47 protein-coding genes, 1 tRNA gene and 1 pseudogene (2 of these 49 running past the window's edge) are annotated in these 57,671 nt (G+C 47.2%); 24 read left to right on the forward strand and 25 right to left on the reverse strand.

What is annotated here, in order from left to right:
* From aspS to traF (Q0171_RS00685), 7 genes are all read left to right on the forward strand, one after another.
* A protein-coding gene (gene aspS / locus Q0171_RS00655; RefSeq protein ID WP_299325649.1) for an aspartate--tRNA ligase crosses the window boundary here: on the forward strand, positions 1–30 show its final stretch. 1,770 nt of this gene lie to the left of the window's left edge; only the last 30 of its 1,800 coding nucleotides appear in the window; its start codon lies beyond the left edge, outside the window; the stop codon is at positions 28–30.
* Between the two features lie 63 nt (positions 31–93).
* Complete coding sequence (locus Q0171_RS00660; protein ID WP_299325651.1) at positions 94–672, forward strand: adenylate kinase; 579 nt, start codon at positions 94–96, stop codon at positions 670–672.
* A gap of 3 nt (positions 673–675) precedes the next feature.
* Positions 676–1,194, forward strand: coding sequence for an inorganic diphosphatase (ppa, locus tag Q0171_RS00665; RefSeq protein ID WP_299325652.1), 519 nt, complete (start codon positions 676–678; stop codon positions 1,192–1,194).
* A gap of 80 nt (positions 1,195–1,274) precedes the next feature.
* Positions 1,275–1,859, forward strand: coding sequence for a recombination mediator RecR (gene recR / locus Q0171_RS00670; RefSeq protein WP_299325653.1), 585 nt, complete (start codon positions 1,275–1,277; stop codon positions 1,857–1,859).
* 219 nt (positions 1,860–2,078) lie between these two features.
* Positions 2,079–4,259 (forward strand): hypothetical protein, encoded by a 2,181-nt coding sequence (locus tag Q0171_RS00675; protein WP_299325655.1) that lies wholly within the window; start codon positions 2,079–2,081, stop codon positions 4,257–4,259.
* Positions 4,260–4,346: 87 nt separating this feature from the next.
* Positions 4,347–4,763, forward strand: coding sequence for a universal stress protein (locus Q0171_RS00680; protein WP_299325656.1), 417 nt, complete (start codon positions 4,347–4,349; stop codon positions 4,761–4,763).
* An 11-nt stretch (positions 4,764–4,774) separates the two neighbouring features.
* Positions 4,775–6,418 carry a conjugal transfer protein TraF gene (traF, locus tag Q0171_RS00685; RefSeq protein WP_299325658.1) on the forward strand — a complete coding sequence of 548 codons (1,644 nt, stop codon included), beginning with the start codon at positions 4,775–4,777 and terminating at the stop codon, positions 6,416–6,418.
* 140 nt (positions 6,419–6,558) lie between these two features.
* Here the strand turns inward: traF (Q0171_RS00685) and Q0171_RS00690 are convergent, their stop codons facing one another.
* The 15 genes and pseudogenes from Q0171_RS00690 to nhaA all read right to left on the reverse strand — a co-directional run bounded on the left by Q0171_RS00690 (position 6,559) and on the right by nhaA (position 26,188).
* Complete coding sequence (locus tag Q0171_RS00690; protein WP_299325659.1) at positions 6,559–8,745, reverse strand: TonB-dependent receptor; 2,187 nt, start codon at positions 8,743–8,745, stop codon at positions 6,559–6,561.
* Between the two features lie 170 nt (positions 8,746–8,915).
* On the reverse strand, positions 8,916–10,688 hold the full coding sequence (traF, locus tag Q0171_RS00695) for a conjugal transfer protein TraF (RefSeq protein WP_299325661.1): 1,773 nt from the start codon (positions 10,686–10,688) through the stop codon (positions 8,916–8,918).
* Between the two features lie 398 nt (positions 10,689–11,086).
* The gene (locus tag Q0171_RS00700; protein WP_299325663.1) at positions 11,087–11,680 is read right to left on the reverse strand and encodes a YceI family protein; all 594 of its coding nucleotides are present in this window, start codon (positions 11,678–11,680) and stop codon (positions 11,087–11,089) included.
* 118 nt (positions 11,681–11,798) lie between these two features.
* On the reverse strand, positions 11,799–14,909 hold the full coding sequence (gene mfd, locus Q0171_RS00705) for a transcription-repair coupling factor (RefSeq protein ID WP_299325665.1): 3,111 nt from the start codon (positions 14,907–14,909) through the stop codon (positions 11,799–11,801).
* A complete protein-coding gene (locus Q0171_RS00710) occupies positions 14,887–15,297 on the reverse strand; it encodes a polymer-forming cytoskeletal protein (protein WP_299325666.1) in 411 nt (136 codons plus the stop codon). Before Q0171_RS00710 ends, mfd begins: the two co-directional genes overlap by 23 nt.
* Positions 15,255–16,142, reverse strand: coding sequence for a M23 family metallopeptidase (locus tag Q0171_RS00715; RefSeq protein WP_299325667.1), 888 nt, complete (start codon positions 16,140–16,142; stop codon positions 15,255–15,257). The genes Q0171_RS00710 and Q0171_RS00715 overlap by 43 nt, the downstream gene beginning before the upstream one ends.
* Positions 16,139–17,074, reverse strand: a complete 936-nt coding sequence (locus Q0171_RS00720; protein WP_299325668.1) for a M23 family metallopeptidase — start codon at positions 17,072–17,074, stop codon at positions 16,139–16,141. The genes Q0171_RS00715 and Q0171_RS00720 overlap by 4 nt, the downstream gene beginning before the upstream one ends.
* Complete coding sequence (locus Q0171_RS00725; RefSeq protein WP_299325670.1) at positions 17,061–18,356, reverse strand: bifunctional folylpolyglutamate synthase/dihydrofolate synthase; 1,296 nt, start codon at positions 18,354–18,356, stop codon at positions 17,061–17,063. The genes Q0171_RS00720 and Q0171_RS00725 overlap by 14 nt, the downstream gene beginning before the upstream one ends.
* Positions 18,353–18,835: an LPS assembly lipoprotein LptE gene (lptE, locus tag Q0171_RS00730; protein ID WP_299325880.1), complete on the reverse strand. Its 483-nt coding sequence runs from the start codon at positions 18,833–18,835 to the stop codon at positions 18,353–18,355. The genes Q0171_RS00725 and lptE overlap by 4 nt, the downstream gene beginning before the upstream one ends.
* Before the next feature lie 35 nt (positions 18,836–18,870).
* Positions 18,871–21,360 carry a leucine--tRNA ligase gene (leuS, locus tag Q0171_RS00735; RefSeq protein ID WP_299325671.1) on the reverse strand — a complete coding sequence of 830 codons (2,490 nt, stop codon included), beginning with the start codon at positions 21,358–21,360 and terminating at the stop codon, positions 18,871–18,873.
* A gap of 8 nt (positions 21,361–21,368) precedes the next feature.
* Positions 21,369–21,710 carry a DUF6394 family protein gene (locus tag Q0171_RS00740; RefSeq protein WP_299325672.1) on the reverse strand — a complete coding sequence of 114 codons (342 nt, stop codon included), beginning with the start codon at positions 21,708–21,710 and terminating at the stop codon, positions 21,369–21,371.
* Positions 21,711–21,737: 27 nt separating this feature from the next.
* Entirely contained in the window at positions 21,738–22,709 is a 972-nt protein-coding gene (secF, locus tag Q0171_RS00745) for a protein translocase subunit SecF (protein WP_299325673.1), read from the reverse strand.
* Between the two features lie 101 nt (positions 22,710–22,810).
* A pseudogene (gene secD, locus Q0171_RS00750) lies at positions 22,811–24,400 on the reverse strand (protein translocase subunit SecD); the annotation flags it as partial.
* A 25-nt stretch (positions 24,401–24,425) separates the two neighbouring features.
* On the reverse strand, positions 24,426–24,713 hold the full coding sequence (gene yajC, locus Q0171_RS00755; RefSeq protein ID WP_299325674.1) for a preprotein translocase subunit YajC: 288 nt from the start codon (positions 24,711–24,713) through the stop codon (positions 24,426–24,428).
* 62 nt (positions 24,714–24,775) lie between these two features.
* Entirely contained in the window at positions 24,776–26,188 is a 1,413-nt protein-coding gene (gene nhaA / locus Q0171_RS00760; RefSeq protein WP_299325675.1) for a Na+/H+ antiporter NhaA, read from the reverse strand.
* Positions 26,189–26,302: 114 nt separating this feature from the next.
* Here nhaA and Q0171_RS00765 point away from each other — a divergent pair, with 114 nt between their 5' ends.
* From Q0171_RS00765 to Q0171_RS00775, 3 genes are all read left to right on the forward strand, one after another.
* A complete protein-coding gene (locus Q0171_RS00765) occupies positions 26,303–28,786 on the forward strand; it encodes a dynamin family protein (RefSeq protein WP_299325676.1) in 2,484 nt (827 codons plus the stop codon).
* Positions 28,783–30,645: a dynamin family protein gene (locus tag Q0171_RS00770; RefSeq protein ID WP_299325677.1), complete on the forward strand. Its 1,863-nt coding sequence runs from the start codon at positions 28,783–28,785 to the stop codon at positions 30,643–30,645. The genes Q0171_RS00765 and Q0171_RS00770 overlap by 4 nt, the downstream gene beginning before the upstream one ends.
* 51 nt (positions 30,646–30,696) lie before the next feature.
* A tRNA-Ser gene (locus Q0171_RS00775) sits at positions 30,697–30,784 on the forward strand.
* Between the two features lie 114 nt (positions 30,785–30,898).
* Here the strand turns inward: Q0171_RS00775 and Q0171_RS00780 are convergent.
* Genes Q0171_RS00780 through Q0171_RS00795 form a run of 4 tightly spaced genes read right to left on the reverse strand, consistent with a single transcriptional unit; the run spans position 30,899 to position 34,715 of the window.
* Complete coding sequence (locus Q0171_RS00780) at positions 30,899–32,308, reverse strand: UDP-N-acetylmuramoyl-L-alanyl-D-glutamate--2,6-diaminopimelate ligase (protein ID WP_299325678.1); 1,410 nt, start codon at positions 32,306–32,308, stop codon at positions 30,899–30,901.
* Positions 32,305–33,492 carry a cbb3-type cytochrome oxidase assembly protein CcoS gene (gene ccoS / locus Q0171_RS00785; protein ID WP_299325680.1) on the reverse strand — a complete coding sequence of 396 codons (1,188 nt, stop codon included), beginning with the start codon at positions 33,490–33,492 and terminating at the stop codon, positions 32,305–32,307. The genes Q0171_RS00780 and ccoS overlap by 4 nt, the downstream gene beginning before the upstream one ends.
* On the reverse strand, positions 33,489–34,115 hold the full coding sequence (gene maf, locus Q0171_RS00790; protein ID WP_366113591.1) for a septum formation inhibitor Maf: 627 nt from the start codon (positions 34,113–34,115) through the stop codon (positions 33,489–33,491). Before maf ends, ccoS begins: the two co-directional genes overlap by 4 nt.
* A 60-nt stretch (positions 34,116–34,175) precedes the next feature.
* A complete protein-coding gene (locus tag Q0171_RS00795) occupies positions 34,176–34,715 on the reverse strand; it encodes a flagellar FLiS export co-chaperone (protein ID WP_299325681.1) in 540 nt (179 codons plus the stop codon).
* A gap of 185 nt (positions 34,716–34,900) precedes the next feature.
* On the opposite strand from Q0171_RS00795, the gene Q0171_RS00800 reads away from it, so the two are divergent.
* The 4 genes from Q0171_RS00800 to Q0171_RS00815 all read left to right on the forward strand — a co-directional run bounded on the left by Q0171_RS00800 (position 34,901) and on the right by Q0171_RS00815 (position 41,309).
* Complete coding sequence (locus Q0171_RS00800) at positions 34,901–36,967, forward strand: M99 family carboxypeptidase catalytic domain-containing protein (RefSeq protein WP_299325682.1); 2,067 nt, start codon at positions 34,901–34,903, stop codon at positions 36,965–36,967.
* Positions 36,968–36,981: 14 nt separating this feature from the next.
* On the forward strand, positions 36,982–37,836 hold the full coding sequence (locus Q0171_RS00805; RefSeq protein WP_299325683.1) for a DUF815 domain-containing protein: 855 nt from the start codon (positions 36,982–36,984) through the stop codon (positions 37,834–37,836).
* Between the two features lie 138 nt (positions 37,837–37,974).
* Positions 37,975–38,730 carry a phosphatase PAP2 family protein gene (locus tag Q0171_RS00810; protein ID WP_299325685.1) on the forward strand — a complete coding sequence of 252 codons (756 nt, stop codon included), beginning with the start codon at positions 37,975–37,977 and terminating at the stop codon, positions 38,728–38,730.
* A gap of 14 nt (positions 38,731–38,744) precedes the next feature.
* Positions 38,745–41,309: a heavy metal translocating P-type ATPase gene (locus Q0171_RS00815; protein ID WP_299325687.1), complete on the forward strand. Its 2,565-nt coding sequence runs from the start codon at positions 38,745–38,747 to the stop codon at positions 41,307–41,309.
* A gap of 68 nt (positions 41,310–41,377) precedes the next feature.
* Here the strand turns inward: Q0171_RS00815 and Q0171_RS00820 are convergent, their stop codons facing one another.
* Complete coding sequence (locus Q0171_RS00820; protein ID WP_299325688.1) at positions 41,378–41,848, reverse strand: acyltransferase; 471 nt, start codon at positions 41,846–41,848, stop codon at positions 41,378–41,380.
* A 21-nt stretch (positions 41,849–41,869) separates the two neighbouring features.
* Positions 41,870–43,636 (reverse strand): N-6 DNA methylase, encoded by a 1,767-nt coding sequence (locus Q0171_RS00825; RefSeq protein WP_299325690.1) that lies wholly within the window; start codon positions 43,634–43,636, stop codon positions 41,870–41,872.
* 198 nt (positions 43,637–43,834) lie between these two features.
* Between Q0171_RS00825 and hisA the strand changes: the two genes are divergently transcribed.
* From hisA to pssA, 6 genes are all read left to right on the forward strand, one after another.
* Complete coding sequence (gene hisA, locus Q0171_RS00830; RefSeq protein ID WP_299325692.1) at positions 43,835–44,554, forward strand: 1-(5-phosphoribosyl)-5-[(5-phosphoribosylamino)methylideneamino]imidazole-4-carboxamide isomerase; 720 nt, start codon at positions 43,835–43,837, stop codon at positions 44,552–44,554.
* 154 nt (positions 44,555–44,708) lie between these two features.
* Positions 44,709–45,083 (forward strand): chemotaxis response regulator CheY, encoded by a 375-nt coding sequence (locus Q0171_RS00835; protein ID WP_115011311.1) that lies wholly within the window; start codon positions 44,709–44,711, stop codon positions 45,081–45,083.
* 18 nt (positions 45,084–45,101) lie between these two features.
* Positions 45,102–46,325, forward strand: a complete 1,224-nt coding sequence (locus tag Q0171_RS00840; protein ID WP_299325697.1) for a 50S ribosomal protein L11 methyltransferase — start codon at positions 45,102–45,104, stop codon at positions 46,323–46,325.
* A gap of 62 nt (positions 46,326–46,387) precedes the next feature.
* Positions 46,388–48,289, forward strand: coding sequence for an ATP-dependent zinc metalloprotease FtsH (gene ftsH, locus Q0171_RS00845; protein WP_299325699.1), 1,902 nt, complete (start codon positions 46,388–46,390; stop codon positions 48,287–48,289).
* The gene (locus Q0171_RS00850) at positions 48,290–48,892 is read left to right on the forward strand and encodes a phosphatidylserine decarboxylase (protein WP_299325701.1); all 603 of its coding nucleotides are present in this window, start codon (positions 48,290–48,292) and stop codon (positions 48,890–48,892) included.
* Complete coding sequence (pssA, locus tag Q0171_RS00855; RefSeq protein WP_299325702.1) at positions 48,889–49,635, forward strand: CDP-diacylglycerol--serine O-phosphatidyltransferase; 747 nt, start codon at positions 48,889–48,891, stop codon at positions 49,633–49,635. The genes Q0171_RS00850 and pssA overlap by 4 nt, the downstream gene beginning before the upstream one ends.
* Before the next feature lie 54 nt (positions 49,636–49,689).
* Here pssA and Q0171_RS00860 read toward each other — a convergent pair whose 3' ends face one another.
* Entirely contained in the window at positions 49,690–50,433 is a 744-nt protein-coding gene (locus tag Q0171_RS00860) for a hypothetical protein (protein WP_299325704.1), read from the reverse strand.
* Between the two features lie 20 nt (positions 50,434–50,453).
* On the reverse strand, positions 50,454–52,061 hold the full coding sequence (purH, locus tag Q0171_RS00865) for a bifunctional phosphoribosylaminoimidazolecarboxamide formyltransferase/IMP cyclohydrolase (protein WP_299325706.1): 1,608 nt from the start codon (positions 52,059–52,061) through the stop codon (positions 50,454–50,456).
* Positions 52,062–52,213: 152 nt separating this feature from the next.
* Between purH and Q0171_RS00870 the strand changes: the two genes are divergently transcribed.
* The 3 genes from Q0171_RS00870 to Q0171_RS00880 are packed head-to-tail and all read left to right on the forward strand — an operon-like array spanning position 52,214 to position 55,985.
* On the forward strand, positions 52,214–53,407 hold the full coding sequence (locus Q0171_RS00870) for an aminotransferase class V-fold PLP-dependent enzyme (protein ID WP_299325708.1): 1,194 nt from the start codon (positions 52,214–52,216) through the stop codon (positions 53,405–53,407).
* 4 nt (positions 53,408–53,411) lie between these two features.
* Entirely contained in the window at positions 53,412–54,830 is a 1,419-nt protein-coding gene (rimO, locus tag Q0171_RS00875) for a 30S ribosomal protein S12 methylthiotransferase RimO (RefSeq protein WP_299325710.1), read from the forward strand.
* 27 nt (positions 54,831–54,857) lie between these two features.
* Positions 54,858–55,985: a Gfo/Idh/MocA family oxidoreductase gene (locus Q0171_RS00880; RefSeq protein WP_299325712.1), complete on the forward strand. Its 1,128-nt coding sequence runs from the start codon at positions 54,858–54,860 to the stop codon at positions 55,983–55,985.
* Here Q0171_RS00880 and msrA read toward each other — a convergent pair.
* On the reverse strand, positions 55,982–56,509 hold the full coding sequence (gene msrA, locus Q0171_RS00885) for a peptide-methionine (S)-S-oxide reductase MsrA (protein WP_299325714.1): 528 nt from the start codon (positions 56,507–56,509) through the stop codon (positions 55,982–55,984). The genes Q0171_RS00880 and msrA overlap by 4 nt on opposite strands.
* 18 nt (positions 56,510–56,527) lie before the next feature.
* Positions 56,528–57,112 carry a LemA family protein gene (locus Q0171_RS00890; RefSeq protein ID WP_150336926.1) on the reverse strand — a complete coding sequence of 195 codons (585 nt, stop codon included), beginning with the start codon at positions 57,110–57,112 and terminating at the stop codon, positions 56,528–56,530.
* Between the two features lie 136 nt (positions 57,113–57,248).
* On the opposite strand from Q0171_RS00890, the gene rpoD reads away from it, so the two are divergent.
* Positions 57,249–57,671, forward strand: the beginning of a protein-coding gene (gene rpoD / locus Q0171_RS00895; RefSeq protein WP_299325719.1) for an RNA polymerase sigma factor RpoD. It continues 1,455 nt past the right edge of the window; the window shows 423 of its 1,878 coding nt (coding positions 1–423); the start codon lies at positions 57,249–57,251; the stop codon falls past the right edge of the window.

Consider the following 57,671-nt stretch of genomic DNA (forward strand, 5'->3'; position numbering starts at 1 on the left):
CTGCATATCCGCTTGCGCAATAAACACTAGATTCTACTAAGTGAGCCAGACAAGAATCTACACCAAGCCAAACCAATATCCAAAGGAGAGTATATGAAGCAGCTTTTTCTCATCATCGGTGCGCCTGGCAGTGGAAAAACCACTGATGCCCAGGAAATCCAAAAACGCAATCCAAATAGTGTAGTGCATTACTCCACAGGCGATTTGCTCCGCGAGGAAGTCGCTAGCGGCTCGGAGCGTGGCAAGCTCATTGGCGGGATCATTGCTAAAGGCGAACTCGTCCCGCTAGAAATCGTCGTGCAAACAATTATTCATGCCCTTCAAAATGCGCCAAAAGATATCGTCCTAATTGATGGCTATCCGCGCAGTGTCGAGCAGATGAACGCACTGCATGAGAAACTCGCAGAGCAAGACAGCGTGAAGCTTGTCAAGGTCATCGAGGTGGCAGTGAGCGAGGAAGTCGCCAGAGACAGGGTGCTAGGGCGTGCGCGCGGCGCAGATGATAATGCAGAGGTCTTCAACAACCGCATGCGCGTATTTCTTGAGCCACTTGAAGCTATCCGTGCATTCTATGGCAAGCAGAATCTACACCATACGATAAATGGTGAGCGCACGATAGAAGAAATCGTAACAGAGATGAATGACTATATCACACTTCAAATCAAAGGATAACCCATGAATATTGAGAAGCTTTCACTAGGCGAGATTCCAGACAAACTCCATGCAGTAATAGAAATCCCCTATGGTTCAAATATCAAATACGAGATTGATAAAGATTCTGGTGCGGTGGTCGTAGATAGAGTGATGTATAGCGCTATGTTTTATCCTGCTAACTATGGCTTCATTCCAAACACGCTCGCAGATGATGGCGACCCTGTAGATGTGCTTGTCATCAACGAATACCCCCTCCAAGCTGGTAGCGTGATTACATGTCGGCTTATTGGCATGCTGCTTATGGAAGATGAAAGTGGCATGGACGAGAAGCTAATCGCTGTGCCTGTGAGCAAGATCGATCCGCGCTTTGATGGAATCCAAAGCCTAGCGGATATACCAAAAGCCACGCTAGATAAAATGAAAAATTTCTTTGAGACATACAAAATCCTAGAGCCAAACAAGTGGGTTAAAGTCAAAGACTATCAGGACAAAGCTGCTGCAATCGCTGTGCTAGAAAAAGCAATCGCAAACTACAAATAACACTCCTTGCCCTGTGATTTGCAAGCTTAGAGCACGCAGCAGGGGCATAGAAGCGTGAAATCAATAACAAAGTGTGTGGCATGAGCGTATATAAAAAATCTCTCACTCGCTTTAGCTCCCTTGTGGAATCTCTCGAGCAAATCCCCACTATCGGGCGTAAAAGTGCGCAGAAAATCGCTTATCTCCTTGCCATAGAGAACAAATATCTCGCACTAAAGCTCGCGCACTGCATAGAAAACTCAATCCGCTATATCAACACTTGCACAATTTGTGGAGCAGTGAGCGAAGATGAGATTTGCGAGATTTGCCTTGATGAGAGTCGCGATGACCACCAGCTCTGTGTGGTGCTTCACCCTAAAGACATTTTCACAATCGAGGAAATGGGCGATTTTAGCGGGAAATACTGGGTGCTCTCCCCAGAGCTTGAGCAAATAGATTTTGCCAAAGAGCGCGCTAGAATCATCGCCAAAAAGGTGCAAGAGATTATCTTTGCCTTTAGTCCAAGCCTAGCAAATGACGCAGTTATGCTATTTATCGAGGATAAATTAGCCGATCTTGGCTTGAATTTTAGTAAAATTGCCCAAGGCGTGCCCACGGGTATAGGGCTAGAAAATATCGATCAACTCTCGCTTTCTCGCGCTATTAGCGCGCGTGTGAAGCTCTAATTGGGCATAGTAAAAGTCTTAGAAAATCATCACAAAATCTATCACGGGCGGTGAATTATGGGGTTTGAGATATTTGGGCTACATGTATTTGATTTGAGCAAGCCATTTGGCTATTTCGAGGCATTTAGCACGATTGGTATAGTATGTATATGCGCGTCTATTAGCTTTGTATTGCTTGCAAAAAATGCTAAAACCCGCAAAAAACACTAAAGAGTCCTCATGCGTAACCTCTCAATATTTGCACTAACCATCTTGCTAGCAAACACGCTAGCCCACGCCGCCCCAAGCCAAGCCCCCCAATGGGCAGAATCTGGAATCTGTCAAGAACACGACTGCGCAGTAGGACAAGCTAGCAAGGAGGAGGGGCAGATGAGTGCGCTCGCCCATGCTTTGCAAAACCTCCGCCTCTCCCTATCGAGCAATGTCCAAGCTGAATACAACGAAAAAACCACAGATGGCAAAAGTAGCGCGGATTCTCGTGTGAAAATCTATGCTGGTATGCACAACATCGGCTATAAGATTCTCGATCGCTATGAAGACAAGAAGCACATCTACATCAAAATCCAATACGACCCCAACAAAAAACTCGCCAACGATGATCCAGCGCCAGAATTCCGCGAGCTAGAAAATCTCGAGAAACTCTGCGATGACACCACGCTTAATGGCTACTATTGCGTGGGGCTTGGCAACAAATACCACAAAGGCGAGCTCGAGCTCGCGCCAAATCCAAAACTCGCGCTCAAATACTACAAAAAGGCTTGCTCACTAGGCACACTTGAAGGCTGCGTGCTAGCAGGTCAAATCATAGAATCTAGCGATTCCCCCAAAGGTGCGCAATGGTATTTCTCCAACGCATGTGAAAATGGCTATGGGCTAGGCTGCTTCAAACAAGCAGGCAACGAGAATCTCGCACGCAAAAAGCTTGAGCTCTACACACGGGGCTGCGCACTAGGAGATGATCGATCTTGTGCGTATCTTGGCGAAGTATATGCGCTAGGTCTGGCAAATCTCCGCGCCAATCCCGCCAAAGCACACGAACTCTATGAGCGAGCAAATGCGCAAAACCCCTATGGTGATGCAGCGGTGCTAGCACTGCTAGATTCTGCCCCCTCACTTGATATTGCCAAAGATGCCACACGCATGGACAAAAAAGCCCTGCGAGATCTGTGCGAGCATAACAATGCCAGAGCTTGTGCATATCTCGGTCAGCTTAGCAATAGCAATGATTTACTGCAAAAATCTGCCATGCTAGATTCTGCGCTGGGCTACTATCTCTTAAGTCTGCGAGAATCCACCCACCAAACGCGCATAGATATGCTTACACACTCTTGTAGGCTTGGGCTTGCGAGTGATTTTACCAAAGGCTGTGAAGCGCTTGGCGATGAGCTGCTCTCAAGCGATAAGCCAGCTGCACAGGGCTACTATCAGGCAAGCTGCGGACATTTGTTCTACGAAAAAAGTGCTTGCCAGAAGCTCTATGATATTGACCCTAAACTTTGCAACAACGAAAGTGTCTGCCTAAGCTTTGGCGCACTAGATAGCACTGATGATCTCGTAGCTGATGTGGCAAGCGCCAGCATAGCAGGTGCTACAAGTGCAGTGGCAGTTTCAAATGCGGTAGATGCGGTGATTGATGGCAAGAGCGGGGTCAATATGCCCGCACCAAAGCCGCGAGATTCTATACCAGAATCTGCTAGCCAAGATTCTCCAGATTCTGCCAATCTTAATCCCATAGCCACAGAATCTACCCCCAAGATGTCTTGGGGCAATCATGTGCCAGGAATATTTCAAGCCAGAGAGCCAAAACATGTGCGGCTCATTGGCGAAATAGCACTTGGTGCGCACTCTATGGACTATCCCCAAATCCGTGATATGCACAAATATCTCGAGCATGATGAGTTTTTCTTCATGGGGAATGCCAAGCTAGGATTAGAGATAAGCACCGCCAAGCCGACATTCTCGCTTTTTGTCGCGCCCTATGTGCAGCTCTCCTATGCCCAGCTCTTTGATGCAGGAGACTTTGCCAGCAAACAAAAGAGCGAAAAAGACGATGATGAAAAAGACGAGGGTAATGTCTCTGCGCTAATGTTTGGTGCTGGGCTGCAAGCAGGCTTCCAGTATAAAATCTGGCACCTGTATGCTATCGCGGATTATGGCGTGAATTTCTCTAGAATCTCAAATGGCGTGAGCGTGCCTTTGCGCGATATGTTTGGCATAGGTGTGGGCACTGGCGTGGAGCTTTCATTCCTGCGCCTTGGTATGCAATATATACATAATTTCTACTCTTACAATACCGGCAGTATCTACCCCAACCGAGGCGGAGCAAATCTCGTGCTAGATTCTGCAAGCGTGCGATCAAGTGGAGGGGTATTTTTATTGACCATAGGCTTTGGATTCTAGCAGCAAGCCAGAATCTAGCGCATTGATTTAGCAACATTAGCTACAATCAAAAGGCATAAAGTCGATTCTATCTTATAAGGAGCGTATATGACAAAACTACTATTTGGCGTGAGCGACACAGAGGAATGTCGAGCTGCGATTAAGACGATCATCAAGCTATTTGGTCACCGCCAGGAAATCGAGCTGACCTTGTTGCATGTTACCCCAGAGGTGCTGGTATATGCCGAGAGTGGCATTGTGGATTATGGGAGTATCGAGAGTATTGAAAATGAAAAGAGCAATGAGATTCTTGATGAGTTTGCCCAGACATTTAAGACTGAGGGGATTACCTGCCAGAAAATCCTGCGCACTGGCAACCCAATTGATGTCGTGCTAGAAATCGCGCAAGAGTATGACCTACTTGTCATCGGTGCGAGCGAATCCTCCATGCTCCATAGGATTTTCAGCTCTCATCAAAACAGCTTCGTAAGCAGCTCACCTATCCCTGTGCTCGTGGCTAAATAGTTACAACCCCCATGCAGCCCCATATCTCACGCCGTATCAAAACACTACCAGCAACGCTGGGGCTACTTGCTTTAGTAGCTAGTTTTAGTGCTGGGCTAGAGTTTGGCGTCATGGGCAATGTTTCAGCCGGTATGGGTGGTGCGGGTGTCGCGCTGAAAAACTCTCCTTTCGCTCTCTACTATAACCCAGCCCTCCTAAGTGCGGAAAATAGCATACGATTTGGCTACTCAGCGGGGTTTGGTATCCGGGAAAAAAATCTCGATAAAATCGCTAATATCGATTTGGAAAATTTTGCCACGAGTGCGGAGAAATTTGCCCAGCTCATTGGTGGCGCGGTAGGTGGGGTTGGTGGGCAGAATGTAGGTGCGTTTGAAAATGTGCTAGATTCTGCGCTAGGCAATGTCGGCGCCACAGGAAACACACTTGAAGAAAAACTTAATAGCTTTCAACAGAAAAATCCAGATCCTAGCCAATGGGGGCAGCTAGTTGAGCAAATTAGACAAGAAACAAACAAAAACCCCAATCTCTCCCAAGAGCAAAAAGATCTCATGGACGCGCTCGCTGGGAGTGTGGATTTTGGGAATCTAGGGATTGATTCAAATGGCAACATCACCAATATCGAGATAAATTTCGGCGGAGATTTGGGGCTAGATAAAGCCATCGCGGATTTCGCCACGCTCCAAGATGCACTTAAAGAAAACGCTCTAAACTTCACCAGCCAAAATGGCGTCGCCCTGCAATTCTCCCCAGCATTTTTGCGCGGGACTTTGGGGACATTTGGCGTGGGACTTTTTACTTCAATCTATGGCTCCACCTCCACGAAAATCAATCCAAACCGCATGGGACTCATCATCGCTTCTGGTAATGACTACTATAAAATCGACACCAGTGGCGGAGGATTCTCGTATAGTAAAACGGACAAAGCCGACTACGAGCAACACTCACTAGAATACGCATTGCAGCAGGGTGATGCGCACTCTATGGTAACTCGGGGATTCTGGCTTACAGAGATTCCTATCGGCTATGCCCATACATTCTATATGCGCAATGTCAATCTTAATTTTGGCATATCTGCACGCTTGCTAAGTGCTAGTAATATGCTGCACGCGATTGCCCTCTCGACCAAAACTGATTTTGTCGCGGAGGGCAAAAACTTCTTAAATGGCAAAAATTTTGAAACAAAAGCTGCAGTCGCCATAGATGTAGGAAGTATGCTTGAGATTGATTTGCCCAATTTCCGCTATTTGACCTTTGGTATCGTGGCAAAGAATGTCAATACCCCCCGTTTCCAATACAGCACAGGAGAAGTGGAGATAAAGCCCCAATACCGCGCTGGATTTGCGTATAATCAAAACAATTTCGTATTTGCCTTTGATGTGGATTTGTGGAAAAACGAAATGCTAAGCGATAGCTTCAATCGCCCATTTAGCCAGATGATTGGTGGCGGAATGAAATTTGACATTAAAGCCATTGATTTGCGTGCTGGGCTTATGAAAGATATGCGTCAAGATGATGGGCTTATCATCACAGGCGGAATCAATATCCTAGGCTTTCTCGATCTTGCCGTGCAAGCTGGCACAGAGATTGGGCAGGCACAGGGCTATCGCTTCCCAAGATATCTCAATATCCGCCTTGGCGGGAATATTTCCTTTTAGATTTTTATAGATTTAACCTTATCTTGGTATATTGCTTTGCTTCAACCCTACTACAGCGCATAATGTGTGTCCTCTTCCATGCACAATGCTTTATCCACAAAATGCCTTTTCCATAGAAAGCTAGATTCTCGCGCGAGAATCTAAAACTGATAGCTTACTTCAAATCGCGCATCAATCCCTGGGTTTGGCATAGCACGACGCACGCTAGAATCTGCAAGCGACTCCATAGCCTCATTTTTAAACGGACTTGTCTGGGCAATATAGAAAGTGTTAAAAATATTATTCACGCTTAGGCGCAGAGCAAGTCGCTTTTCTCCTAAAGGCTCCCAATTTACATACAGATTATGCACACTATATCCACGCTTATCAATCATGCCTGTTTCATCGTTGTAGATATCATAGCCCTTGTATTTCACGCGTTGGGTAAATTGACTAAGCCATGCAAAGCTAAGATGAAATCGCGGAAGCTCATATTGCAGTGAGAGGTTATAAATCACCCCAGATACCGCGCCAAGCTCATAGGTATCCTGGAGCAAATAGCCTTTATATGTAGGGAAACTCTGGGCAAGCGAGCCATAAGCACTAAACCCTTTATACTCCGCGCCAACCCCGCCCTCATAGCCATAAATTGCAATGGGAGAATCCATATTCTGCCGCAAGCCTCCGTGTGTATGGGGTTCATTAGGATTGTGCGCGCCATGATCATGGTCATGGTCGTGCGCGTAGCTATTGATAAAATTTGTCAAATGTGAGTAGTAGGCAGAGAGCCTGGCATGCACGATTTTGCCATGGTAATCAGCATTTAGCTCGATGTTTTGAATGGATTCTGGGCGCAAATGTTTATCCACAAGCACTGCACTCTCACCAAGCAGAGTCGCATCGCCTGGTAATGCCCCTCGCGTGAGATACGCATAGCCTAGCCGAAACGCAAGTGCGCGCAAAGGCATATAGGTGATACTCGCAGCAGGCGAGAAGCCTTGCGTTAGATGATTGGTAGAGTTTTTATCTGTGTAGGAGAAGACATCATAGCGTGTCTGTGCGGCTAAAATCCACTGCGCACTTGGCATATAGCTCGCTTTCACAAAGCCCCCATACACATCTCCGCTCTCTTTGGCGCGATTGATAGAGTCGCGCGGGGCAGCAGAATCTGCGACAAAGATATGCTGATAATTTAGCCCATACGATAAATCCACGCTTGAAAATTCATGGTTTAGCCCCAGGTTGTAGCCAATATTCGTAAAAGCAATGTTTTTAGCGCTCACTTCCTCATGCTCGCCGCCTAGATTCTCGCCCAGAGGCTTGAGATAGAGCGAGCGCTGATTGAAATAGAGATTAGACTTGACTTGTGGAGCGGGAGTGGATTTAGGCGTGTGGGTAAAGCTAAGATTTGCAGTGTGATTATAATTGGTATGGGCAAAAAGTGCGACATTTTTCTCCGCAAGATTCGTCGCAAATGGCGCAGTGGAAGTCTCATTAAGCCCGCTGTATGAAAGGCTTAGGAGATTTTGCTCACCTATGCGCTGATTTAGCTTGAATAGCAGGCTTTTATTATTGTTTGCCGAGCCCTCCACACGCACACCATTCCCGTCAAAAAACCGCAAGATATTGGTTTGATTGACATAGAGTAGCCCATCTGTATGCTTGGTAGCAAAATATCCCACCATATTTGCGCGGTAGCCTTGGTTGCTATATCCACCAAGCCCCACTAATGCGCCATACTTCTGCCCCTCTCGCAAGAAGTCGCGCGCATCTTTTGTCTCTATACTAAGCGATCCCCCAAGAGATAGTGCGCCCATATATGCATCGGGCACGCCTTTTTGCACAGAGATTGACTTTATCATAAACGGATCGATTGTGATATTGCCCTGATGATGAAATAGATTCCCATATTGACTCGCACCATCGATATTCACGCCATAGAGCCTATCTTCTAGCCCACGGATATAAAGCTTCTGGCTCGTCGTGTTCGCCCCGCCCACACTCACGCTAGAATCCAGCGCAAATACATCGCGAAGACTGCTTGCTTGGCGCGTGGAGATGGATTTAGCAGTGATGGTTGTAGCATTTGCGTAGGACTCTTCATGCGGGATTGTCGCATGTGCGGAGACAGGCGAGAGTATATGCTCTGGGAGGGCTTGATTGGTGCTTTCTTGTTTTAAAACTTCATGCAAAGCGTCTTTGCTTAACTCTTGGCTTGGAGTCTCTATCTTCTCCGTGCTTTCTGTCTCATTTGTATTTGGTGGTGGATTTTGGGAAGTTTGACTTGATTGCACAGCCTGACTTGACAAAACTGCACATAAAAGAAGTGGTAAATGATGTAAGCGCATAATTATCCTTTGTATATCTTAATGTTTCAAGCTTGGTTTATCTGCGTATAGGTTGGGATTAAAGCCAAAAAGATTAGATGAAAGAAATTAGCCTAATCTCTCTAGTCTTTGATTCTAGGTTCTTCGAGCCTGCCAGCACAAAAGCACCCAGAATCCACTAGATTTGGCGACTACCAGCTAAAGCCACCGCCCACTTTTAGCAAAAGATAGCTTGGGATTGAGATCCCAGAGACAGCTTGGCTTAGGTGGAGATTGCTCTGCACGGCTATATCTAGGAATCCAAGCAGATTGATCCCACCTGTTAGGATCATACCCTCATCGCTATTATTGCGGAAGTCATACATTGCCCCAAGCCGTAAGTCAAAGTATTTAAGATCAATTAGCACCCCGCCACCTGCTACCTGGGATTTTGGTCGTGCAGCAGAGAGAGTATCGTTAGGCATTAGGTCAATATCTCCTGCAAGCACGATTTTGTCATTAAGCCAGCCATAGCTAAGCCCCGCGCGTAGCTGGGTATTGAGCCTTGTCATCGCACCCGTAGTCGCATCGGTTTTGATTTTTGGCATGTTGAGGTTTTTTGCCACAAATCCTAGGGTAAAATTCTTGGCAAAGCGAGGCGCATACGCCAGCCCTGCATCAATTCCAAATGTATGCGTTTGTGGGATAGAATTGAAGCTTGGGGTAAGATTTTGCGTGATTGTATCAAACGAGCCTTCCTTGCTATACAAATACCCCGTGCCAAAGATATATTTCGCCGCAAGCCCCACCGCAATATCGCCAATTGGTGTTTCAAACAAATGCCCATAGCCAATAGGCACTTCCACCACGCCAACACTCGCCGCGCTGATTTGGTGTTTAGCGTTGGCGCTTAGAATCGAGCTTTTATCAAAATCCCCTGACCCTGCCACGCCTAGCGAGATACTATCGCTACCAACTTCGACCTTATAGTCCTGTCCGCCATTTTGGATAATGATTTGATTGTGTGTTGGGTCCATTCTCACCGCAGCGCTCATATACGCGCTTGGCATGATACCGATACTTATCGTCCCGCGCTTTTTCTTCGAGCCGATATTCATCACCAGCCCATTTTGTGTGCTAAGCGAGAAGTCATTGCGACTCACGATGTCATTTATAGTGGTAAGATCTTTGACAAAGCGATTCAGCGAGGGGTCGTTGCTAAGCGAGAGTGTAAGCCCGCCCATGCTTTGCAAGAGTTTATCAAGGCTCATATCACCCTTTTGCGCAGAGTCTAAAAGCCCGCCGATGTTCTCTGGCGTGAGATTATCGACAAGCCCTTCTAGCAGCCCCAGCGAGCCTGCCTTATCGGGATTCTCCTGCGCGGTTTTATCGATAGAGGCTTGGAGATCTTGCTTGACACTTTCAAAGGCTTCGGGTTTTTTCTTTAGCTCTTCTAAAATCTTATTGGTATCTGCGCTACTATCAATGGTAATGCCATTATTCTTTCCAACTTGTGTTAGATAATCCTTTAAATCATTATCGGTAGCATGTTGCCCATTTGGTTTATTAAGCATATTATCCAGCACATCACCAAAAACCCCCAGATTTTCCGTATCGATAGCCTTGCCATTCGCTGCAGGTGCAGCGCGGAATCCTGTGCCTGCACTTATCGTCGTCGCTCCGCTAAAAAGATCTGCTAGCTTATTTGGCATGCTTTGGAGATTGTCAATATCAATAGAAGCAGCGCGCGTGAGATTAGTCTCTTTATACCCCACGCCAAAGCTATACGCAAAGCCAGATTTTTTATTCATACCTAGTAGGGCTGGGTTGTAGTAGAGCGCCCACTGGGAGCTTTTAAGCGCGACCCCGGCTCCACCAATCCCTGCAGAGATATTGCCCATCTGCCCAAACTCCAGCGCCTGTGCGCTGATACCAAGCAGCATGCTGCTTAGAGTGATGGCTTTTAGTGTTGTGTAGGATCTCATACTCTCTCCTAAAGGATAAAATCGCTGATACCAAGCAATAAGCGAGCCAGAATCTTAGCACGAATTGGATTTTGTATTGATTAAACCTGCTACTAGAATCTAAGCTCTCTCTTGTCTTTCTCGCTCGTGCGCTAGATTCTGCCTTTCCTAACTCTTGTGTCAAACCAGAATCTAGTAATGCAGGATCTGCATTGGATTGCCATGCTTCGCTGGCGGCTCACTCGCGATGACAGAGCCTAAAGAGTTTAGGAGAATCTATCTCCCAAGCCCCATCTCCTGCACCCGCTCACGGAAGTATTTCTAAACTAGAATCATGGCTCTCAAGCGCTGGGCGTATGATACCAGAGCGTATAAGCAAGTCTAGCGTGTAGAATCTCTCGCTAAAAGATGATACGCTGTTATTTCACGGGAGCGGTGAAGCGGATTTCCACCTGACTCCAGCTCATGCCCTCATGCAGCTTTTCACATGCCTTTGCCAACGCTCCAAACGCCTCATCTAGCCCAAAATCCAGCACATCAATCACACCTTTTGCGCTAAGTGTGCCATTTTCAATCACATATTGCATAGGGATTTTTTGCGTCCTGCCATTCATGGAGATAGTGGCAAGCATCGTGCCTAGATTCTCGCCTGCTAGGACATTACGGAAAGTTACTTTAATAAGCTGGCGCCCCTTTTTATCCTGCTTAAACGCAGAAAAAAAGCTCTCTTTCACGCTTTTATCTTTGGCTTCATCGCCTAGATTTACTGCTAATGCGTCCATTGTAGCGCTTGCACCTTCAAGCTGAAGCGCTATGGAATCGCCCTTTTTGAATTTGAAAGCAATATTATTGAATGTGCCATCTACGCCCACCTTTTTGGCGGTTTTAAACGCGGTGAAAGAGGCTTTGGCATTAGTGGTGTCAAGCACCTGTGCGCTAAGGCTTGATCCAAGAAGAAATGCTAAGACTGCAAAAATCGCACCAAATCGTGCGCTTGTGATAGATAGTCGCATGAGAGTCCTTTGTATAAATAAACTAGAATCTAAAATGCACAATGTTAAAGACGGGCTAGATTGTAGCGCAAATTTTTCCTCTTGTGGCAGGTTCTTTGGGAATTTGCAAAATTTGGGATTAGATTTTGGGCTGGATAGATCGCAGGTGAGTAAGCAGGGTTTCTAGCACGCAATCATCATCGCTAGTGGGGGATTTTAGCGAAGTTTTCTGCTCCGCTCCTGTGCTGGATTCTTGGGTGATTTGGATATTTTGCCCAAAGTGTGAGATCGCCTTGACATGCGCACTATTTGCCAGAATCTTAATCACAATAAGCTGGATAAAGTTGCTGCTCATCACATCAAGCTCGCCAAAACGATCGCGGATTTCATTCTCTAATGCGGCTACCTCGGCGATTTGCTTACACAGCGAGAGGCGGCGATAAAGCTCTAAGCGCAAAGTATCGCTCGCAATGAGATCAGGGTTTAGATACGCGCTGATATTTATACGAAGCTCTACACTATTTTCCAGAATCTGGGATTGATTGCTAAGGCTAGAAAGCGCATCTTCTAAGAGCTTTAGATAGAGGCTAAAGCCGATATTTTTGATATGACCACTTTGGGATTCTCCTATGACATTGCCCCCACCGCGGATCTCAAGATCTTGGTAGGCGATACTTGCGCCGCTGCCTAGATAAGAGTTCCGCTCCAAGGCTAGCAGGCGTTTGCGCGCCTCTTGGGTGATAGACTCCATAGACTCGATGAGAAAATAGCAAAACCCCTCTTTATCCCCGCGCCCCACACGCCCGCGCAGCTGGTGGAGATCTGCAAGCCCGAAGCGATCAGCCCCATCGATGATGATAGTGTTTGCATTAGGAAGATGAATCCCAGATTCTATAATCGCTGTGCAAAGCAGAATGTGATACTCTCCACTACCAAAGCCATGCATGATTTCCTCACTCTCTTTGGCTTGGATTTGGGAGTGGAGCATGGCAAGCTTTAGCTTGGGGAAGAGATTTTGGAGGTGGGAGAAGATTCTGGGCATGGAGGCGATGTTGTTATAAATGTAGAATACTTGCCCGCCACGGCGGATCTCGCGGGTGATGATTTCTTTGAGCAGGGTATCGCTTTTGTGCTTAATAAATGTGCGAGAATCTTTGCGTGAGATAGGCGGGGTCTCTAGAGTGCTCATACCTTTGATATGTGAGAGCGCCATATTGAGCGTGCGAGGGATTGGTGTGGCAGACATACTAAGCAAATGGACATTGGCACTTAGAGCTTTTAGCGATTCTTTTTGCTTCACGCCAAATTTATGCTCCTCATCTACGACAATTAACCCCAAATTCGCAAACTCCGCGCCAAAAAGCGCATGCGTGCCGATGACAACATCAAGCTCGCCATTTTTAAGCGCATCAAATGTGGCGCGCCTCTCTCTAGCGCTAAGATAGCGGTCGCATTTGCCAACTCGCAAACCAAATGGCGAGAGACGCGCTAACGCAGTAGCAAAATGCTGTGCGCTAAGAAGTGTGGTGGGGACAATGAGCGCGCACTGATAGCCGCTCTTGCATACGGCAAATATCGCATTCATCGCTACTTCTGTCTTCCCAAACCCCACATCACCACTTAGTAGTCTATCCATGACTCTACCGCTAGCTAAGTCTTTATAGATAGATTCTATCGCGTATGCCTGATCTCTAGTGAGTGCAAACCCCGCAGCATGCCTGAAAACTTCAAGCTCCGGGCTCTCCACATCGATAATCTGTCCTTGCAGGAGATTGCGTTTAGCAGCGAGCTTGATAATAGAATCTGCAATGGCAAAGAGCTTCTCGCGCGCTTTTGCCTTGAGCCTGGCGAAGCTTCCCTTGCCCAAGCGATCAATGACGGGGATCGAGCTGGCAATATAGCGGTCGATCATGTGGAGATTTTCCACAGGGAGCAAAAGCTTGTCCTCGCCAAAATACTGGATATGGATAAAATCGCGTGTGATACCTAAAATCGTGCTTTGCACGATACCTTTAAAAATCCCTATCCCATACTCGTTATGCACGACATACTCACCGATATTAAGCTCATTTAGTGCAAATTTTGGTCGTTTGGCGCGCGAAGTAGCAGCAGATTTGGGGCTAGATTCTAGGCTTAGGATTAGTTCATCGCCCACGAGCATATGCACGATAGCTTTAGACTCGATAATATGTGCTCTCTGGGTAAGCTCGATAGGGAGTGCAGCAAGCTCTGTGGAAGATCGCACCACTAGGGTGATGCGCTTGCTAGTGTGGTGCTCGAGTAGAGTATGTAGCCTATCGAGACTGAAGCTTATGTCCTGGCAGGCTTGGCTACACGAGATGGGCTGGGGGATTTGGCTCGCGTGAGATGTCAGGGTGTTTGACTCATCACTATTTGGCTTATCGAGGATTGGCAAGGTATCCCAGATTGGCGCGCAGATCGTAGAGTCTATGGGGCTAGATTCTGCATTAAAATCCGTAGAAATAGCTTGGATCTCCTTGAGCTCATACAGCGCAGCAGTGGTTAGTATGCTTGGGTAGTGTGCTGGTAGTAGCAGGCGCTCTTGTAGATACCAAAGCCCGATAGACTGGATATCCTTACTCATGACATCAAGCTCACTAGATTCTAACTCCTCACAGAGTGCTTCATACTCGCCAGAATCTAGGCTAAAAAGTGCTGGTGGGATTATAAGCGTAGGCGCGGCATCTTTGCTTTTGAGCTGGGAATCTAGGCTAAAGCTATGAATCTCTTCACACTCATCACTAAAAAAGCTAATACGATAGGGCTTACTAAGTGGCGGGTAAATATCAATAATATCACCACGGAAACTGACCTCGCCCTCCATCTCCACCATCTCCACACTCTCATACCCCCAGCGTAGAATCTGGTCTTTGAGTGCTTGGAGATCATAGGTGCGGGCGGATTCTAGGGTAAGACTCTGGCAATGCTTAGGGGCTGGAAGTGGGTGGAGAATCGAAGCGATAGGGGCTATAAGCAGGGTATTATCATCGGCATAAAACTCGCGCAGATACCCGAGATTCTCGACAAACTCCACAAAAAAACTGCGCACATCATCACCATGGCTAAGTCGCATCTCCCTGCATACAATAGGTCGCAGGCGCGAGCGCGCGCAGTCATAGGCATAAAGCGCACTATGATAAGCGCTAAGAGCCTCCTCATAGTCCTTGCAGAGCAGAATCCTGTAAGGAAATCCTGCGGATAATTGCTTATAGAGGCTTGCTTGGAGCATTTTTCTGTGCTGGGGCTCCTGATTGACCTTTGAGTTTGCTCTCTCCTATGAATACACCCTTTTTCTCTATGACAAGCTCTGTGGAAGTGATAACCCCTTCAAATCGCCCAAGCGAAGCGATCTCTACACTATCGCTCTCTGTGGCACCCTTAAGCTTGCCGCTGACGATGAGTTTATTGGCATAGACTTCGCCATTGACAAAGCCGCTTTTACCAATCATCACGGTATTTTTGGAGCGGATACTACCCTCAAACTCGCCATCAATATGCAGGTGGCAGTCAGTGTTAATTTCACCTTTGATTTTCGTCCCTTGTGCGATGATTGTCGCTGCACCAAGCTTCTGTCCTAGTCCATTAGGTTGTTTATCGTCGCTAGTAAAGATTGCCATGCAATACTCCTTTCTTTTGTAAAGATTGAATCGAAATTCTTCATATCCCACCGCGCGAAATTCATGGGATCAATAGGCTTTTCAAGGAAGCGCACCTCGTAGTGGAGATGAGGACCTGTGCTAACGCCAGAATTCCCAGTGCGTGCGATGAGCTGTCCTTTTTTCACAAATGAACCAGCTTTGATGAGAACTTCATTTAAGTGCGCGTAGTAGGTTTTAAATCCAAAGGAATGCGTGATTTTCACCAGCTTCCCATAGCCTCCATTCCAGCCAGAATCCGCCCAATCCACCACACCATCAGCTGTGGCAAACACCGAAGTCCCAAGGCGCGCACCAAAATCTGTCCCTGTATGCTGGCGCACGACTTTTAGCACTGGGTGCAGACGCGTGCCATAAGGATCTGTGATACTTGAAAAGCTCTCCAGCGGATAACCATTTGGAATAAACTTCATAAAAAATGCTTTCTGCGCGCCTGTAATACTAGCAATATCCACACGATCGACTAGATTCTCGTTTGGGACATTATTCACACCCACCACACCTTCAAGTGTATCGATTTTATCGCTGGCGATAGAGATTTCTTGCAAGCGCTGATTGACTTCGTCATTAAGCATAGCATTACTAAGCAGCATGGTCTCATTACGCTCTTCAATGAGCGAAGTTTTGGTATTGATATCACTAATTTCGGAGCGAAAAACACCAATAGCAATGATGATAAAAAAAATAAGGCTTAAAAAAAACAGCGCGACATAGAGCGTAATCTGGCGAAAAATCATGCTGACATTGATGTATTTGCTCCCATCTTTGTGGGTAATCATCAAAACAAGCCGCTGATCAAAAATCATAGAGATTCTTTCTTAAGTTTCTCGCTTGAGCTTACTCGTAGAGTTTGGAGTTTGGCAATGTCTTCAATCGCCCAAACAAGATTTTTCCAATCGATTCCATCTTCTTTCTGGAAGATGATGTCAAAATTATTCAGGCTCCAATTTGCATAGATAGCGGGATTAAGCGGGCTGCCTAGGAAGCTCACCTCATAGTAGAGACGCTCGCCATCAGATCGCCCACTGCTACCACTATACCCGATGATCTGCCCTTTTTGGACGAAATCACCCTTTTTGATAGCAATCGTATCAAGATGACCATATACTGAAGAGAATCCAAAAGAGTGCGTGATTTTAATCACATTCCCAAGTCCAGTTTTGCCATTTTCCTGCACAAGCACAACAACCCCATCAGCAGTGGCGTAGATCGGCGTGCTTTTAGGCGCAATATAGTCCATACCGCTCTCTACACCTTTCACACCTCGCAGTGGATGTAGGCGCTCTTGGGTGAGACTTTGGCTTGTAAAGTCTTTTATAGGGTTGCCATTTGGGATTAGGCTAAGGAGAAGGAGTTTATGAGTATTGCTGATGTTTTGCAAATCTATTTTAGTGAGTTGGGGCTGCTGGGTAATATTGCGCTTGATACTTACGATATCTTCGAGTTTGGTAATCTTAGAATTCACAACCTGGAGCTCATCGGTTTTCTCTTGAATGGCGTTCTTGAGCAAGGCGTTTTTTTGGTAGATTGAGTGGTATTGCGCGATTGCATCACTTTTTTGCTTGGCGATGTTGTTTATTTGGTGCATGAGAAAATACATAACCAAAAAGCTCACCGCAAAAAGCCCTATCACAGCAAGCGTGCCCAGGGTGATGAGTTTTTTGATATTTCTAGGTAGTGAGAATTGCCTCGAGCCCTTCTCATCAACAATAGAAACCACTAATCTATCTTCTCGCATTCCACATCTCCAAAAAAGCTTCTACTACACTAAAAGATCCAAACACCACATACACTACATTATCTTCTGGCTCATCTTGCATTTGCCTAAATAGCGTGGGAGAAAACTCCTCATGCCTAATCCCAAGCTCCGCACAAATGCCTATCAAATCTAGCTCTGGTATGGCTCTGGTATGGCTAATAGGCATGATGAAAAGCCGATTGATCACAGGCTTAAAAATCCCCAAAATCTCGCGCACATCTTTTTGAGAAAAGCTATTATACACAAGATTCACGCGTTTTTGACTAACAATTTCCACCACAGCCCGCGCGCACTCGGGATTATGCCCCACATCGAGCAGAATGTTTGGCGCGAGATTCTGCGCTCTGCCAGCTAGATCAAATGGCAAAACAGCACAAAACTGCGGTGGATTTGGCGCGCTTATGGATTCTAGCACTTTGTGTGCCACAATGAGATTTTCACGCAAAAATGGCGCAAAATCTTTGGCGTATGTGTGCAGGCTCGGGTTATTCGCATACGCAGAATCTATCTCCTCTTGTGTGATGAGGCTTAGCTTTGCTCCGCGCTGCTTGGCAATTTCTTGTGCGATAGATTCTACTACCTTGTAGCGCTGGGGTGCGAGAAATGCCCGCCTCCCCATAGCGCGAAGCTTAGTGGCAGCGATAGATTCTATATCATCGCCTAGTAGCTCGGTGTGATCATAGGAGATTGGCGTAAAGATGCTCGCTTCTGCCATGTCTTTTATCACGCTAGTGGAGTCAAACTCCCCGCCAAGCCCTGCTTCACAAATGAAATACTCACAATCCTGTGCCAGCACAAGGGCGAGCAGGGTGGTGTATTCAAAATAGCTTGATGACTCTAAGGCATTGTGCAGGCTCTTGTATGTAGCTTCGTGTGGAGGTGGATTCTGGGATATGAGATTTTGTAAAAACTCATGCGCCTTCTCTAAATCCATATCACTGGCATGCGCGCCATTTATGTAAAATCGCTCGTTGAAGCCAAACAAATGTGGCGAACTAAAATGCAGCACGCTATGCCCCTGTGCTAAGAGTCCCAATGTGATAAATCGCCCCGTGCTACCTTTGCCATTGGTGCCTAGGATATGGATAATATGTGGTGAGAATCGAAGAAAAGGCTGCACAAGCGCAAAAATACTTGGCATGCGCGCAGGGTCAAATGGCGCGTATTCTACGCCTTTGCGCTCCAGATAGGCATAAAGATTTTGCAGTGGATTCTGGGATATAGATTCTAGCTTGCTAGAATCTAGCTGATTTGGGCTCACTTCTGCCCTTCAAACGAAATTTGTGCGACAAACTGATCTACGGTTTGTGTGAAAGCCTGATTTATCGCATAGTAGCGATTGTTGTAAGTGGTGAGTGGGTTATCAAGTGAGACATTGTAGTCATAATAGCCCATAGCGTTAAAGCTTCGATGTGTGCCCTTTTTGTTGTCATAGGTGTATGTAACATAGGCATTGACTCGGTAATAGGTCGTAAAGGCGCTGGAGCTAATCGCCGAGGTAGTATCTGCAATTTTATCAATTTGAACTATGATGATACTATCAGCCTCTTCCTTGCTTGCCACGCGTGTTTGAAAGCGTGCGATGATGATTTTATTCATCAAATCCTTAAGCTCAACAGAGTTTTCGGGGTTTGGGAGATTGACTTTGAGCTCGACAAATACGCTCTCCCCCAATGCCTTTTGTGCATACACAGCTGATGGCACATATCCACAGCCTGCAAACAGCAAGCCCAACACCATAGCGCCAAACCATAGCGCCAAACCCCGTGCGCCCACTAGCCCACCACAAAATTCACAAGCTTGTCTGGCACGAAAATCTCTTTTTTGATCGTAACATCTGCGAGCCATTTTTGCGCAGCGAGCTTTGCCTGGGCGATAATCTCATCTTTCCCCATAGTGCTTGGAAGTGCGATTTCTGCGCGTTTCTTGCCATTTATGGTGATCGCATAGGTTTTCTCGCTATCTGCAAGCGCACTAGAATCTAGCGCGATCTCTCGTAGGTTTTCTAGTGCAAAAAGCTCCTCACTAAGCTCCCAGCACACATGTGGGATAATAGGCTCAAGGATTGAAAGCAGGATATAATACCCCTCTGTCCAGATATCAGCATTGATTTTGATTCTATCACTATTTCCATCACTATCCCTACTCCCTTTCTCTTCACTTTCAAGCGCATGCAGCGCATTAAACGCCTCCATACACGCCGCAATAAGTGTGTTGAAATTATAATTATTCTGCCGCTTGGTGAATACTTCTTGGCTTTTTTGTAGGGCTTCATAGATTTTCTTGCGTGCAGTTTTTTGCACAGAATCCAGCATGTTTGTGTCGATTGCCGGAATCTCTTTGCTCGCATAGGCATTCTGCGCGCGCTCATAGAGACGACGGATAAAGCGATTTGCCCCCTCAACCCCATTGTCGTTCCACTCTAGTTCTTTAATAGGTGGTGCAGCAAACAGCATAAATAACCGCGCCGTATCTGCGCCATAAGCATGGAGAATATCACTTGGGTTTATGACATTGCCCTTGGATTTTGCCATTTTAGCGCCATCTTTTAGCACCATACCTTGCGTAAGCAGGTGGGCAAATGGCTCATTAAAGCCATGATACCCCAAATCGCGAAGAACTTTGGTAAAAAACCGCGCATACAGCAGGTGCAAAATCGCATGCTCAATCCCACCAATATACTCATCTACTTGCAACCAGTAGCCCACATCACTAGAATCTAGCGCGCATTTCTCCCATTTCGTGCTGTTTGTAGCATAGCGCAAGAAATACCAGCTTGATTCCATAAATGTATCCATAGTATCGCTCTCGCGTCTGGCTGGCTTGCCACATTTGGGGCAGAGAGCTTTTGTAAATGTCGGGTGCTTCTCTAGTGGATTCCCCTCGCCTGTGATGCTTACATCTTCTGGCAGTGTGATGGGGAGATTCTCCAATCTCTCTGGCAGCGCACCACAATCCTCGCAATGCACGATAGGGATAGGCGCACCCCAATAGCGCTGCCTAGACACCCCCCAATCTCGCAGGCGATAATTCACCACCCCCTCACCAAGCCCATGAGATTCACAATGCTTAATAATCGCCTCGCGTGCGTAATCACCACTAAGCCCATGAAATGCACCAGAATCTAGCACAGCACCCTCACTCGTGCAGGGCAGCGGCTCGCTTGATTCTAGGGCTTGCTTGATAGGCAGATGATAAAGACTAGCAAACTCAAAATCCCTCTCATCATGCGCTGGCACACTCATCACCGCACCCGAGCCATAATCCATGAGCACAAAATTTGCCACCCAGACAGGTAGCAGCTCGTTTGTAAGTGGGTGAAGCACTTGCACGCCAAGATCTACGCCCTGCTTTGGCGCAGTGGCTCGCTCGCGTGCTCCGGTATTTTGCATAGCTGTGATGGATTCTTGGTGCTCTCTTGAAAGGCTATCAAATAGCGCTTTGACTAGTGGGTGCTCTGGGGCGACTGCACAATATGTTACGCCAAATATCGTATCTGCACGCGTGGTAAAAATCTCTAGCGACCCTATCCCGCTACGCTTGGCTGCACTAGATTCTAGGGGAAATCTACACTGCAATCCATGCGACTTGCCAATCCAATTTCTCTGCATAACAAGCACTTGGGGCGACCATTTCCCCTCCAAGCTTGCCAGATCCGCAAGCAGCTCATCGGCGTAATGCGTGATTTTGATGTAGTATTGCTCCATTTCTTTTTGCACAACTTGCGTATCACAGCGCCAGCACTTCCCATCAATGACTTGTTCATTTGCCAGCACGGTTTGGTCATTAGGGCACCAATTTAGCAGAGCCTTTTTGCGATAAATCAGCCCCTTTTCCCACATTTCTATGAAAAATTTCTGCTCCCATTTGGTATAGGTAGGATCGCAAGTAGCCAAATCTTGCCCACGCGAGAAAGAAAGCCCAAGCGTAGCAAATTCTTTGCGCATAGCCTCCATGTTGGCATAGGTCCAAGACTTTGGGTGAGTGTTGTGCTTGATAGCAGCATTTTCCGCGGGCATACCAAAAGCATCAAAGCCAATAGGATGCAAAACATTGAAACTACGCATGCGATAGTAGCGAGCCAGCGCATCGCCTATGCAGTAGTTGCGCACATGTCCCATGTGGATCGCACCACTTGGGTAAGGAAACATACTTAAGATGTATTTTTTAGGCTTGGGAGAATCCCACTCTGGCTCAAATACCCCCTCACGCTCCCAGCGCTCTTGCCATTTTTTCTCTATGGTTTTTGGGTTATAGCTGCGCATGGGCTATCCTAGAAATCTGCATCTTGTTTTTGTGCGCTCTCGATGAGAATCAAAATCAGCGAGAAAATATTCGCCATCATCGCGCCTAACACGAATACATAGGCAAGCTTTTCATTGTGAAAAACCTGCAATACACCAAAGGCTGGCAACAGGTGGAGATCAGCGACAATGGAGCTGGCAAATAGCTCGGAGGACAGCCTTTTGCGCACGCCAATTTTTAGCGTAGTGGCGATGAGATTAAGTGCGATAGCAACAAAGAGTATCGTGATATCTGGCGCATACAAAAACCCAGCCGTGGAAGTCGCGCTACTAAGTGTGAAAAATATGAAAATAACCTTACCCCAATCCATACCGACTCCTTAGATTCTAGATTCTGCCTATACGCGTCCGCCCTCATACTGCTGGCGTAGCTTGGCTCGCTCTTGGGCGCGCTTTTGCTTAAGGGATTCTTTTTTATGATAAGCCTCGATATTAAAGCCCAGCATAATCGCAAGCCTAGGAGCAAGAAACATCGAGCTATATGTCCCCACAATCACACCCACAAGCATTGGCAGCGAGAATCCAACAATAATCGCCCCACCAAAGAGATAGAGTGTAAGCACAACAAAAAATACCGTGAGTGATGTAAGCAATGTGCGTGAGAGTGTGTGTGAAATAGCTTCATTGATAACCAAGCGAATATCATTTGTTTTGTCGCTTAGCATGCGCTCGCGGATTCTATCAAATATAATAATCGTGTCGTTAATCGAGTAGCCAATGAGCGTAAGCAGCGCAGCGACGACTTCAAGATTTAAGTCAATCTCAAAAATTATCACACTTGCAGCAGTAATGATGACATCATGGATAAGTGCCAAAATCCCCGCTAGCGCGAAACGCCATTCATAGCGGAAGCTCACATATACCATCATCGAGATAAACGCTAGCAGCAAAGAGATCATGCCCTTTTCTTTAAGCTCATTTCCAACCTTTGCACCCACAGAATCTAGCTTGCGGATCTCAAATGTCCCACTTGGTGCAAGAGTAGATTCTAGAAGTGGGGCAAGATTTTTGCCCTCCAGTGCTGGGGTATTTGGGATTTTGATAAGCAGCTCTTGGACAGAGTCAAACTCACTCACCTGCACACCCTTGAACATCGGTTCAGCCTCTAGCAGAGCGCGCACTTGCTCAATCGGCGCTGCTTGCTCATAGCGCACCTGCGCGCTATTCCCCCCGGCAAAATCTATCCCAGGGGTAAATCCTGGCTTGACATACAAAACTAGTGAGCCCACCACCAGTGCTGCACTAAGCCACAAGCCATAGCCAGAGTATTTGACAAAATCAATAATCCTAATACGCTTAAAAATTTCCATTATAGGCTGTCCTTTGTGGATTTTGGCATGCTTTTTGGCTTGGCGGCATTTGGTGTGGCTTGGGCAGCAGCGTGGCTTGGCGCAGGCTTTGGCACTCTAGCGATACCAAACCACAGCTTCATGCGCTTTGTCTTGCTTAGTATGGGGAGTAGAGCTTGGTAGATCCCATGTGTGCCAATGATTGCTGTAATAATCGAAGCCAAAATCCCAATCCCAGTAGTGAGCGCAAAGCCTTTGATCGCGCCTGTGCCATAGGCATAGAGCAAAAATGAAGCGATGAGCGAAGTGATATTGGAGTCAAAAATCGCGCGTGAGGCATTGATATAGCCCACTTCTATGGCACGCGCGATGGATTCTCCTGCGCGCAGGGCTTCACGGATTCTTTCATTGATAATGATATTTGCATCTACGGCAATCCCCACCGTAAGCACAATCCCTGCCATACCCGGTAGCGTGAGTGTCGCGCCAAATATCGCCATAACCGCAATAATGAGCAATAGATTGACAATAAGCGCGACTGAAGCGATGACGCCTGCGAGTGAGTAGTAGAAAATCATAAAGCCCACCACAAGCACAAATCCACTAACAAGCGCAATGAGCGAGGCTTGAATACTATCAGATCCTAGGCTTGGACCCACGCTACGCTTCTCTAGGACAGAGAGAGGTGCAGGAAGCGCGCCACTTCGAAGCGTAATGGCAAGATCCGTAGCCTCCTCTTCGGTGAAATCCCCGCTAATCTGCCCGCTTGATGAGATTCTCGCTCGTATAGCTGGAGCGGAGTAGATTTTACTATCAAGCACAATTGCCATGCGCTTGCCAATGTTTGCACCAGAGAAATCCCCAAATCGCTTCGCTCCTTGCGAATTTAGCTCAAACGCCACGACAGGGCGCTGATTCTCATCATACGCTACGCGCGCATCGCTTACCATAGAGCCATCAAGGATAGCGGTGGCTTTTAGCAGGAGTTTTGGCACTGGCTGACCATTTTTTATAGCGATTTGTGCTTCTTTGGTGGATTCTGCAAAGGGTAAAATCACATCATTAAAACTTTGAGCTTCAAAATCACTCATACTCATCACCCGCCCCGTGCGATCCTCATCGACTGCCATCATTTGAAGAAACGCGGCTTTAGAAATAAGATCACGCACACGCTGCTCTTGGTGAGTGTTTTTAATACCAGGCAGCTCGACTAGGATATTTTCTCTGCCTTGCTGCGTTACACTAGGCTCACCAAGCCCAAATTCATTCAGTCGATTGCGGATTGTGGTGATAGCTTGGGCAATGGCTTGCTTGCGCACTTCGTCTTGCTCTTGAGGCGTGAGCGCGATGAGATAATGCAGCCCGCGTGTCTCGTATTTGATCCCACGCATACTATCAAGCATTTTTTCCAGCGCACCGACCTCATCAGCATCAATTAAATCAAACTGCACGCCCATCTCTTGCGCAGTAGCAGGAGAGAGGAGAATCTGCTTTTGCGCACTCTCGTATTCTATGGCAGAAGCGATCGCGCTATAGCGTGCAGCAATCGCCGCATCTGTGTCAATGCCTAATAACAGCTGCAAACCACCTTGAAGATCGAGTCCTAGTGTGATTTTATACCCTCTGGTGTCAAAAAAGCTTGGTGCGCAAAACACCAGACCAAAGCAAAGTGCGGCGAGAAAGACAAGGAGTCTAGGCTGAAAAATCTTCATCTACTTTTGTTGCTTTTGTGTTTATTTATTGCGCTTGAGTGCCATCATCGAGCTTATACGCGACAAAATCTTTAGAGAGCTTGGCATTGCTCTCATCGCTTAGTCGCACGCTAAAAAAAATCCCCTCTACTTTGATGATCTCACAGATAAGCCCACCAGAGGAGACGACTTTATCGCCTTTTTTAAGTGCGGCGAGCATTTCTTTATGGCGTTTAGCCTGCACGCGCTGAGGACGAATGAGAAAAAAGTAAAACACCGCAAACAGCACGATAAGTGGCAAAAGCGAGACAAATAGTTCATTTGCTTGACCCATAATCACTCCTTCAATATACAATCTAGTGGGAATTTACGCGCGCATTGTAACACCCTATTTATTTACCTTTGCTTATAATCGCGTCTAAGCACAGAGAGGAATAACAAAAAGAGCGCGCCCACAAGCCCAGCTAGTAGCGAGCTACTAAGAATGGCGATTTTGGAGATTTCAGCAGCTTGCTTAGCGTGCTCTGTGCCTACAAATGCCAAATCCGAGACAAAAATCGACATCGTAAAACCAATACCCGCAAGCATACCAGCCCCCAGAATCTCACCCCAGGTAATCCCGGTAGGGCGGCTCGCGATCCCAAACTTCTCGCAGAGAAATGTGATGAGAAATATCCCCACAGGCTTGCCAATAAGCAGTCCTAGCATGACACCCAAAAACACATGATCAAGTGCAAAAATCGCGCTAAAGTCGATATCTCCATCAAGTCGCACCCCCGCATTGGCAAACCCAAAAAGCGGCATAATACAATATGCACTCCACGGGTGCAATGCGCGCTCGAGTCGCCCTAGTGGGCTTTGCACCATATGGATTTGACGCTGCATGTCGCGGAGATTCTCGACTTGCGATTCATTTAAAAATACCTGATCCTCACTCCTGCCGCGGATAAAACTCTCTGCAGTATTATTCACAAGCGGTGTGAAATCTTCCAAATCAAACTTAGGTCGCACAGGGATACAAAACGCCAGCGCGACAGCTGCAATCGTAGCATGGATTCCGCTATTATGGACGGCAAACCACAGCAAAACCCCCACAATGATATAAGGCGTAAGCTGCTTAATACCAAGACGATTAAACGCGATAAGCACGCCAATAAGCACTGCTGCCAAAAGCAAAAACCAATAATCCAGCGCACTTGTGTAAAACAATGCAATCACCACAATCGCACCCAAATCATCAACGACTGCTAGCGTTACTAGGAAAACTTTAAGAGCCATGGGGACGCGGGATTTTAGTAGCATAATAACACCAAGCGCAAATGCAATATCTGTAGCCATAGGGATCCCAAAGCCATGCGCAGAAGGTGTGCCAGCATTTAATGTAAAATAAATCGCTCCTGGCACAACCATTCCTCCAAGCGCAGCAAGTGCTGGGAATATAGCTTTTTTGAAGCTAGCAAGTTCGCCAAAAAGTATCTCGCGCTTAATCTCAAGCCCCACCATGAGAAAAAACAGCGCCATAAGCACATCACTAATCCAATGATGCATGCTAAAGCCGATAAACACGCTGCCATTTTCCCCTTGCGCGCCAAGGTGGGCGAGAAATGGAAAGGGGTGCATGAGACCTTGCACCTCGATACCAAGCTGCATGTGCCAGAAATTAAAATACATATCACTAAGCGGGGAGTTTGCGATAATCATCGCAAACACTGCGGCGAAAAACAAGAAAATCCCACCAAATGCTTCGCTTTTCAAAAAATTCAAAAAGACAGCACGAAGTCCTAATTTTTCTAGATTTTGCCTATCCATATCTCGCCTTTGCTTTCAAATGTAGTGGGAGAATTATAACAAGAATTCCTTAGGGTTTTTTGGTAGAATCTAGCGCGATAATTCCACGAAATACCACTATGAGCGAGTATAAACATGACTGCCGCACCATCTGCAGGAGATCCAAATCCAGATTCTTTTGAGTCCTTAGATTCCCTCAATAGCACCCCAGAACGCACGCCCTTTCATGTATTGCCAAAAGCACACCAAAATCTTATCCAGAGCTTTTTCCATGCCAATGGGCTGGCACAGATTTATACGACACAAGAAGCGAACAAAGCAGTAGATGAAAGCAAAATAAATGAGACAAAAACAGCAAAGATACATGAGCTTTGTGCGCAATCATGCGCAATCATTCTCTGTGCTAATGCACAAAATCTCGCCCACTTCCAGCGCACCAAAAGCTTTGCTAAGATTTTGGATTCTGCGCTTGGAGAATCTAGGGGCAGAGAATCTAGGAGAGAGAAGTCTAAGAGCCTTGAGCAAGATGTTGTAGATTCTGCAATGCCTCTGCTAGAATCTACATCTGTGCCAGAATCCACTCTCACACTCATCACTGCGCTCCAGTATGCGATTCTAAGCAGCATGACACCCGCAAGACTTCATACTATCAAAAGCTTCATGACACATATCATAGCAGCTGGACTGGTAGATATCCATACCGCACGCGAGATATTTGCGGTATTTGAGCAATTTTTGCGCGATTGTAGGCAAGCTTCCCAGAGCCAAGCCACTGCGCCTGCTAAGCCCATTGAGACAAAGGCTCTTGCCGATGAGTTTGCGAGCATTTGCGCCACACTCATAGCCACAGATCCAAGCACCAAGCATACACTAGAATCTGCACAGAAAAAGCTGCTTGAGCGTGGATTCTCCATAGGTGTAGCAGGTGTGCTAAGTGCTGGGAAAAGCAGCTTTCTTAACGCGCTTTTAGGTAAAGGCGTGCTTGGCACATCGACAATCCCAGAGACTGCGAGCCTCACGATCCTGCGCTATGGCGATCGGGAAAGCGCAGTGGTGGAGTTTTTTACCCAAGAGGAGTTTGAGGCGCTAGGAGCAGAATCTAGCACATGTGCGATAAGCCAGGAGAAGCGAGATCTCCTAGAAAAAGGCAGTATAGAAATCCCCCTAAATGAGCTTAGCCGCTACACTTCGGCAAATCATGAGGACAGATTCTGCGATTTGGTGAAGCGCGTTACACTCACGCTGCCACTTGAGTTTTTGCAAGGTGTGGAGATTGTAGATACGCCAGGCATTGATGACCCTGTGATAAAGCGCGAAGAACTCACAAAATCCTACATGAGCCAGTGCGATATGCTAATCTATGTGATGAATGCCAGCTGTGCTGCGACACAAAAGGACATGGAGTTTATCCTAGAATCCTTGCTTGGCGGGCATATCGCACGGCTGCTTGTGGTGCTAACGCGCTCGGATCTGCTAGGCAAACCCGAGCTAGAATCTAGCCTAAACTACACAAAAGAAAGCCTCCAGAGAGAGCTACAAAAAGCACGCTACGATGGCGATGTAGAGGGGCTTATTAAGCGGATAGATTTTATCCCTGTGGCAAGTCTCTATGCGCTTGGGTATAAGCTAGGTGATGAGAAGCTCATCGCACAGGCTAGGGAGCAAGGCTTTGCGCTGGAGCATACAGGGCTTCCGCAAGTGCAAGCCTACCTAGAATCCATGCTTTTTAGCGAGAATTCTCCCAAACAGCGCGACATGCTTTATAGCGCATATCGAACACTCCTTGGCGCGCTAGAATCCAGCAAATCCCAGCTTCTCATGCGCAAGCAGATTCTGCAAGCCTCAAGCCAGGATAGAGAGAAGATTATCCAAGAGCTTACTGCCAAAGAGCATGCCTTCACAGATCGTGCCAACACCCTTAGTCAAAAGCTCCAGAGCGTAAGTAGTGAGTTTAGCGCATATTTGGAGAATCTACTCGCGCTCATTAGTGCGCATCTGCATGCCCATACCCAGCGCATCTACACCCAGCTCTATGATGACATCACCTATGAATACTCCAAAAGCGCCAAACCTAGCAGTCAGCGCACACATACAATAATCGCCCGAAGCCTTGAAGATAGCTATCATGATATCCTGCGCGAATATAAGTATAAAGTTACAAAAAAGCTTGGCGATCTAAGCGCACTACTAGAATCCCAAAGCGACATCACGCAAGCTCTCCATATCCCGCCAATCACCTACACCAGCCACACCAAACAAATCCACACCATAGCCCAGAATCTAAACGCAACAATCCAAGCACTCATCAGCACCCATACCAAAGCCACACAAGAGCGCTTGCAATCTCCATTGCTAGAATCCTTGCGCACTGGGCTAGATGAGCTTGCAAAAGTGCTAGCACAAGAAAATATCCGCGTCCAAGGCGTGCTTGTGGGTGCGTTTGAGAGCTACAAATCTGCCCAGATCACAGCGCTAGAGCAGCAAGCCGCACACAATCTTGCCGCACTAGAATCCGCCAAAACACAAAGCCCCGATGCGCTGCCCACAATCCTTAGCGCGCAAAAAACAATCCACTCTCTACACAATGAAGTGCAAATCATCTTAAAGGCACTACGATGAGCCAAGAACCCTACAAAGCCCAAACCACAAGCCAAGAATCCACAGAATCCAACTCGGTGCTTGAGTGCTTTATCCAAGAATGCCTAGCTCTCATGCAGCACAACCCCACAGCACATGCCATAACCCAAGCCCGCTATGCCCTAAGCCGCGCAAACATGCTAACCCCAGCTATCAGTAGTGAGCTAGATTCTCTACTCCTAGAGCAAAAAGAGCCTATCACAATCGCTATTGTCGGGCAATTCTCCAGTGGGAAGAGCACATTTCTCAATGCACTTTTAGGGCAAGAAATCCTGCCTAGTGGGATTACGCCTATCACTGCTAAAGTCTGTAAAATCTGCTATGGAGATGAATACAGCCTGCATGTGCGCTACAAAGATGGCAGCCTCACGCAAAAGCCCCTTGACTTTCTCCACTCGATCGATACGCTAGAGAATATGAAAATTACAGATTTTACACTCTGCGCGCCCTGTGAAATCCTGCGATCTCTTAGCCTGCTTGATACGCCCGGATTTAACTCCCAAAACGCCATTGACACAGAGACAACAAATGCGATTCTAAAGCGTGTAGATGGGATTATCTGGCTCTCTCTTATCGATAATGTCGGCAAGCAGAGCGAGAAAGATATCTTGCATGCTCATGTCCGCCAATACGCCTCCAAAGCCCTCTGTGTGCTTAATCAAAAAGACCGCCTAAAAGATGAAAGCGAGATTGCCACGAGCCTGGAGTATGCTAGAAGCGCCTTTAGAGGGATATTTAGCCAGATTATCCCTATTTCTGCCAAGCTCGCGTTGCAAGCCCAAAATAGTCATGATAGTAGCAATAGCGCGCAAATGCTCACAGAATCCAATATCAACGCTGTGCTAGAATTTATCAATACCCAGTTTGCAAACAATGCAAGCGCGCTTAAAGAGCGTAAAATCCTGCGCAAACTCCGCACCATCATCACCCAAGCCCGCTGGCATATCCATCGCGCACGCAAAGGCATAAAATCCTACAAAAAAGCACTTGAAAGCCTTGATAGTTCTATGCGTGTCCATGCGCTTCAAAGCGGGTTGGAGAAAGAGTTTAAATCACTTTTTCTGCGCTATGATAGCGCGCTTGAGAATCTCGCACAAAGCATTTTTGCCAAGCTTGAAGAAGTGGAATTTGAGCTACCATTTATGCGAAAAGGTCTGCTTGGATTCCAGCGCGAGGATTTGAGCAAGCATCGAGCTATCATCATTCCTAAAGACACGCTTATTAGCAGATTTGGTAGTGATGAAAACACCATAGCAGTGGAGCTACGCACGCTTGGCTTTAGTATCGGGGCATTTGGGGAAGCATTTGGAGCATTTGTGCGAGACGAGCTAGAATCACTACTCCACACTGCTAGTGTGCTAGAGCTGGATTCTAGGCTTGCTATGGCGGGTGAGCAGGGGTGGAATCTAGCTCAAAGCACCATTCATGCGCTACTTTTTAGCACCACCCAGCCCATACTCACAAGGCTTCAAAGCACGCTCGATTCCCTCAAGCTTCTCATCACCCTAAACTACCCCAATGCCCTAACGCTCGCACTCACCACGCTTGATAGTAAAATCCAATACGCCCTGCACAAGCACAAACAAAATCCAAAAGACTTCGCGCTTTTTACCCCCACGCTAGAAAATATCCGCGATAGCCTAAATACAGCGCTGCATTTCCTAAGCTTCCAAGACAAACTCTCTCTCCAAAATGCACTCTACAAAAAAACACTCTGGGAGCTAAGTCAAGCCTACATGGAGTGCGCACAATCAGGCACACAAGCGCTAGCGCCCATAGAATCTAGCCTCGAGACAAAAGCACATATACTAGCGCAATTGCTCCATAAGCAGACTAAGTAGATTGACCTTATTTTATGGATTCTGCGGAGATTTTGCTATAATGTCGGCTTTAGAGAGGTGTCCGAGTGGTTGAAGGAGCACGCCTGGAACGCGTGTAAGGTGCAAGCCTTCGAGGGTTCGAATCCCTTCCTCTCTGCCATACTTGCGCAATATGTCCCCAATCTTTCTTGCAAATGTTTTATCTAAAGTTACATCTACTTCACATGCAGCTTGACGCACAAGTCTTTATCTATTAGATTTTCAGCTACTTTTACTATCTCTGGCGCAATGCTTCGCGCACTTCCTCACGATCATCAAAATGCTCTATGTGATCGCCGATGATTTGACAGGTCTCATCGCCTTTGCCAAGGATTAGCAGAATCTCATTTGGCGCGAGATTCTGCACAGCATGGCGGATACTTGCTCGCCGATTGGTATCGATATGGATAGGCTTAGATTCTGGTGTATTAAAGTCCGGAATCCCCTGCAAAATATCATCAATAATCCCTTGTGGATCTTCGCTGCGCGGATTATCACTAGTGATATAAAGTCTTTTGGCGTATTTGTAGGCACATGCACCCATTTTTGGGCGCTTGCTCCTGTCTCGATCGCCACCTGCGCCAAATACCACCACAATATCGCGCCCAATAAAGCTCTCAAATATCGCTTCCATGCCATCGTGTGTATGCGCAAAATCTACTAGCACAAGTGGCTCCTCGCTCACCACTTCCATGCGCCCTTCCACTCCGCCAAAGCGCTCTAATGCCTGCGCGATAGATTCTAGCTCCGCACCGCTTATGATACGCACGCAAGTGATTGCGGCTAAAATGTTATAGAGATTATGCTTACCATAAAGCTGGGCATGGACTACTGCGCGCTCGATTGCGCTATGCCTAGCAAAGCTTACAGAATCCACCCGCGCATGGGAATCTCTCCTGGCTCCACCCGCCACTAAACTATCGGTATCTAGGCTAGATTCTGGTAGCCTTAAGCTCACATGCGCAGTTATCCCCCGATCGAGGCTATAAGCATCGACTTTGCAGTTGGCGTTAGATTCTATGGCGTAAGTAATAACATCTTGGGGATTATAGAGCGCGCGCTTCTCATCAGCATTGATGATTTTCGCGCCAGAATTTAGCGCAGAGTCTAGGAAAAAGCTGTTTTTCACGCGGATATATTCTTCTTGGGTCTTGTGGTAGTCAAGGTGGTCGCTGGTAATGTTGGTTAGGATTCTAGCTACAAATGTTATGCCCGCTATACGCTCTTGCTCGATAGCATGTGAGCTTACTTCCATGACGACAAACTCACACTCCCGCACCATGTCAAAAATCTCATAAAGCTCGAGCACACTAGGGGTGGTTAGCCCCTTTGGTTTTAGGCGTTTGTCATTGGCAAATACCCCTCGTGTGCCAATGAGCGCGCAGGATCGGGAGAGGTCAAGCAGCAGCGAGTAGATGATAGCTGATGTGGTGGTTTTGCCATTGGTGCCGGTTATGCCAATGATTTTTGGCAATGGGGCAAAAAGCCCAGGAAGCTCGTGGGCATCTATTGTAGGGTGGTTTGGAGCGAAAGGAGCGTTGCGCTTGGTGCGCACAAAAAGCGTAGCAGAATCCAGCTCCCGAGAATCATCGCTTAGATACTCATAGGCGACACCCTCATGCGTGCAGGATTTAGCGATTTTCATTTGCTAGCAAGATAGGAGATGATTTTCTCTGCTTGCGCGATTGCAGTAGCCACAGACGCACCAGATTTAAACATAATATCCCCCGCGGCAAACACACCTTCAACCGAAGTTTCTAGATTCTCGCTGACTTTTGGGATATTGTTTTCATCAAGCTCGATTTGGCATTTTTTCAAAAAATCCACAGGCGATGAACCACCAATGGCATAAATAGCGCGATCAAATATATCACTGCTGCCGTCATTGTAATGCACTTGGATTTTGCCCTCGCTATCACTTAGACTCTCGATATCCACGCCAAGCTTAGTTTTGAGCGCACCTTTGGCGATGACATCTTCGAGAGCCTGTTTATTGACATCGTTGATTCTGGCAAATTCTGTGCGACGATAATTTAGTGTAACATCATGTGTGGCACACAGGTCAATCGCGTATTCTACTGCCGAGTTCCCACCACCTACGATGAGCAGGCGTTCATTTGATTGGATAGTTGAGGTGTTGTAATTGACTTGGCGCAGGAGGGTCGATGGGACTTTGTAGCTAGGTTTGTTTGGTTGTCCCATTTTGCCAATGGCGATGATGGCATAGCACGCATTTAGAGTGGTGTTGGAGCTGGTGCGGATAAGCAGGCTTCCATCATCTTGCTTTTGGATAGATTCTACATCATGCTCATAGGCGATATTGATATGGTGCTTGGCTAGGAGCTCATCAAACATCGCTAGCGCGCCTTCTTTGTTTGTATCACTAAAGTCAATCGCGCCTTTTAGCTCCACATGCTCGCCTTTATAATCACGATCCACGCGTTTGCCATCTTTGTAGAATTTACGCAGCGTGGCATTATGCTCTTTGCCTTTTTCCAGCAGGATACAGCTGTTTGCGCCATTTTCACCTAGATTTTTTAGCGCACATTCTACTGCTGCACTAATCCCGCCTGGACCTGCGCCAATAACCGCCAAAGTGTAGTGATTCATAGTTTGCTCCTTTATGTGTGTGTTGTGTTGGGCAAGCTTGCGCTGGGAGATGGCGTAGGAGAGATTAAGATCCTCCACGCTATCAAATAGCGCGCCATGTGTGATTTTGTTAGCATCATCAAACTGCCCGCTCCTAAGCCCCCAGAGAAACACTATAAGCCCGATGAGCCCGATGAGCAAGGAGACAATGAGCATGATTGTGATGACTTCAGTATTCACAGCAGCCCCAAAAATACTAAAAGCTTCTCTATACTAAGCCCTAGTGCGCTGGATTCTAGTCCTACTTGTGTGCGGATATAGCGCCTATGAAAACCCTCCACCATGACACACCCAGCTTTACCCCGCCACAAGCCAGAATCCACATACTCGCGCAAATGAGCTTCATCAAAGCGCCCTAACTCCAAATGACACGCACTCATGTCAGTAAAACTCCCTCTCTGGCTCTTGTAGGCAAGAGCTGTGAGAATGCTCACCCGCTTGGTGCTTTGGAATTCTAGCATATTTATAGCTTCTTGTTTATTTTTGGCTTTGCGAAGTAGCTTGCCCTCCACGCTTACCACACTATCAGCACAGAGAATCCCACCACGCAGAGCATCTTCTAGCTTGTTTTCTTGCGCAAGCACAAAAAGGGTGGATTCTAGCTTTTTGATACATGCCATATAGGCAAAGCACTTAGGATCACTGATTGCCAAGCTCTCCTCATCAAACCCGCTTTCAATTTGCGCAAAAGCAATCCCTTGCGAGCGCAATATCTCTGCTCGCACAGGGCTTAGGCTAGCAAGAAGCAGTGGAGGGGTGGTGCTGGTGGGACTAGCGCAAGACATAGCAGGTGTGGCAGACATGAAAAGTGTGGCAGAATCTAAATCCACCACGATTGTGCTTGATTTTAGATTCTGCCATGTCTAGGAGCGTTTAGCAAAGATTGAAGCATCAAATTGATTGAAATTATGCGATGATGTGGTAGTGCCTCTGCCAAAAAGGCTTTCTCCAGCAATCGCCTCTGCAAGCGCACTTAGACTTTGTGTAATCTCTGTCATCTTATCCTGCATATAGCCCACAAACCCGCTAAAATCTCCGCGATCAAGCAGCGGCATGGGAGAAGGATTTTCTAGCTCGATTTTCCTCGCCCCTACTTTGGCGCTAAGCGTGGAGTCAAACAGCTCATTCCCCATGAATTTGCATTGTGCGATTTGCTCTTGGATTTGATAGATTGTGAGCTGATCTTGGATTTCATCATTGCCAAGTGCGTTAGCGGATTCTAGGATTTTTTTGCAGGTGTTTTTAAGGATTTGCAGTGCGCCTGTGAGCTCATTTGCACTTTTGATATCCTCGCCGAAATCTTGAATCCGCTGGGATTTGTAGAGAGGGATTTGGATTTTCTGCTCGAGCCCAAACTCACCGACATATTTTTTGAATGTTTCTAGAATGTCTTTTTGCTGCATGGCTACTCCTGCTGTGATTTGCTTGGTGATGAAGCATTTTTCGTTCCTTTAAGCTACCATTGTGCGTGCTACACGCTTAGTGCATGCAATACAGCGTATTTATGTAGGATTGCGCAAGTTTGCTATAATCCGCGCTTTACTTGAGTTTAGCTTTGTGTTTGATTCTCTGCTATTAAGGAGTGGCGATGTTTGCGAGATTTGGGTTGAAAGTCTGCTGGCAGGCTAGTTGTTGTATCATCGTGGGACTGCTTGGGGTATTTGCGCAAGCTCATGCGACACCTGTGAGCGCGATTGATTTTGAGGTTGTGAAAAAGGAGGCTTCAAGCTCACCTACACTGCTCCTGCTAGGTGGGATACAGGGCGATGAGCCAGGCGGATTTAACGCGACAAATATCTTTCTCAACCACTACACACTAAAACGCGGTAGTGTCTGGGTGGTCCCTGTGCTAAACCCTCACTCCATGCTGCGTAATCACCGCGGAATCTATGATGACATGAATCGCAAGTTTGCCAAGCTCGATCCTAAAGACCCCGAAGCCCCACTCATTGAGCATGTCAAAACGCTCATTAGAGATGAGCGCGTGCAGGTGGTGCTACATTTGCACGATGGGAGCGGATTCTACCGCCCAAGCTTTGAAAGCAAGCTTGCTAATCCCAATCGCTGGGGCAACTGCACTGTTATCGATCAAGATGTGCTAGAGGGCGTAAAGTTTGGGGAGCTTAAGGAGATTGGCACCTATATCACAGAGCATATCAACTCCCATCTCCTAGCCCCAATCCACCGCTACCATCTCCATAACACAGAGACCGAGCAAAAAGACCCAGAAATGCAAAAGGCTTTGACATTTTATGCGATAAATCAAGGCAAACCTGGCTACGCAAATGAAGCGAGCAAAGAGCTTGGTGTGGCACAGAGAGTGTATTACCACCTGTTAGCCATTGAGGCGCTGCTTACCAAAATTGGCATAGAATACGAACGAGACTTCGAGCTAACCCCCCAAAATGTCCAAAACGCCATCAAAGATCACAGCCAAACTTTTGCCATAGAATCTCTCCCTGAGCTCCCACTTTTTGGCTTGCGCCCACTACTTAGCAATTTCCCTATACCTAAGGGCAAGCAAGCTCATGAGATTGCTATCGACTCTAGCAACAAGATTCTGGGATTTTTGCCCAGAAAAGATGAGCGTGGCAACCCCCAGCTCGTGCTGAAATATGGCAACAATGTCATGACCAAAATCACGCCAAAATATATCCAGCCCTACGAGGGCAATAGCGCTGCACTAGAATCCATACAAGCCAATATCGATGGAGAGCAGCGCAACATCAGTGTGGGCGAGCGAGTGCGCGTGGATCGAGAAATAGCCCTGCCTAGACAAATCGCACTTGATGACTCTAGCCATGCACTTATCAAAGTCATAGGGCTTATGGGCAATCCCAGCCACATTACCAAATCATCGCTCAATCCAAGCGCAAGCCTTGATAAAGCTGGCAAGCTCTATCGCGCAGAAGTCTATATCCGCCAGAGCCAGCCCCAAGAATCTAAGGCAGAATCTAGCGGGGATTTTAATCTGGATTCTGCGCCACAGCCTAGTGCGCTAGACTCTAGCCCAAACAGCGAGACAACAGGCAATCCAAGCTCTGTGCGCGTGCAGGTAAATCTCGCTAATATTCGCGCCAAGCCTAGCGTGGATTCTGCGATTGCTGGCATGGTGGGGCGAGGCATGGAGCTAGAAGTGCTAGATAGAGTGCAAGCCTCGCAAGGAGAGTGGATCAAAGTGCGTTATATCTATAAAGACGCACAAATTAGTGGCTATATCCTAGCAAACCTTACCAAAGCAGCTAGTAGTGCGACATCACTTGCGCGCGTGCAGGTAAATCTCGCTAATATTCGCGCCAAGCCTAGCGTGGATTCTGCGATTGTAGCAAAAGCTCCGCGCGGACGGATTATGGAAGTGCTAGCGACAGAGTTTATAGAATCTAGTCCAGATTCTACGCCACAGCCTAGCACGCTAGATTCTAGTCAAGCCCCCACACAAGCCTTGCCACAAAAATGGGCGCAGATCCATTATGTTTATGGCGCCAAAGGTGCAGAGCGCGATATTAAAGGCTGGATTCTAGCGCGCTTGCTTACACCGCTTGATCGCCACTCTTCTGCGCAATCCACTCCAGTATCCAGCCCCAAGCCCTCGCCAAAACCGCCCAAATACAAGGAGTATTTCGGCGGTATGATCGTGCTTGAGTTTGCTCAATAATTTTTGATAGAGCCATGCGCACGACATACCCTACCCTCCTAGAAGCACTTGAGAATGCCAATTTCGCCAAGCACAGAGCCTACACCACACGCGCACTTGGAGCAAACAGATCTTGCTTCTATCTGCACCCTATCACAGAGTTTGGCGCTGTGCCTAGGCTCGCTGGCATAGAGTCCCAAGCCGCCATGCTTGCCAACAATACTAATGCTTTCATGCACTCCCAGCCAGCTCTGCATGCGCTACTCTATGGAGCGCGAGGCTGCGGGAAGAGCTCTCTTGTCAAAGCCACGCTGCTCCCGTATCTGCTTGATCCTGCTTCAAGTCTGCGTGTCTTAGAGCTTGAATCTGCCCACATCACGCAGCTACCATGTGTGTTTGATGTGCTGCGAGAGCTGGAGTATCGCTTCATCATTTTCTGCGATGATTTGTCTTTCCGCACTGGTGATAGTGCGTATCGCGGGGTGAAAAGCGCATTGCAAGGCTCGCTAGAAGCCCCTGCAAGCAATATCCTCCTCTATGCCACAAGCAATATCCGCAAAATCATAGAATCCACCAACAACCTTACGCCAAGCGATGAAATCACGCATGAGGAGCTCGCCCTTAGCGATCGATTTGGCTTGCAGATTGGGTTTTATAACATGGGGACACAGGAATATCTCGCCTTAATAGCACAATATCTTAGTAGCAATAGCAGACAGGAGATTGGCTCTTTGGATTCTCACACACCAGAATCTAGCACAGATTCTAGCGCGAGTGCCCTACCCCAGAATCTAGCTCAAAGCGCACTAAATTTCGCAGCCAAAATGGGCGGGAGAAATGCGCGTATCGCGGAAGAGTTTTGTATTGCCTGGCGCAATGGCACGCTTTAGTGCTTTGGGGATTTGCGCGTGGTGGGCTATTAACACCTTGATACTCTCATTCGCCACACGCAACTTGCGCTATAATAGCACAAATCATCTCCAAACATCTCGCAGCTGCTTTGCAAGCACCCTGTCTAAGGATATAGAATGAAACTCTCTGCACAACCGCTTTTCGCCACTCTTTTTTCGAGATTTTTCGCTCCTGTGCTCTTTGTGTTAATTTTTTCGCTTTTTGCACAAGCGGCAGAATCTACACCAGAATCTACAATGCCCAATACATCGCAGTCTAGTCAGCCAACCAGCCAAGCCCCCATCGCAAATCCTGCAAACACCCTAGCACCACAAGAGTCAAGCGCGAAGAAATCCTACCCTACCTTGAGCGTGCGCGGGGTTGGTGATATCGCGCAGTTTTTGCCTGTCGCGACGCTGGCATATACGGCGATTTTACGGGATTTTACGGGATTTAAACAGCAAGCCATTGGCTGGGTGGCAGTGGTGGCAAGCACTTATGCCATAAAATATGGCTTGCATTCTCTCGCACCCTCCAGCCCTATTGTCCAATCTCTCTCCAAACGCCCAGATAATGATGGGAAATTCGAGGGCTTCCCTAGCGGGCATAGCTCCTCTGCGTTTGCTGCTGCTGGGTTTATGCAGAAGCGCTATGGCGTGCGACTAGGGCTGCCAACGGCGCTGGTGGCGAGTTTTGTGGGGTTCTCTAGAATCCATGCCGATCGCCACACGCTCGTGCAAGTCATCTGTGGAGGGCTGCTTGGGTTTTTTATCTCGTTTTTCTGCGCGCGCGCCAGAGAGTCAAAGCCCTATCTCGCTAGCAATCCCAAGCAGTCTATGACTACCAAATCCCTGCTACTTGAATTTGGGCTACTCTCTTTGCTTTTGATTTAGGATTATGGCTAGCGATGAGCAAATTTGTCCAAGGATTTAGCACAGAATCCAAGCTGGATTCTTCAATGGATTCTAGGCTAGAATCTAGCTCCTGTAAATGCTCGCACTGCCAGCGTAGCTTCCCACTAAGTGCGCTTATACACCGAGTCGATGTTAATGGACGCGATGTGTATTTTTGCTGCAATGGCTGCGAGGGTGTCTATATGCTGCTGCACCAAAGCGGCTTTGGCGGATTTTATGAACGACTGGGAAGCACGATGCTTGATCCTGCTACAAAACAGCCGACAAATGCAAGTCTTGCTTATCTTGATGAGCAGACATTCCTAGAGAGTCATACCAAGCCCATAGCGCCCAAAGCCAAAAAATCCAATCTTACTCCAGAACTTCGAGAAGTGGGGCTTATTATAGAGGGGATTCATTGCGCGGCATGTATCTGGCTCAATGAGCATATCCTAGGTCTGCAGCCTGGTATCCACAAAGTCCATATCAACTACACCAACAACAAAGCCAAAATCATTTTTGACCCAGCTCTTTGCCCGCTCTCCAAGATATTCTCTCTCATCACATCAATTGGCTATCGCGCCCACATTTATGACCCAAGTGTGCAGGAAATCCAGCTTGCCAAAGAGCAAAAGATCTTTTTTACCTCATTTGTGGTGGGGGTGTTTTGCACTATGAGCATTATGATGGTGGCGATTGCGCAGTATGTGGGGTATTTTTATGGTATGGCGCAGAGTATGAAAGATGTGCTAAATCTCATCTCCTGTCTGCTAGCTACTCCTGTGCTTTTCTATACAGGGAGAGTGTTTTATAGCGGGGCGTATTATGGGCTTAGGCATGGATATATCGGCATGGATTTTCTCGTGGCGTTTGGAGCGAGCTTGACATTTCTCTACTCGATATATGCCAGCATTACGCGCAGTGGGGAGAGTTATTTTGAATCTGTGGCGATGATCATTTTGTTTGTCTTTAGTGGGAAATTCCTAGAAATGCGCGCGCGCCGAAATGCAGGCGATAGTCTCGATAGGCTGCATACAATCCTACCAAGCGTGGTAGAGGTAGAATCTAGCTCTGGGCTAAAGAGCTGTGATGTCAAATCGCTTGCCATTGGTGATAGGGTGCATATCCCGCCTGGAGGCATGCTGCCCTGTGATGGGATAGCACTAGAATCTATTAGCCTTGATATGAGCTCGCTCTCTGGCGAAAGCCTGCCTGTGCAGAAGCACAAAGGCGATGAGCTGCTCTCTGGGAGTATTGTGCTAGAGCGCTCTTGTATCTATGAGGTGCGAAAGCCCTATGAACACTCGATGATGAGCGTGATTATCACCATGCTAGAAGAGAGTCTCGCCTCTCGTCCCAGAATCCAAAATCTCGCCAATGCGTTGGCAAAGTATTTTTCTCGCATTGTGCTGCTTATCGCGCTTGGTGGATTTCTCTATTGGTGGCATTATGCTAGCATTGATCAAGCCATTATTATCACTATTTCTGTCATCGTCATCGCCTGCCCCTGTGCGCTCGCCCTTGCCACGCCCATCGCCTCAGTAGTCGGGATCTCGCGTGCATATCGAGCTGGATTGCTATTCAAAGAAGCGCGATTTTTAGAAACACTTGCGCGCGCCAAAACTATCGTGCTGGATAAAACCGGCACACTGACGCTTGGCAAGCCACGCGTGCAGCATATACAGCGAGTAAAAGGATTTGATGAGAATCTGCTCGCGCATTTTGTGCACCTCTCCAGCCACCCAATCTCGCGTGCAGTGGCAGAATGCTTCCATACTAGCAAGCCTCTTGCCCTCTCCCACATAGCCCAGCAGGATTCTCGTGGGATCTATGCGAAGTATGGCGATCTTGTGCTGCTTGGCGGAAGTTTGGAGTTTCTTATCGATCGTGGGGTTAAGCTCCCTGATTGCAAAGTGCCAGAATCTAGCAAGCTAGATTCTATGAGTGTGTTTGGCTACAGCGTGGGTGGTGAGCTTGTGCTATTGTGCTATCTACAAGATAGTCCCAAACCCCATGCCAAGGAGCTCATCGCCACGCTGCAAAATCAAGGCAAAAACATTGTGCTTCTAAGTGGAGATCGAAGCGGTGCAGTAGAATCTATCGCACGCGAGCTTGGGATTAAGCATTATGTCGCTCATCTCCTCCCTGCGCAAAAGGCTCAATACATCAAAAATCTCCGCATAGATTCTGGGAAAATCACAAGCACAGATACTTATGTATCAAATGCACTTACAACTTCAACCCCCACAAATACAATCGTGATGATCGGTGATGGGCTTAATGATATTCTTGCCCTTAAAGCCGCAGATGTAGGGATTTCCATGGGTGCAGGGAGTGATATTGCCATTGCGCAAAGTGATATTGTCGTGCTTGATGATAGCCTACCAAGCGTGCATAAAGCATTCCAAATCGCCAACCAAACATATAGGAGAATCCTACAAAATCTCGCACTAAGTCTTGTATATAATGCCTTGCTTATCCCGCTAGCCCTAGCTGGGTTTGTTATCCCACTGGTAGCGGCATTAAGCATGAGTATCTCCTCACTCATCGTCGTTGCCAACTCCACGCGCAAGGGGTAAGGGCTTAGTCTTGTGCAATCAATCCCAGAATCTGCTTTCAAGCTAGATTCTAGTGGATCTGCTTATTCTCATGGCTCCAGGTCGCGTAGCTTTCTAGCAGGATTGCCTGCGTAGAATCCACTTTTTGTAATATCGCGTGTTACCACTGCACCTGCGCCAATGACGACATTATCGCAGATGCTAACAGGCAAAATTGTCGCATTGCTGCCTATGCTGACATTTTTGCCTATATGCGCGCCTTTCCACTGGCTTTTGTGCGCTGCTGGTGTGCCGCCAGCAAAGGTGTCGTTGATAAACATCACGCCGTGTCCTATGAAGCAATCACTCCCAATGCGTGTGAGCGAGCAGATGAAGCTATGGCTTTGGATCCTGCAGTTATCCCCGATATACACATCGCTTTGGATCTCAACAAATGGACCAACAAAGACATTATCACCTAGCGTGCATTCATAGAGATTCACAGGCTCGATTACACAAAGCCCATCTCCATGCGTAATATCGCGTATCATAGCATGCTTGATAATCTGGCTAGCGGACATGGGAGTTCTCCTTGTAAGGATTTAGCGCGTGGATTCTAGATCGAGTGATTTTAGCGCGTGGATTCTGCGCTGCTGGGCTTGCATTTCATCACGAAGCGCATTTAGCTCACGCATCATTGCTTCTAGTGCAGCAAGACTTGAGCGCTGCGTATAGGCAGCTGGGATAGAGATTCTAGCGAGGTTTTGAGGATTTATCGCACCATCTGCGCTTAGCTTGTAAAGATTGGCTAATGCTTTCTCCCCAGCATGCGAGAAAAGATAGCCATACACTCCAAGTGCGATATGACTGCTAGGCGCACGCAGCACGAGAATCCCCGCATTTACCACGCAAGTATCGCTAATCTTGCCTAGAATCGCAAGCTTTGGTGCGACCCCTCGTAGGGAAAGCAAAATATCATAGGAGCGGACATGGTATTTGTGGATTTTAGCAATGTTACCTGCGTGCTTTTTGGTCTGGAAATGCTCTGTATATCCGCAAGGTGCGAAATCCACAATCCCAATGTCAAAAAACTCAATCATCTCATCATGCCCAGAGCCATAGATTCTCTGCCCACGAAAAATCTCCACCCCAAGCCCAGCAAGTGTGTTTGCGCTAGATTCTGGTGCGCGGGTGCTAGGTGCGGCGCAGACATAAGTATGCGCGCGTAGGTCTTGGGGGTGGATTTGGGCTAGGGGGGTTAGGCTGGAGTGTGTGCTAATTGATTTTTGCTTATAGAGGCGCAGGATTTCATCGATATGGATTAGGCGGTTGTATTTGCCGTCTTTGGCATAGAAGCTACGGGCATCAATGTGGAGAATCTGCTTGTTGTTATGCGAGATTACAAGCAGTGAGAAATCGTGGCTTTGATGAGGGAAGATATTTTTAGGTAGCTCAATAATCGCTTCTATCATGCCCTCTTGGCATAGGCGCTCGCGTAGGCGCTGCTGGCGAGAGGATTTCATCAAGGTTTGGTTGCGCACGATAAACACCCCGCGCTTACCAAGGTGGGCAAGAGAATGCACAAGAAAGACAAGCTCGGGGTAGGTTTTGATAAGCTCGCCTGTGTCCTTGAAGCGCTTGTCATCTTTTAGCAGTTCTGTGCCCATGTGCGCGTTTAGTGGTGGGTTACAGAGGATTTTGTCAAAGCGCATATAGCCAGAATCCCTAGCGACACCAGAATCTATATCCACAGAAGCCACATTTCCAGAATCCATGCTTTGAGAGTCTATGCGAAACATCGGGTGAGCGAGAATATCATTGACATAGAGGTGTTTGGATTCTAGTGCGCAGTAGGCAGCGATGAGCTTGGCAATGTGGCTAAGCTTAGAATCTAGCTCCTCGCCATAGAGTTTAATGCCACTCACAAGACTTAGAAACACACTCCCCATGCCATAGCATGGATTATAGACGCTCTCTCCAGCCTTAATATCCAAAATCCCAACCAAAAGCTGGTTTATCTCATAAGGCGTGGAATAGAAGTAGAGCTTGTTGGCGGTTTTTTTCTGTGTGATGATATGAAGAAACTGCTCAATCTTGCCTTGCGAGAGCTGGGCACTGGAGAGTAGTCTAGCGATTTTGCGCGCATTTATCTTTGGGTTTGGCTCAATGAAAAGTGCGGGCTTAATGAGCGCCCTAAGCTCGCGCACAAGCATTGCATACGCGCTAGGCTTATCGCATGTCAGCATGGTGTCAAATGCGCTTTTATTGCGAGATTGGAGGGTGAAAAGCTCAATCATCACACCTATGGTATCAAGCATGTCAGCATGATAGGACTTAAGATATTCAAAGCATTTGAGAAGATTTTGCATAGCTGCTCCGTGACTCTAGCATGGATTCTGGGCTTGATTAGTGGCAATGCTTGCTTAAAGGTATTTTGGCGATAATGCTCACAACATGCCTTTAAGCAAAGCGCGCTAAAATTTACGCGCATATTGTAATATACAAGATAATAATTTGCAAAACCAACCCCCAATCTACGCTTACTACACTATGCTAAAGGAGTCCGCATGCTAGAGATTTTCCCAGCGATTGATTTGCAAAATGGACAGGCTGTGCGGCTGTATAAAGGCGACATGCAGCAAGCCACAATTTATGGTAATCCACTGGAGTTCGCACGGGCGTTTGAGCAAGCAGGGGCGAGGTGGATACACATTGTCGATCTTGATGGGGCATTAAGCGGCAAGCGGGAGAATCTGTCCGCCATAGAATCTATCCGCAAGCATACAAATCTCAAAATCCAGCTAGGTGGTGGGATACGCGATGAAGCTGCGATAAAATCGTGTTTATCACTTGGGATTGATCGCGTGATTTTAGGCTCTATGGCAGCCCATGACAAAGAGCTGGCAAAAGAACTAGCCAAGCACTATCCTATCGCCATAGGGATTGATGCTATTGGCGGCAAAGTCGCCACACATGGCTGGGTAGAATCTAGCACCACAGATGCGCTGGATTTAGCTAGATTCTACTGCGGTAGCGAGGTAGAGGCACTTATCTGCACAGATATTAGTCGAGATGGCGCATTAAGCGGCGTGAATGTAGAATTTAGCGTAATGATGGCGCAAGCGAGTGAATTGCCCATCATTGCAAGCGGTGGGCTTAAGGACAAAAGCGATATTGACACATTAGCCAGCGCATTTGAGCAAGCAGGTGTGCGAGGCGGTGTGATTATCGGCAAAGCATTTTATGAGAGCAAAATCCAGCTTAGCGAGATTTTGCCCCAGCGCTAGCGTGGCGGGATTTTAGAAAATAGACAAAATTTCTTCGTTTTTATGCTATGATTACGAACTTTTTTGCAATGAATTCTCTTATGTGCGCTTCGTTTCTCTGTGTCTTTGCTTTTGCGGATGTGGGGTGTGTGAAGATCTATTTAAGGAGTAAGCCTTGAAATTGTTGGTTGTTGATGATAGTTCAACTATGCGCAGAATCATTAAAAACACCTTGCAGAGATTGGGATACGAAGATATCCTAGAAGCCGAGCATGGTGTAGAGGCGTGGGATATCATGGATACAAAAGAAGGTATCGGCGTGCTCATCACTGACTGGAATATGCCTGAAATGAATGGTCTGGATCTCGTCAAAAAAGTGCGTGCAGATGATCGTTACAAAGAAATTCCAATCATCATGGTAACCACCGAAGGCGGAAAAGCCGAGGTTATTACCGCGCTTAAAGCTGGCGTGAATAACTACATCGTCAAGCCATTTACCCCCCAAGTCCTAAAAGAAAAGCTTGAAGTCGTGCTTGGAGTAAATGACTAGCACACTTCTCGCACTTTCATGCAGCAAATCTCTCAAGACCTCCATAAATCTACCTATACAGAGACGACGATTATCCCAAGCTGCTGCTACGAGATTTTTATCGATTTTCTACTTGAACACACACAAGGTGCAGTAGAGGAAACCATACTGCATGAGAGCGGGGAGAGTCTTGCGCAGTTTAAATACTATCCCAGAGAACATTTAGCTTTAGTATCCCCAGCCCAAGCAATCATTATCCGCTCCATGCACGATCCGCTAGAGACGCCATTGTATGCTTACGCCCTAGAATCCAAGCTAGATTCTGGAGAAGCGAAATCCACTGCAAGCATAGAATCCACGAAGCCTGCCCTAGATTCTGGTGTCCGGGATTCTTACTCCATCTCTTCCCAGAATCTAATCCAAGCCCTAGAATCTCTGGCACACACGCTTTCTCAGCGTCTGGATACACCCGTGGGATTTGCCTATCGCATAGAAACCAAGCGCAATGAAGACTGGATTGCCCTCTACCAGCAGAGTATTAGCCCATTAGAGTGCGCGAACTACTATATCCGCGCTTCCTGGCACCCTCCACTAGAGACGCTGCAGTGCGCCCCAGAATCTAGCGCGCTAGATTCTCCTGCCTTAGCCTCTTGCCGCGATTTTCACCCTAAGCATGAAATCATCATAAACCCAGCGCTTGCCTTTGGCTCTGGACACCATGCTAGCACTTTTATGTGTATAGAAATGCTCTCACACATGGATTTGCGCGGGAAGCATTGCCTAGATGTGGGCTGCGGAAGCGGGATTTTGGGGATTATTATAAACAAGCAGGGAGGAATTGTAGAAGCTTGCGATGTCGATGAGCTTGCAGTGATAGAGACGCGTAAAAATTTTGCCCAAAATGCCGCGCCCCTGCATAAAATTTGGCATGGCTCCATCGATTCACGCCCAAAATCTCAAGAATCTGCCAGCTTAGATTCTACCTCCATGTCTCAATCCCCTCTAGACTCTAATATCATAAAGCCTCATACCCCAGAATCCCCCATTGCCTACGACCTTGTCTGCGCCAATATCGTGGCTGATGTGCTTGCTTGTATGCATCATGATTTGTTCCATGTGCTTAAGCCCAATGGCATACTGCTACTCTCTGGGATACTAGAATCTAAGCTTGCGTGGATTTTGCAGATATTTGGCGATATGCGCATGCTTGAGCAGCACCACAAAGATGAGTGGGTGAGCCTCAAGCTTGCGCGCATTCCATAAATTACACAAATATACTATAATGTGCGCCATACAGAAATTTAGCACACATAGAAGAGGACATAATGAACGAAAATTCCAACGATAAAAAACCAAAGCAAAATCCTATCCTGCTTTTTGTGGTGTTTGCGATTGTAGCTATGCTTGTGGTCAAGCTCACTAGTTTGGATTCTGGGCTTGGCGGAGCATTTGGTGGTGGTGCGAATAAAAACATCGAATACTACGAGCTAAAGCAGCTCATCGCCACAAAGCAGGTCCAAAATGTCAGCATTGGGCAGAGTATCATCAAGGCAAGTGGGATTGATGCAAGTGGGGCGAAAGTCGTGTATGTCGCGCGCAAAGTCGCAGACCTTTCACTTGTGCCACTGCTAGAGGAGCATAAAATCAGCTATGGCGGCTTTAGTGAGTCGAATTTTTTTACTGAGACGCTTGGCTGGCTGCTGCCTATTTTTGTGTTTTTGGGCTTGTGGATGTTTCTTGCAAGCAGAATGCAAAAGAGTATGGGCGGGGGGATCTTTGGTATGGGTAGCTCTAAAAAACTCGTTAATGCCGAGAAGCCCAATGTCAAGTTTGATGATATGGCAGGAAATGAAGAGGCTAAAGAAGAGGTTGTAGAAATTGTAGATTTTCTCAAATACCCTGACCGCTACGCTGCTGTGGGCGCGAAAATCCCCAAAGGCGTGCTACTTGTAGGACCTCCGGGCACGGGGAAAACACTTTTGGCTAAAGCTGTGGCTGGGGAAGCGAATGTGCCGTTTTTTTCTATGAGTGGAAGTAGCTTTATAGAGATGTTTGTGGGGCTTGGGGCGAGTCGTGTGCGCGATTTGTTTGAAATGGCAAAGAAAGAAGCCCCTAGCATTATCTTTATCGATGAGATTGATGCTATAGGGAAGTCTCGTGCTGCTGGGGGAATGATTAGCGGCAATGATGAAAGAGAGCAGACACTTAATCAGCTTTTAGCAGAGATGGATGGCTTTGGCAGTGAAAATGCCCCTGTGATCGTGCTAGCAGCGACAAACCGCCCTGAAGTGCTAGACCCTGCTTTGCTGCGTCCGGGGCGATTTGATAGGCAGGTGCTTGTGGATAAGCCAGATTTCAATGGGCGTGTGCAGATTCTTAAGGTGCATATTAAATCTGTCAAATTAGCGCGTGATGTGGATTTAGAAGAAATTGCCAAGCTTACAGCTGGGCTAGCTGGAGCAGATTTAGCAAATATCATCAATGAAGCCGCCTTGCTAGCAGGGCGCAATAATCAAAAGCAAGTCTCCCAAGCCAATCTTAAAGAAGCCGTGGAGCGAGGGATCGCTGGGCTAGAGAAAAAATCGCGCAGAATCTCCCCCAAGGAGAAAAAGATTGTCGCCTACCACGAGAGTGGACACGCGCTAGTAGCGGAGATGACAAAGGGTGCTTCTAAAGTCAATAAGGTTTCCATTATTCCACGCGGTATGGCAGCTCTTGGCTATACGCTCAACACCCCAGAAGAAAATAAATATCTTATGCAAAAGCACGAGCTGCTTGCAGAAGTCGATGTGCTGCTTGGCGGTAGGGCGGCTGAAGATGTATTTTTAGGCGAGATTTCTACCGGAGCTAGCAATGACTTAGAACGCGCTACTGATATACTTAAGGCGATGATTAGCTACTATGGAATGACTGATGAAAATGGGCTTATGGTGCTAGAGAAGCAGCGCAATGCGTTTTTAGGCGGGGGGATTGGAAGTGCTAGGGAGTTTAGCGAGAAAACGGCTGAATATGTAGATGTATTTGTGCGAAAAACGCTTGATGAGCGGTTTAAGGCTGTCAAACAGCTACTGCAAGACTACAATGGCGCGATAGAATCTATGGTAAAAGAGCTTTTTGATAAAGAAGTCATTGATGGTGAGAAAGTGCGTGAGATTATCGAGGCGTATGAGCAGGAAAACAATATGCCTTCACGCATCATAAAGGAGCAAGAAGAGGAGGAAGCATAGATGAATAGTATCCAAATCATCACAAAAGAGTCGTTTTGGGGCATTGTGTGGTTTGTTGTATGGATTGTGTTTTGTCGCGTGGTTGATTTTTCTCTAGGGTTTTTGCTTGGTGTTGTGCTGCTAGCTGCTTGGCTATGGGCATTTAGAAATCCAGAGCGCGTGCCGCTTGATCGCGGGGAAGATGTGATCCTGGCTCCAATTGATGGGCGTGTGAGCAATATCGAACGGGACAAAAAGCATGTGCGTGTGAGCATAGATGTGTCATTTTTCGATGTTGGGTTGGTGCGTGCCCCTAGAGAAGTAGAATCTATAGCGCTAGAGAGGAAGGAAGGGCTAGTGGCATATTTCTCTCCTCTCAAAAACCAGCTAAACCAAACCCTCCGTGCCCAAATTACAGGCAAGCTAACTTATGCGATTTCGCTCTATCCAAGCGTGTTTAAACAGAGTAGATTTTATGCGCCCATTAACTTTAATATAGGTGAGCGTATGGGGTTTATGAAAGTAGGCACGCTCACTCTTGAGCTGCCAGATTCTGTGGAAATCCGCGCCCACATTGGCGATAGAATTAAAGGTGGCTCAAGCGTGCTAGGATATACCAAATGAATATCAATCCCTTGTATGCTCTGCCTAATTTTTTCACTGCTGGGAGCATATTTTGCGGTATTGTGAGCATTATGCTTGCCTCTAACTCGCTGTTTGAGCAAGCGGCGTGGCTCATCGTGGTGTCTATGATTTTTGATGGACTTGATGGGCGCGTGGCGCGGCTTACAAATACCCAAAGTAAATTTGGCGTGGAGTTTGACTCTTTGGCTGATATTGTGGCATTTGGTGTCGCACCTGCTATGCTTGTGTATTATTATCTGCCAACAACAGGGGCAAATTATGGGCTTGAGGGGATTTATGGGCTGTATCGTGTGTTTGTCTGCGCGCTATTTGTCATCTTTGGCGCGATACGCTTGGCGCGATTTAATATTACAACTTCAAATGCCGAGCCAAATACTTTCATCGGGCTGCCTATACCATCTGCGGCGGTGATTGTGGTGCTGTGGATTCTAGTAGATCTGCGCTATAATCTTCTCTCCCCTCATTATGGCTATGCGCTGCTTATTGTCGCTTTTGTGGTTAGTATCCTTATGGTGAGCAATATCCGCTACCCTAGTTTTAAAAAAATCGCGTGGAATCTAAAAATCTTTGTCATCGCACTTATTGCTATTGCAGTGATTATCAGCTCTAAACTCTATGTCGAGGTGCTATGCGCATTTATGAGTGGATATGCACTCTATGGGGTTGTGCGCTGGATCTTTCTGCTCTGTAAAGTTACCTGCAAAACACCCAAAAAATCTTAGATTTTACACGCGCTGCTTCCTACTATCTTTTGTTTAGTAGCTTAAGAGAGGAAGCTAGAACAGAAAATTATATTCCAATGATACGACGCCTGTGGGACTGAAATACGACGCCCTACGCGCAGGCAGAAATCGATATACGAGATTGACACGATTATGAATACCAAGCATAGTTGTGAAGCCAACTTGCATAAAGACTTCGCCCGCCTTTTTCATCGCGCCCCAGTGATTGTAGTCTTTTTTGTCAAAATAGAGATACGCATCTGCACCCATGCCCAAAATCCCACCAAAAAATACCTGTCTGCGCCGAGATAATGGAAATTCTGCAATTGCATCTACTCCAGCAGAAATCATCGTAAGCATTCCAGAATGTGCGCCAAACCCCATATCAAAGCCAAAAAACCCACGCACACCCACATAGCGATTAAAAAAGCTTATCGCGCCCATTCGCACACCAAAAGAAGGAATGATGATAGGATTTGTATAGGGGCTTTGAACATTGTTATTGATATTGAAATTCCCGCTTTTGGAGCTATTAAGCAAGCTTGCCCCCACACCCACACCAAAATATTTTGCGCTTTTGTCCTTGCTGACAATCGTGCGCTTAGTGATCGCCTGACAAAGATCATCGCAAGCGGTAAAATCCCCATTCTCTGGAGTTTGTTCGCCATCTGTTAAATGTCGAGTATCTATGGAAATTTGGGTTGGATTTTGTATTGGCTCTTTTGTAGAATCTTTGGGTTTTGCCTGCACAACCCACACTAAAAGCGTCGTCATTATGCAGACTAGTCCAAATCGCATTGCGCGTTATCCCAAATCTCTTAATGCAAGAAATGACGCACGCCTGTGAAATACAGCGCGATATCATGCTCATCTGCTGCGGCGATAACCTCATCATCTCGTAGGCTTCCGCCCGGCTCAATGATCGCACGCACGCCTGCTTGAGCTGCTAGATCAATGCTATCGCGGAACGGAAAGAACGCTTCGCTCGCTAGCACACAGCCTCTAGTCTCTAGCCCCATGTCTTTGGCTTTGGCAAGCGCAGCGCGGGAGGCATCTACTCGACTTGTCATACCCATACCTATGGCGATGAGCGCGCCATCTTTGACATAGGCTACGCAGTTGGATTTTGTCAGCGCGACGATGACATAGGCGATATGCAAATCCTGCAGTAGCTCTGGACTCGCTTGGCGCGCGGTTTTGCATGTAGCATTTGCTAACTCCTCACGCGTGATGACATCGCTTTGCTGATAGACAAACCCTCCGCCAATATGCTTGAAGTCGTATCGATCATAAGGCAGAGCGATCGCACTAGAATCTTGGCGTTTAGATTCTGGGATAGAATCTAAACTCTGCGCTTTTGATTTGCTAGATTCTGCACCTAGTGCATTTATGCTAAAAAGTTTCATGCGCTTTTTGCTAGCAAAGATTGCTTGAGCTTGCTGGGTGATTTCACTTGCGACAAGCACTTCGATAAATGTCTTGCTCATTTCATTTGCCAGCTCTTCATCGACCACGCCATTAACCGCCACCACACCACCATACGCACTTAGACTATCGCATGCAAGTGCAGCGCGGTAGGATTCTAGTAGCGTGTCTTTAATCGCAAAGCCACAAGGATTTCCATGCTTGATGATACTCACTGCTTTTTGCGCGCCAAAGCTTGAAGCAAGCGCGATTGCGCTATTGATGTCTGTTAGGTTATTGAAGCTTGGCTCGCCTTTTAGCACCCTAAAGCCCTGCTCCCAAAACTCCCCAAATCCATAGAGTGCGCCTTGCTGGTGGGGATTCTCACCATAGCGCGTTTGTAAGATTTTTTTCCCACTGATAAACACCCTCTCACCAAACCCACCAGAGAATCGCTCATTCATGTAATTAGCGATTGTCGCATCATAATGGGCAGTGTGGCTAAATGCTTTTATCATCATGCTTCTTCGCAGCTCAAGAGTGTTTTGGTTAGATTTTAGCGCCTCTATGGCTAGTGTATAGTCGCTTGGGTCTGTGATGATAAGCACATTTTCATAGGCTTTAGCCGCAGCACGCACCATGCTAGGTCCGCCGATGTCGATGTTTTCAATAATTTCGCTAAAGTCATCGGTGCGCTGGGTAGTCTCATAGAATGGATAGAGATTCACACACACAAGTGAGATAGGATCAATTCCATGTGTTTTAGCATCAGCAATATCTTGTGGATTTTCCCTGCGATAGAGGATTCCGCCGTGGATTTTGGGGTGAAGCGTTTTGACTCGACCGCCAAATAGCTCTGGGCTTTGAGTATATTGGCTTACTTCCGTAGCGGGGATTTTGGCTTGGCACAGGACTTTTAGCGTGCCTCCGGTAGAAAGGATTTCAAACCCAAGCGCAACAAGCTCGCGCGCAAACTCTACGATACCTGATTTATCACTCACACTAAGCAGTGCTTTTTTCATTACATATCCTTGGGATTAGGGGTGTCTATGTGGTGTTGGCTAAGCGGCATTATATCGCTATGCCCTTAAATAAATGTTATAATGCCAGCTTCATCAAAGTCAAACTAGACTCACAAACTAATCCAGTGCCAAACGCTTACTAAGGATTCTCCATGCTACTTTTCACACCTGGACCCACACCAACCCCAGAATCTATCCGTCAATCCATGGCTACCCCCACACTCCACCACAGAACACCAGAGTTTGAGAGTATTTTTGCCCAAGCTCGGCTAGGGCTAAAGGTCATGCTTGGTATGCCAGAGGTGCTTATGCTTGCTAGCTCTGGGACAGGTGCTATGGAAGCCGCACTTACGCAGTTATGTAAATCCAAGCTCCTTAGCATAAGTTGTGGGAAATTTGGTCAGCGCTGGGGCAAAATCGCGCAGGCTCATGCTATCCCCCACACAGAAATCGCGCGTGAGTGGGATACACCTGTGAGCGCGCAAGAGATTCTAGAAGCACTGCGCGCTGATGAAAGTATCGATACAATCGCGCTACAAGTGTGTGAATCTGCCGGGGGGCTGCGACTAGATGTAGAATCTATCGCGCGTGAAGCAAAAACACTCAACCCCGATATCATCATCATCGCCGATGCAATCACAGCCATGGGAGTAGAGCCAATTGACACGACACACATCGATGTGCTCATTGGCGGGAGTCAAAAAGCCTGCATGCTTCCACCTGGCATGAGTATCGTAGGGCTTTCACAAATGGCACTAGGGCGCATAGAGCGATCAGCCCCATGGAGAGTTGGACTATATTTTAGCTTCGCCCAGGAGCTTAAAAATCAGCGCAAGAATACCACCGCATGGACTGCTCCCACGACACTTATCATAGGGCTTGTGCGGTATTTTGAAATTATCCAAGCGCTTGCAGATTCTCCACTAGAATCCGCTCTACTTACTCCAAGTGCGCCACTAGATGAAAAGCGCTTAGAGCATGGGTTTCAAGCCGCCTATGCCCATACTAGAGCCCTGGCACTTGCCACGCGAGAAGCCCTAGCCGCGCTTAGTCTCTCTCTCTATCCCAAATCCCCAGCACTTGCCATGAGTGCCATAGCGCATGCAGAATCTGCAAGTATCCGCAAGGCGATGAAAGGCTTTGGCGTGAATGTCGCAGCCGGGCAAGATCATATCAAGGATAGTATTTTCCGCATTAACCACATGGGGCTTATCCAAGCCTATGAGGCAAGCTTTGTTATCAATGCGCTTGAGCTAAGTTTAGCCAAGCTGAATTTGCGCAGTTTTGATGGCAGGGGCGGGGCAGTGTTTTTGCGTGCGTTTTATGGGATAGAAAAAGGAGCATAAATTCATGCGTCCCAAACTCCATTTAATCTCGCTAGGCTGCACGAAAAATCTCGTTGATAGTGAGGTTATGCTCGGGCGATTGCGGCTATGCGAGCTGGTGGATTCTATCACGCAAGCTGATGTTATTATTATCAACACCTGTGGCTTTATCCAAGCTGCCAAACAAGAGAGTATCCAAACTATCCTAGAAGCTGCTAACGCGCGAAAATCTGGCGCACTGCTGGTGGTGAGTGGCTGCCTTAGCGAGCGCTATGCAAGCGAGCTTGAGCAAGAAATCCCAGAGATTGATCTCATTATTGGTGTGCGCGATTATGGGAGAATCGATGCGCTTTTAGAGCAAAAGGGCTTTTCTCTGCCTAGATTCTCTATCGCGCCCACAAGTGCCAACACTTCAAATGCGCTCCAAAATCCAGCCCAGAATCTAGCCAAAAATCCTGCCAAAATTCTCTCCAGCCATGATAAGGTATTTCTAGCCAGCGAGCGCGATGAGCGCGTGATTTCTGGCTCCAGAATCCATGCCTATATCAAGCTTGCTGAAGGCTGCAATCAGCGCTGCTCATTTTGCGCGATACCAAGTTTCAAAGGCAAGCTCCAATCCCGCAGTATAGATTCTATCCTCCAAGAAGTAGAAAATCTCGCCGCCCAGGGGTTTGTGGATTTTAGCTTTATCGCGCAGGATTCTAGCTCCTACCTACAAGACATGGGGCAAACCAATGGGCTTATACAACTAATCCACGCGCTAAATCGCCAAAACATCGCCAAAAATGCCAGAATCCACTATCTCTACCCCACTAGCACTAGCCCTACGCTCATCGAGGCAATCATCACCTCCCCTATCGTGCAAAACTATTTTGACATGCCTATCCAGCACATCGCTGATCCCATGCTAAAGCGCATGCGCCGCAATCACACCAAAGCCCAAGTCCTAGAGCAGCTCTCTCTTATGCGCCAAGCGCCAAATGCGTTTATCCGCTCGACTTTCATCGTGGGACACCCAGGCGAGAGCGAGGCAGAGTTTGCAGAGCTTGAAGCATTTTTAGCTGGGGGGATATTTGATCGGGTGAATTTGTTTGCATTCTCCAGCGAGGAGGGCACGCTCGCGCATACTATGAGCGAGAAAGTCCCGGTCAAAATCACAAACAAACGCCTAAACACTTTACGCGCTTTGCTCAAATCCCAAGACACTTTCACTAAGCTAAAAGGCAGCATGCTAGAAGCATTTATCGAGTCAAAAAGTTCAGTAAGCGAGCATTTTTATAGCGCTAGAGATAGGCGCTGGGGGCTGGAGATTGATGGGGAGATTCTCATCAATGAGAGCGAGATAGAATCCATCGATACAGGTCTCTACCAAGTGCAAATCACAGAAGTCAAAGACTCCATACTCATAGGAAAAGCACTCGCACAATTGCAGAGCTTTGCATAAAAGATTTGGAGGATTTTGGGATTGTCGATGAAATGCGTGCTTGTGGGGTATGGATATTGGGGGCGCAATGTGCTTCAAACGCTTCTGTGCCCAAAGGGAAACGCCCAATTTGAAAAGCCAGATTCTAGCCAACATACACCTAGCACACCAATCCTTGCCCCCTATACACAGACACCCCTAGCACCTGCGCACTTTGACATCATAGGATTTTATGATAGCAATCTTGCTCAAGCACAAGCTGCGCTAGAAGATTATGCACGCTTGCGCACACGCCAAGGGCAGCCAAAGAGCGCCACCCCCCCTAGAATCTATGCAGATTTTGATTCTGTATGCGCAGATAGCGAAGTGGAGGCAGTATTTCTTATCACCCCACCACACACGCATTTCTCCCTTGCATGCCAAGCCCTAGAATCTGGCAAACACTGCTTTGTCGAAAAGCCCCTAGCTACTTCTAGCGTGCAGTGTGCCAAGCTCCAGCAGTATGCGGCAGATTCTGCTGTGGTGCTGCATTGTGATCATATTTTTCTCTATGCGCCTGCGGTGCAATATCTACGCGCACATATCCATGAGCTTGGCGAGATTCTACACATCAGCGCTCGCCGTGCAAATCTAGGGAGATTTCAGCGTGATGTGAGCGTAGTTTGGGATTTGGCGCTGCATGATTTGGCGATTTTGGATTATGTGCTAGGCGATGCGTTTAGGGGAGCTAGATTCTTCAAAGCCCATGTGGTGGAGCACGCTGGATTTGACGCGATTGCAGATATTTACGGGGACTTAGGAGGGATAGAATCCAGCCCCAAGCACGATTCCCACTCTTTCGCAAATATTGCTATCCATGCTTCCTGGCTCTCCCCTATCAAGGTGCGCTCGCTATTTCTTAGCGGTTCAAAAGCGAGCGCACTCTATGATGAGATGAATCCAGCTGGCAAGCTCGCGATATTTCCGTATGAGTATGACTTGTGCGATAGAGCTATTGATGCAAATGGCATGAGCGCACCTACTATGCACAATCCAGTGTTAGATTCTCACATGAGTGCGCTAGAGGCTTCTATCGCAGATTTTGCGCTCCAGATTGGCGCAGGCAGAGCGCGCCAAGAGCTTAGCAGCCACACATTGCGTGTGGCTAGTGTGCTAGAGCAGATTAGCCAAGCCTAGAGATTTGTATCTGGCGTAGGGAGAGAGTGATAAATAAAATCCCGCAGGCTAGCTTCTATATCAATATGGCAGTAGCCGTGAGGGTGGGATTGCAGGTAGTTTTGGTGGTAGGACTCTGCTAGGTAGAAATTTTGCAAGGGTAGCACTTCTGTAACTGCTTTGCGCCCACTTCGCTGCTCCCAGAGTTTAATGCGCTCTTGTATCACCGCTTCATCGCTCTCTTGCAGATAATACACACCATTGCGGTATTGCGTGCCAATGTCGTTGGCTTGATAATTAAGCGCGGCTGGGTCAATGATAGCAAGCAGCCTATCGACAATCTCACTAAGCCCTAAACGCCCCTCATCATAGCAAAGCTCTAGTGCTTCTACCGCGCCACTGCGCCCAGAGCAGACGATCTCATAGCTAGGGTTTGCTATGCGTGAGTTTGCATAGCCCACGCTAGATTCTAGCACGCCAGCCACGCGTGAAAAATACCCCTGTATCCCCCAAAAGCACCCACCTGCTAGATAAATTTTGCGCATAGATTCTAGCCCTTCTATTTAGAACTGCACTTTTGGCACAGACTCTAGCCGCTGCGCTTCAAACTCTAGCGTCTTGCGATCATCTTTTAAGCGCGCAAACATTGCGGAGATAAGCACATTAGGGAAGCTTTGCTTGTAGGTGTTGAAGTTTGTTACGCTATCGTTGTAGGCTTGGCGAGAAAAGGCGATTTTGTTCTCCGTGGTGGAGAGCTCTTCGGTGAGAGAGAGCATATTTTGGCTAGCTTTTAGATCTGGGTAGGCTTCTAGTGTGATATTTAGCCCTTGGAGCGCGTGCATTAGGGTGGATTCTGCTTGCTCTAGCGTGCGTAGAGACTCTTGGCTAGAATCCACTTTTTGCAAGGCGGCTTTAGCGGCATTTCTCGCTTCCACGACTTTAAGTAGCGTTTGCTCCTCGTGGGAGAGATAGCGTTTTGCCACTTCGATAAGATTAGGGATAAGATCATAGCGTCTCTTTAGCTGCACTTCTATTTGTGCGAAAGCATTTTCCACGCGATTGCACAGCAAAATCAAGTGATTATAAATGCTTATGCCATACACCAGCAAAGCCAGCGCAACAAGCCCAATAGCCACACCCCACACCATAAACCCTCCTTAAATTTTATATTTACAAAAGATAAAACATTATACAATCCGCGCTTTAAAAATCCTTATTGTCAGCCGATATTTGCTAGTCATAGTCTCTTAAATCCTAACCCAAATCCACCCCTAAAGGCACACAATGTCTGCAAAATCCGCAAAAACAACCAATCAGCAACTCGAAGAGCTTTTTACCACCTCTGAGCAAAAGATGATTGCCCACGAAGCGCTCGCCCAAGTGCTCAAAAAGCCCCCCACAGCTGCGCAAGCTAAAAAAATCCTAGAGCTTGCCAAAAAGCATAAATGCGAGCTTGTGAGCTCATCAGAGCTTGCCAAAACACTCAACACCCAAGACAAAATCAAGCTAGAAGAAGAGCGTAAAAAGCTCCTAGATGAAGAGCTTGAAGAAGAATTTGACTTTATGAAAGAGCGTGAGCTGCTTGAGTGGAGCAGGAGTGATAGCCCTGTGCGTATGTATCTGCGCGAAATGGGGCAGATTGATTTGCTCACTAAAGAAGAGGAAGTCGAGCTAAGCAAGCAGATAGAATTTGGCGAAAATATTATC

This window comes from uncultured Helicobacter sp., from assembly GCF_937906905.1.
Classification (GTDB): domain Bacteria; phylum Campylobacterota; class Campylobacteria; order Campylobacterales; family Helicobacteraceae; genus Helicobacter_B.

Bases quoted from the DNA above. Each gene is read 5' to 3' on its own strand.
- Q0171_RS00700 (WP_299325663.1), bottom strand. From the start codon at position 11,680: ATGCGACTATCTATCACAAGCGCACGATTTGGTGCGATTTTTGCAGTC.
- maf (WP_366113591.1), bottom strand. From the start codon at position 34,115: ATGTCTGCCACACCTGCTATGTCTTGCGCTAGTCCCACCAGCACCACC.
- lptE (WP_299325880.1), bottom strand. From the start codon at position 18,835: ATGGTGTTGGGCTTGCTGTTTGCAGGCTGTGGATATGTGCCATCAGCT.
- purH (WP_299325706.1), bottom strand. From the start codon at position 52,061: ATGAAAAAAGCACTGCTTAGTGTGAGTGATAAATCAGGTATCGTAGAG.
- leuS (WP_299325671.1), bottom strand. From the start codon at position 21,360: ATGCGCAGCTATAACCCAAAAACCATAGAGAAAAAATGGCAAGAGCGC.
- Q0171_RS00800 (WP_299325682.1), top strand. From the start codon at position 34,901: ATGTTTGCGAGATTTGGGTTGAAAGTCTGCTGGCAGGCTAGTTGTTGT.
- traF (WP_299325658.1), top strand. From the start codon at position 4,775: ATGCAGCCCCATATCTCACGCCGTATCAAAACACTACCAGCAACGCTG.
- rimO (WP_299325710.1), top strand. From the start codon at position 53,412: ATGCGTCCCAAACTCCATTTAATCTCGCTAGGCTGCACGAAAAATCTC.
- Q0171_RS00720 (WP_299325668.1), bottom strand. From the start codon at position 17,074: ATGCGAGAAGATAGATTAGTGGTTTCTATTGTTGATGAGAAGGGCTCG.
- Q0171_RS00675 (WP_299325655.1), top strand. From the start codon at position 2,079: ATGCGTAACCTCTCAATATTTGCACTAACCATCTTGCTAGCAAACACG.
- Q0171_RS00740 (WP_299325672.1), bottom strand. From the start codon at position 21,710: ATGGATTGGGGTAAGGTTATTTTCATATTTTTCACACTTAGTAGCGCG.
- Q0171_RS00660 (WP_299325651.1), top strand. From the start codon at position 94: ATGAAGCAGCTTTTTCTCATCATCGGTGCGCCTGGCAGTGGAAAAACC.
- Q0171_RS00890 (WP_150336926.1), bottom strand. From the start codon at position 57,112: ATGGTGTGGGGTGTGGCTATTGGGCTTGTTGCGCTGGCTTTGCTGGTG.
- Q0171_RS00870 (WP_299325708.1), top strand. From the start codon at position 52,214: ATGCTACTTTTCACACCTGGACCCACACCAACCCCAGAATCTATCCGT.
- Q0171_RS00770 (WP_299325677.1), top strand. From the start codon at position 28,783: ATGAGCCAAGAACCCTACAAAGCCCAAACCACAAGCCAAGAATCCACA.
- Q0171_RS00810 (WP_299325685.1), top strand. From the start codon at position 37,975: ATGAAACTCTCTGCACAACCGCTTTTCGCCACTCTTTTTTCGAGATTT.
- hisA (WP_299325692.1), top strand. From the start codon at position 43,835: ATGCTAGAGATTTTCCCAGCGATTGATTTGCAAAATGGACAGGCTGTG.
- Q0171_RS00825 (WP_299325690.1), bottom strand. From the start codon at position 43,636: ATGCAAAATCTTCTCAAATGCTTTGAATATCTTAAGTCCTATCATGCT.
- Q0171_RS00850 (WP_299325701.1), top strand. From the start codon at position 48,290: ATGAATAGTATCCAAATCATCACAAAAGAGTCGTTTTGGGGCATTGTG.
- ppa (WP_299325652.1), top strand. From the start codon at position 676: ATGAATATTGAGAAGCTTTCACTAGGCGAGATTCCAGACAAACTCCAT.
- yajC (WP_299325674.1), bottom strand. From the start codon at position 24,713: ATGGGTCAAGCAAATGAACTATTTGTCTCGCTTTTGCCACTTATCGTG.
- msrA (WP_299325714.1), bottom strand. From the start codon at position 56,509: ATGCGCAAAATTTATCTAGCAGGTGGGTGCTTTTGGGGGATACAGGGG.
- ftsH (WP_299325699.1), top strand. From the start codon at position 46,388: ATGAACGAAAATTCCAACGATAAAAAACCAAAGCAAAATCCTATCCTG.
- Q0171_RS00820 (WP_299325688.1), bottom strand. From the start codon at position 41,848: ATGTCCGCTAGCCAGATTATCAAGCATGCTATGATACGCGATATTACG.
- Q0171_RS00780 (WP_299325678.1), bottom strand. From the start codon at position 32,308: ATGAAAATCGCTAAATCCTGCACGCATGAGGGTGTCGCCTATGAGTAT.
- Q0171_RS00715 (WP_299325667.1), bottom strand. From the start codon at position 16,142: ATGATTTTTGATCAGCGGCTTGTTTTGATGATTACCCACAAAGATGGG.
- Q0171_RS00690 (WP_299325659.1), bottom strand. From the start codon at position 8,745: ATGCGCTTACATCATTTACCACTTCTTTTATGTGCAGTTTTGTCAAGT.
- Q0171_RS00765 (WP_299325676.1), top strand. From the start codon at position 26,303: ATGACTGCCGCACCATCTGCAGGAGATCCAAATCCAGATTCTTTTGAG.
- traF (WP_299325661.1), bottom strand. From the start codon at position 10,688: ATGAGATCCTACACAACACTAAAAGCCATCACTCTAAGCAGCATGCTG.
- pssA (WP_299325702.1), top strand. From the start codon at position 48,889: ATGAATATCAATCCCTTGTATGCTCTGCCTAATTTTTTCACTGCTGGG.
- Q0171_RS00680 (WP_299325656.1), top strand. From the start codon at position 4,347: ATGACAAAACTACTATTTGGCGTGAGCGACACAGAGGAATGTCGAGCT.
- Q0171_RS00840 (WP_299325697.1), top strand. From the start codon at position 45,102: ATGCAGCAAATCTCTCAAGACCTCCATAAATCTACCTATACAGAGACG.
- mfd (WP_299325665.1), bottom strand. From the start codon at position 14,909: ATGCTCCAAGCAAGCCTCTATAAGCAATTATCCGCAGGATTTCCTTAC.
- secF (WP_299325673.1), bottom strand. From the start codon at position 22,709: ATGGAAATTTTTAAGCGTATTAGGATTATTGATTTTGTCAAATACTCT.
- Q0171_RS00880 (WP_299325712.1), top strand. From the start codon at position 54,858: ATGAAATGCGTGCTTGTGGGGTATGGATATTGGGGGCGCAATGTGCTT.
- Q0171_RS00805 (WP_299325683.1), top strand. From the start codon at position 36,982: ATGCGCACGACATACCCTACCCTCCTAGAAGCACTTGAGAATGCCAAT.
- nhaA (WP_299325675.1), bottom strand. From the start codon at position 26,188: ATGGATAGGCAAAATCTAGAAAAATTAGGACTTCGTGCTGTCTTTTTG.
- Q0171_RS00795 (WP_299325681.1), bottom strand. From the start codon at position 34,715: ATGCAGCAAAAAGACATTCTAGAAACATTCAAAAAATATGTCGGTGAG.
- Q0171_RS00710 (WP_299325666.1), bottom strand. From the start codon at position 15,297: ATGGCAATCTTTACTAGCGACGATAAACAACCTAATGGACTAGGACAG.
- Q0171_RS00860 (WP_299325704.1), bottom strand. From the start codon at position 50,433: ATGCGATTTGGACTAGTCTGCATAATGACGACGCTTTTAGTGTGGGTT.
- Q0171_RS00815 (WP_299325687.1), top strand. From the start codon at position 38,745: ATGAGCAAATTTGTCCAAGGATTTAGCACAGAATCCAAGCTGGATTCT.
- recR (WP_299325653.1), top strand. From the start codon at position 1,275: ATGAGCGTATATAAAAAATCTCTCACTCGCTTTAGCTCCCTTGTGGAA.